Below are 57,671 nucleotides of genomic sequence, written 5' to 3'. Positions count from 1 at the left end.
TGCAGCACGGGCAGCACGACCGCGCCGGTGAACGTGACGTCGACCCGACGGACCTTCGACACGATCAACGCCTTGCCCTGTTCGACCTTCCGGAAAAGACGGCCGATCAGGAGGAACATGCCCAGGACGACGAGGAGAAGAACGGCGAGCAGTACGCCGATCCCGGTGGTGATGATATTCATGTTCGAGTTGGCGATGGCATCCATGATTGAGCACGCGGGACCGACCTGGAGGTAGGGGCGGACCGCGCATCCTCCTTTCAACGGGGGCAGCGTGGAACGAGTCAGATGATCCGGGGGTGTCCGTCAGGTCTCGAAGGCGAGGTCGGCGGGCGTCACCCAGAAGAACTCGCCCTCGACGTCGTAGTCGTAGATGAGCGCGGAACTGCCGGCCTGCAGCGGCTCGGCGCCGGGCTGACGCACCTGCACGATCGCGGTGGAGCCGTCGGCCGCGGCAACCTCCGCCTGACCGAAGTCGACGGTCACCCGGCCGGTGCGGATGGTGCAGAGGCTACCGACGAAGGCGTGCCGGCTGGCCTCCGTACCCGTCGGGAAGAGGTGACCCAGCGGGACAGCGGCCAGGCGGGTCACCAGCCAGGCGGCCGACGCGGCCACCAGCAGCACCCCGACCGACGCCCCGATCCGGGCAGCCGTGCCGAGGCCGAGCCCGTCGAGCAACGCGGTGCCCGCGAGGCTGACGAACCAGGCCACCGCGACAAGCAGCGAGAACACGACGGCGCTAGGCAACCCGCCGAACCCGAGGCCGGCGAGCATGCCGCCGGTCACCCCGTCGACGTCGAGGTCATCCCCGAGGTCCAGCACGCCGGTCAGCACCAGGAGCCAGTAACCGACCACGACCAGCAGCAGAAAGCTGAACAGCACGGTGGGAAAGGCGAGTGCCGCACCAAAGAAGTCGGCCACCATGCCCCCTCTCCGCACCCGGGCGAACCATGCGCCGATCGGCATGATGATCGTGACACGAGGTGTCAACGGCTTCAACAGCGGACGCGCCGGTCGACCGCGCGGCCAAGGCCCTAGAGATATTAGTAAAGGTTCCTAATAATAGACTGATGAACAGTCTTCGATACCTCTTCGCGGCGTCGGTGACGGCTCTGGCCGTCGTGGCGGGCGTGGTCGTCGACGCTACCCCCGCCGCCGCGGCCAACCTGCTGGGCAACCCGGGCTTCGAATCGGGCGTGCTCGCACCATGGACCTGCAGCCTCGGCTCGGTCGTCACCACGCCCGTGCACACCGGCACGAAAGCGCTGCAGGGCGCGGCGTCGGCCTCCGACACCGCCCAATGCACGCAGACCGTCGCCGTGCTGCCCAACACGGCGTACAGCCTCACCGGGTGGGTCCGCGGAAGCTACGTGTACCTCGGCATCACCGGCGGGGCGTCGACGTGGACGCCGAGCGCGGCGAACTACACGCAGCTGACCGTGAACTTCACGACGGCGGCCAACCAGACCAGCGTCCAGGTCTACACCCACGGCTGGTACGGCCAGGGCACGTACTTCGCCGACGACATCTCGCTCGACGGTCCGGGCGGCGCCTCGCCGCCCGGGGCACCCGGCACCCGGCACCCCGAGCGTGGGCTCGATCACGAACACGTCGGTAGCGCTGTCCTGGGGCGCGTCGAGCGGGACCGTGACCGGCTACCGCGTCTACGAAGGCACCACCGTCCGGGCCGACACGACCGCGACGAACGCCACGATCACCGGCCTGGCCACCTGCTCGACTCACACGTACGCCGTGGCGGCGTACAACGCCAACGGTGAGTCGGCGAGGTCTGGCACGGTCACCATCACCACGACCGGCTGCACGACGGCACCCGCGACCCCGTCGGGCCTGACCGTCGCGGGCACCACGAACACGTCGATCTCGGTGCAGTGGAACGCCTCCAGCGGTGCGACCGGGTACCGCGTCTACGAAGGCACGGCCCAGGTCGCCACGGGAACCGGCACCACCGCGACGGTCAGCGGGCTGGCCACCTGCTCGACCCACTCGTACACCGTCACGGCGTACAACGGAAATGGTGAGTCGGCCAAGAGCGGCGCGGTGAGCGGGACCACGACGGGATGCGGCAACACCGGGCTACCCAAGCACGCGCTGATCGGCTACCTGCACGCGAGCTTCGCGAACGGCAGCGGCTACCTGCGGCTGGCCGACGTGCCGGCAGCGTGGGACATCATCAACCTGTCCTTCGGCGAGCCGACATCGGTGACCTCCGGCGATATCCGGTTCAACCGGTGCCCGGCGGCCGAATGCCCGAACGTGGAAAGTGACACCGACTTCATCGCGGCCATCCGCGCGAAGCAGGCGCAGGGCAAGAAGATCCTGCTGTCGATCGGCGGCCAGAACGGCCAGGTGCAGCTGAACACCACGGCCGCGCGGGACACGTTCGTCAGCTCGGTGAGCGCCATCATCGACCGTTACGGCCTCAACGGACTGGACGTGGACTTCGAGGGCCACTCGCTGACCCTCAATGCGGGCGACAACAACGTCGCCAGCCCGACCACCCCGGTCATCGTCAACCTCATCTCCGCCCTGAAGACCCTGAAAGCCCGCTACGGCAGCGGATTCGTGCTGACGATGGCCCCCGAGACGTTCTTCGTCCAGCTCGGATACCAGTTCTACGGCGGCAACTGCGGTGGCTGCGACCGGCGGGCCGGCGCGTACCTGCCCGTCATCTACGCCCTGCGCAACGACATCACGATCCTGCACGTCCAGGATTACAACTCCGGGCCCATCATGGGCCTGGACAACCAGTACCACACCATGGGCGGCGCGGACTTCCACATCGCCATGACCGACATGCTCGCCGCCGGCTTCCCGGTAGCGGGCACCGGCTTCACGTTCCCCGCCCTCCGCCAGGAGCAGATCGCGTTCGGCACCCCCGCCGCGGTCAGCGCCGGCAACGGTTTCACCTCGCCCGCGGCGGTCCAGGCCGCCCTCAACTGCCTGGTCCGCGGCACATCCTGCGGGGGGTACGCCCTACGGGGCGGCACGTCACCGAGTCTGCGCGGCCTTATGACCTGGTCCATCAATTGGGACCGATACTACGGCTGGGAGTTCATGAACAGCCATAAGCCCTTCCTGAACGCCCTCCCCTACAGCGTGTCTCATAAGTCGGTTGGGTCATGAGACACCGCCCTTCTCGGGCGTCCCTGCCGTCACGGGTGTTCGTGGCGGTGGGGTTCCTCCGTCGTCGGGGCTGGTTTCACCGGCGCGTGGGGCGTCGGCCAGAGCCGTCCCCTCGGGAGGCGTTGGTGACCGGGCCTCGTGCTTCGGGGTCCCGGGTCTGTGGCGACGATCTTGACCCGCCTTCACGCCACCAGCTCCTCGCTCAGGGCCCAGAGACGCGCCGCGGCCTCGGGGTCGCGCGCCAGGGAGCTCGGCTCGATCTGCTTGCCGCGGAAGAAGTAGCCTCCGGTGACCTCGGCCGCCTCCGGGGCGCTGGCCAGGTAGACCGGGGTGGCCGCGCCGGCCTGGACGGTACCCATGAAGGGCTTGGCGGCCCCGACAAGCAGCTTGGCGACGCCGCGGACCTCGCGGCCCAACTGGGTGCGGACGAGGCCGGGGTGCAGGCAGTTGGCGACCACGCCGGTGCCGGTCAGGCGCTTGGCCAGCTCGACTGTGAACAGGATGTTCGCCAGTTTCGACAACGGGTAGCTCGGCTCGCCGCGGGCCAGATCGTCCCACGGGATCTGCTTGACCGAGCTGTGCACATTGGACGACACCGTGATCACGCGGGCCGGCGCGCTGCCCACCAGCCGGTCCCGCAGCAGGCTGGTCAGCAGAAACGGCGCCAGATGGTTGACGGCGAACATGGTCTCGTAGCCATCGACGGTGAACTGCTGCCTGAGCATGATCACACCGGCGTTGTTGTCGAGCACGTCAAGCCGGTGGTACCTCTCCAGCACCTCGGCGGCCAGCCGGCGCACTTCGGCCAGGCTCGACATGTCGGCCGTCAGGAGATCCACCTCGGCGCTGGGCGCCCGATGCCGGATCTCCTTGACGGCCGCTCGCCCTCGCTCGGCGTCGCGCCCGACGACGATCACGGTGGCCCCCAGCTCAGCCAACCGCGCCGCCGTCTCCCGACCAATTCCGCTGGTCCCGCCGGTCACCAGGCACACCTTGCCGGCCATTGTGGTCATCGATCCTCCCGGATGCACTTGCCGCAGCGCCATTCTCTCCGCGGCGACGCCTCGGATACCAGCCAGCGGCTAAGCGCTTGCGCCTCACGCGGCGTCATGCCACATAGTCGGTGGTGTGGAGGAGCACCTGACCGTGGGACGTGTCGCGGAGTTGGCCGGCATCAGCGTCCGCACCCTGCATCACTATGACGAGATCGGCCTCTTGAAGCCGTCCACGCGGACCGCGGCTGGGCACCGGGCCTACTCGGCCGGCGATGTGGAGCGGCTCCGGGAGGTGCTCGCCTACCGGCGGCTCGGCTTCGGGTTGCGGGAGATCGCGGATCTGCTTGACGACTCGGCCACCGACGCAGTCGCGCACTTGTGCCGGCTGCGCGGCCTGCTGGCGGACCAGCGCGACCGCGCTGCTGCCATGGTGACGGCCATCGACAGGGAACTGGAGGCACGAGCAATGGGAATCAGGACGACGCCCGAGGAGCAACTGAAAGTGTTCGGCGCGCAGTTGTACGACGTCATCGGATCCGCATACCCAGCGACGCGGCGCACCGAGCCACGGATCGCCGCGCGCATCTGGGATGCGCTGGGGGACGCACGAACGGTGTTGAACGTCGGGGCTGGCACCGGTTCCTACGAACCACCCGACCGGGACGTCACGGCGGTGGAACCGTCGGCGGTCATGCGGGCGCAGCGTCCTGTGGGCGCGGCGCCGTGCGTGGCCGCCGCTGCGGAGAGCCTGCCGTTCGAGGACCAGTCCTTTGACGCCGCGATGGCGGTCAGCACCGTCCACCACTGGCCGGACCCGGTCGCCGGGCTGCGTGAGATGCGGCGGGTGGCCCGCCGCGTGGTGGTGTTCACGTACGACGCCGATGACACCGGCTGGCGCCAGCGGTTCTGGCTCACCCGCGACTACCTGCCTGAGTTCGCAGGCCTCCTCGTCGGCTGGCCGTCCCTGGCCGACCTGACCCGGGCGATCGGAGGACGCGCGGAGCCGGTGCTCGTCCCGTGGGACTGCGCTGACGGCTTCTTCGAGGCGTACTGGCGCCGGCCTGAGGCGTACCTGGACGAACAGGTACGCCGCGCGGTGTCGGTATGGACCAGAGTCGGCCCGCAGGCTGAGCAACGGGCAGTCAGCACACTCCGCGAAGACCTTTCCTCAGGCCGGTGGGCCGAACGCAACCGCGACCTCGTCGCCCTCGACACGGCTGAGCTCGGTCTCCGCCTGCTCGTAGCCTGAGCCACCGCGGCGAGGCTTGGCCTCCGTAGCACGCAACCTGGACTGCGTGACGGAAACGTACGGTGCACTCCGCACCGCCTGTCCCCTGACCAGCGCCTGCGGAACGACATCTGCTGGTTGGTGTTTGGCCTGTGTGTGGGGTTCGTCGTAGCGAACTCGGTTCACATAATGGGATGACTTCTCCATAATTTGAGATGCGGGTTAGGTTTGTCGCCCGGGCATCACAAGTCTGGGGAGACGAGATGGCGGCCGCACCACACGTGTACACCCACGGGCATCACGAGACGGTTCTGCGCTCGCATCGATGGCGCACCGCCGAGAACTCGACGGCTTACCTGCTACCCCATCTCCGGCCGGGCATGTCCCTGCTCGATGTCGGCTGCGGACCGGGCACCATCACCGTCGACCTGGCCACCCGAGTGGCTGCGGGTCGAGTCACCGCCGCGGAGCTCACCGAACCGGCGCTGCAACTGGCTCGGGCGGAGGCCAGCGCACGCCGGCAGGAAAACATCGACTTCGTCGTCGCCGATGTCCACTCCCTCGATCTGCCCGACGACACCTTCGACGTCGTCCACGCCCACCAGGTCCTTCAGCACGTGGCCGATCCGGTCCGAGCGCTGACCGAAATGCGCCGAGTGTGTCGACCCGGTGGCATCATCGCCGCCCGTGACAGCGACTACGCGGCGTTCACCTGGTTTCCGCACGTGCCCGCACTCAACGAGTGGCTGGCCCTCTACCGACAGGCCGCCCGCGACAACGGCGGCGAGCCGGACGCCGGACGCCGCCTGCTGTCCTGGGCCCACAAGGCCGGGTTCACCGACGTCACCGCGACGGCGAGCACCTGGTGCTTCGCCACCCCCACCGACCGGCAGTGGTGGGGCCAGATGTGGGCCGACCGGATCCTGCACTCGGACCTGGCCCAGCAGGTATTGGCCTCCGGTCTGGCCACCGGGGACGACCTGCACCGCGTCTCTCAGGGCTGGCGCGAATGGGCCGACGCCACAGACGCCTGGTTCACCGTGCTACACGGCGAGATCATCTGCCGGGCCTGACCAAGACGCATCGGCCAGCGGGACGCGTCGTACGCGTCATGGCCGGTGAACGTGGGGATCGGATACGACGATCCCCCGGCGCAGCGTCCGGGGCAATGAACGGCCGCCTGCCCACCACGCCACCTTCGAAGGAAGGCGGTCATCGTGGTGAGCAGGCGGCTCGTCGCGTTACTCGGCCCCGAGGCCCCGCTCGATGGCCGCGATGATCTGCGGACGCAGCTCCTCGGGCCGGATGATGGCATCCACCGAGCCAACTTCGACCGCGCGCTGGATGCTGTGCACGCCGTCGAATTCGGCGGCCACCTCGGTCAGCTTCTCCGCCCGGACCGTGGCCCGGACGTCGGTGAGCTGCGTGACCAACGCCGCCCGCTCCCCACCGGTCGCCGCGCCGACCCGCGCCTGCAGCTCGGCCACGCGCGGATCCTTCGCCGTGCGGGCGTTGACGTCACCGGCGAACACCACGGCCGCCGCGGGCGCCCCGCCGAGGACGGACGCGAACGAGCCCTCCACGGCGAGCACGGTCATGTTCGGGTTGAGCGCCTTGGAGAACACCACGAAAGCGCCGCCGTGATAGCGCGAGATCACGCAGAACACGATCGGCCCTTCGAAGTTCACGATCGCCCGGCCGATCTCCGCGCCGTACTCCAGCTGCAGCTGCCGCATCGACTCCGGCGAGCCGTCGAACCCGGACAGGTTCGCCAGCACGACCAGCGGCCGGTTCCCGCTGGCCGCGTTGATCGCCCGCGCGGCCTTCTTCGACGAGCGCGGGAACAGGGTGCCGGCAGTGTAGGTGTCCGGGCCGTCGGTGGGCGGGAATCCGCGCCGCGGCACCGACCGGGACTCGATGCCGAGCAGGCACACCGGGATGCCGCCGAGGTGCACGTCCTGCACGACCGCGGTCTCGGCGTCGGCCATGCCCGCCCAGCGTTCCAGAATCGCGTGATCCTGGTCGGCCAGGGCCCGCATCACCGTACGGATGTCGAACGCCTTCTTGCGGTCGGGGTTGTGCTCTCGGGAGAAGATCTCGCCGACGGTCGTGAAGTCGCTGCCCGGCACCGCGTGCGGGTAACCGGAGATGTCGCGGTCGACCGGGTCGGTGGTTGCCGCCCGACGCGGCCGGTTCTCACCGGGCACGACGTAGGTGTGGTCGTAGTGGGTCATCAGCAGGTCGCGGGCCGACCGCAGATCCGGCGCCCAGTATTGGGCCTGGCCGTTCGGCCCCATCACCCGGTCGTAGCCGCCGATACCGAAGTTGTCCTCGGCCGACACACCGCCGGAGAAGTCCAGCGACTGCTTGCCGGTCAGCACCATCGCCGAATCCGGGGTCATCACCAGGATTCCCTTGGTGTGCATGAGCATCGTGGCCTCAGCGTTCCAGTACGGCTGGGCGCCCACGGTGATCCCGGCGACGACGATGTTGATCTCGCCGCCGTCCTGGGTGAACTCCACGATGCGCTTGAGCGCGGCGGCCACCCAGTCCATGTTCTCGGTGCCCGAGCTCATCGAGATCCGGGCGCCCGCCGACAGCGCGAACCAGTCGAGCGGTACGCGCATCCGCTCGGCCAGGTCGAGCGCGGCGATCACGCGTGCGCATTCCGGCTCGGCCAGCGCGCCGAGTGACCTGGTCGGGTCGCCGAGCAGCACCACCCGCGTGACGCCCTCGGGGTACCGCTCGGTCGGCGTGCTCACCACACCGGCGACGATGCCCGCCTTGTTCCGCCCCTTCGGCCGCTCGACCGGGACCAGCTCACCGGTGTCGTCCAGGTCGTACTCGGTGAAGCTGCCACGCTGGCCGGCCAGCATCTCGGTCAGCTCGTACGGGTACGTGGTGCCGCGCCGCCGCGCCGAGAGCACCTTCTGCCGGTAGTCGTCCAGCGGCTGGATCGGCTCGGTCGGCGGCTCGGTCATCGACACCCGCATGCCGGCGTCGTAGGAGATCTGGACCGCGATGTCGGTCAGCTCGCCGGTGGCCTTGTCACGCTGCCGGCCCAGGAACAGGACCTCCTCCAAGCCGGCGCCGGCCGTGATCGGCAGCACCCGATGGGCGACGGCGTTCAGCTCGTCGATGGTCAGCTCGTTCGGCGGCCAGACGTAGATGGTGATCCGGTTGGTGTCGAACCGCTTCTTCGCGGGCCGCTGCGCCTGAACCTTGCGGATCGCGTCGAGGCACGCGTCGAGCGCGCCTTCGACCGCGGGCAGCGCGAGGATCCGACCGTCGGCGTCGCGCAGCGGGGACAGGTCGCGGACCTGGGCCATCGCCGTCAGCCGCTCGTCTGCCGGATTGTTCGGTGCGACGCAGTGGAAGAGGTAGACCTCTTCGTCTGCGGACGGCAGGCGGGTCAGGTCGAAGTTCCGCAGCCTCGGCAGTTGCAGGCGCTCGGCGATGAGCGGGTGCAGCCCGCGGATGACCCGGTCCTCGCCTAGGCCGGGCCGGAACGTGAACTGATGGTGCATCGCCGTGCCGTTGCGCCCGGCCACCGACATCGTCACGCGTTGGAGCACGTCCAGCAGCCCGGCGCGGTCGAGGACCTCCCGCAGGGTGGCGGCCATCGTGTCCACGTCGGGCTGGTCGGCCCAGGTCAGGTACACGTCGGCGACCGCCGGCGTCGGACGCGTCGCGCCGGCGTCCGCGGTCGACAGCCCGGCGATCCTTTCCAAGGTCGCGGGCAGCTCGCCGAAGTCGCTGGCCGCCGCGACAAGCCGGAAGCGTTCGCCGTTGCGGTCGTACGCGGCCGTGAAGAACGACTGCCCCGCCACCTCGACGGGACGTGCGTCGCTCGCGCCGCGGTTGCCGTAGTAGCGGCGGCTGAGCACCTCGAGCATCGGACCGTGGTCGGCGCCCGGCTTGCCGATGCGCTGGCCGAGCAGCCGGACCAGTGGCTCGGGTGAGGCGACCATCTTGCCGATCCGCTCGGCGCGGTCGGTCGCGTCGGGGTTCTTGTCGAGGTGACGCAGGTGGCCGCGGACACTCGCGTATACCTCGGCACGCTTGCGGCGCAGCATCGGCTGGGCGGCCCAGCGGAACACGATGCTGCGGGCGAGGTCACCGACCACCGGGAACCGGAGCTGGGTGGCGAAGATCAGATGTTCCAGCGCCTGGCCGACCAGCTCGCGCAGCTCGTCGCCGGGGAGCGGCTCGGCCAGCCACTGCTGCAACAGCGTGACGATCATCGAGACGTCGGTTGAAGCCCGTCGCTGCGCGAGGAAGATCCGGAAGACGGCCTCTTCCAGTGCGGGCGTGCGCTCGAAGTCGTTGACGCCGTAGTGAGCGAGCACCCGGGCGAGTCGGTTACGGAAGGTGTCCGGCAGCGCGGCGCGCTCGACGTCCAGGCACTGCAGGTAGGCGTGGAAATATTCACGCGGGCTGTGTACGTGGCTGTGGGCCTTGGTCTCCTCGCCGACCGGCCGGTTGCGGCTGAGCTCGGACAGGTCGGCGAACACCTGCAGCAGCTCGACCTCTTCTTCGAGGGGCCGGTGGCTGAGCTCGGCCCGCGTGGCCAGGTAGGTGGACAGCGCCCGGCGCTCGTCGCGGGGGTCGAGGTCGTAGCCGAGCAGCAGGCTACGCAGGTCGGCGATGCCCCGCGCCACCCGGGCCTCGGCGGACAGGCCGGCCGCCTCGGGCGGCAGATCCAGGTCGACGGCCTCGGTCTTCGCGGCCTCGCCTGCGGCCTGGTCGCCGATCGGCTCCAGCCGCAGCAGCGGCGCGCCGGTCTCCACCTGGCTGCCGACGGAGACCTGAGACTCCCGCAGCTTCGCCTTGAACGGCGCGCGCAGCACGGTCTCCATCTTCATGCTCTCCAGGACGAGCACGGGCGCGCCCGCCTCGACCTCGTCCCCCACTTCCAGCGGCGTCGCGACGACCAGCGCGGGCGCGGGAGAACGCAGCACGCCGCCCTCGTCGCGGCTGACCCGGTGCGTGGTGCCGTTCACCTCGACCAGGTGGATCGGCCCGTGCGTGTCGGTGACGAGCCGGAACCGCCGGCCGTTGACCAGGATCCGGCCCGTGTGCTCGTCAAATCGCTCAAGCTCGACGTCGACGGTCGAGGCCTCCCCGATGCCGACGCGGAATCGGCGCGACCCGGTCTGCGCGACGGTCACCCGGTAGCTCGCGCCGCGCAGCTTGAGGTCGATCGGCCGGCCGCTCTCGTGCTGGACCTGCGGACGGCCGCCGTGCGCGGTGGACAGCAGTCGCTGCCGCTCGACGAGCGCTTCGGCCTCGTACGCCTCGATCGCGGCCGCGGCCAGCGCGATGCCCGAGTGCCCGGTGGACACCAGGCGGCCCTGCGCGCGGACCCGGTCGATCCAGCCGGTGTCCGCGCTGGCGTCGATCACCTCGGGCTGGTCGAGCAGGTCGAGCAGGAAACTCTTGTTGGTGGTGCCGCCCTCGATGATCACCGTGGTCTCGGCGACCGCGCGTCGCAGCCGGCCGAGCGCCTCGTCACGGGTACGGCCATAGGCGATGATCTTGGCGATCATCGAGTCGAAATCAGCCGGGATCACGTCGCCCTCGCTGACCCCGGTGTCCACCCGGATGCCGGGGCCGGCGGGCAGCGCCAGCCGGACGATCCGGCCGGGCGACGGCGCGAAGTCACGATCAGGGTCCTCGGCGTTGAGCCGGGCCTCGACGGCATGCCCGGCCTCGGCCGGGATCCGCTCGCCGAGCCGACCGCCGGCGGCCACATGAAGCTGGGCCTTGACCAGGTCGAAGTCGGTGGTGGCCTCGGTGATCGGGTGCTCGACCTGCAGCCGGGTGTTGACCTCCAGGAAGGCGAACAGCTTGTCGCCCGGATGGTAGAGGAACTCGACGGTGCCCGCGCCGCAGTAGTTCACCGCCAACGCGAGCCGCTCGGCCGCCGCCTTCAGCTCCCGGGTCTGCTCCGGGGCGAGCACGGGAGAGGCGGACTCCTCGATGACCTTCTGGTTGCGCCGCTGCACCGAGCAGTCCCGGACACCCAGCGCCCACGCGGTGCCCTGACCGTCGGCGATCACCTGCACCTCGACGTGGCGCGCGCCGGTGACCAGACGTTCCAGGAACACGACGCCGCTGCCGAACGCCCGCTCAGCCTCCAGGCTCGTACGCTCGTAGGCCTCGGTGAGCTCGTCGTCGCTGCGGACGACCCGGATGCCCCGACCGCCACCGCCGGCGGTCGCCTTGAGCATCAGCGGATAACCGATCTCGGCCGCCGCGCGCTTGGCCGCCTCCAGGTTCTCCACCGCGCCGCGGCTCCACGGCGCCACCGGTACGCCGACCTCCTCGGCGATCAGCTTCGCGCCGATCTTGTCACCGAGCGTACGCATCGCTTCGGCGCTCGGACCGATGAAGGTGACACCGACCTTCTCGCAGAGCTCGGCGAAGGCCGGATCCTCGGCGACGAAGCCCCAGCCCACCCAGGCCGCGTCCGCACGGGTCTCGATCAGCGCACGTTCGAGGACCCGGTGGTCCAGGTACGGACGGGCCGACGCGGGCCCGAGGCAGTAGCTGTCGTCCGCCTCGCGAACGAAGGTGGCGGTGCGCTCGGCGTCGGTGTAGAGCGCGACCGTCTCGATCGGCGGGGCCTCGGTCTCGGCGTTGAGCTCGCGAACGGCGTGGATCAGCCGCATGGCGGCCTCTCCCCGGTTGACGATGGCGATGCGGCTGAACACCGAGTAACCCTCCCAAAGGTTTCTGCACAACACAACGAGGACCCCTCGAGGCAGGGGTCCTCGTCACAACGATCGTCGCTACCGGCCGGTAGGGAAATGTCGGACCCACCACCGGAGGAGGGCGAAGTTTGTGGACACCCGCCAAAGGGGCGTGGCCGGACACCCTGTCACCAATTCATCACGCTGCACGGATCAACGACAACAACTGTCGGTGCCGGGACGGATACTGCGAGCCATGTGCGTGTGCCGGTCACTCGTCGCCGGCCGCCCCGACCAGACAGAGAGCCTGCTACCCGTGGAAGGTGCGCCCATGGCAGAGACCGCGACCACGACCACGACCGGGGGAGAAACCTCAGCCGAGCCGTCGAGTCGACAGCATTCGGTGCTGCCCGAGCTGCGGGCGATGTGGTGGGAGACGGGGGTGCGGGCGCGGGCAGAGGCCGGCCTGTTCGCCGTGTTCGCCGAGTTGCCCCGGCTGGTCCGCGCCGCCCTCGGGGTCAGCTGGCGCGCCGACCGCGTCCGCACGTTCGTGGTCGCGGCGGCCACCGTCGGGGCGGGAGTGATGGCGGCGTTCGGGCTGCTCGCCACGCAACGGGCGCTGGTGGAACTGTTCGCGGGGGGCCCGACCGCGGACAAGGTGGTCGCGGCGCTGCCGGCCCTGACGGTGTTGGCCGCGGTGACGGCCGTACGGGCGGGCATGGCCACCGCGATGGGCTACGCCCAGAACGGCCTGACCCCGAAGGTGGACCGGGAGGTGGAGCGCGGGCTGTTCGAGGTGACCACCGCCGTACGGCTGGAGGCGTTCGACGCCGACGCGTTCGCCGACGACATGGAACGCGCCTCCCGGGGCGCGGACTCCACCACCGGGCTGGTGCAGTCGTCGATGAACCTGCTCGCCGGGTTGGCCGGTCTGCTCGCCGTGGCGGCCGCCGTGGTGGTGATCCATCCGCTGCTGCTGGTGGCGCTGCTGGTAGCCACGGTGCCGAACGCCTGGGCGTCGCTGCGCGCCGGGCATCTGCGCTACCAGACGTACGCGGCCGGCTCGGTGCGCCGACGCCGACTGTGGCTGCTGCACCGGCTGATGGCCGAACGGGACTCCGCGCCCGAGCTACGCACGTACGGGCTGCGCCGGTTCCTGCTGGACCAGTACGACCGGGTCATGGGCGTGGAGACCGGCATCCAGCTCGCCCTGGCCCGACGGGTCACCACGACCACCACCGTGGGATCGATGATCGCGGGGGTGGCCACCGCCGTGGTCTACGTGCTGCTGGGGCTGCTGCTGGTCAACGGGCACATCCCCCTCGCCGCCGCCGCGACCTGCGTCGTCGCGGTGCAGTCCGCCCAACGGTCCCTGGCCGTCGTCACCTTCCAGGTCGACCGCGTCTACACCGAGGGTCAACACTTCCGCGACTACACCGGGTTCATGGCCCGCGCCGTCGCCTACCTGCCCGACGAGACCGCCCACTCCCCGGGCGCGGCACCCGATCGCCTGCGTCAGATAGACATCGACGGTGTCAGCCTGCGCTACCCCGACCGGGACACGCCCGCCGTCGACCAGGTGACGTTGACGATCGAGGCGGGGCAAACCGTCGCGTTCGTCGGCGAGAACGGCTCCGGCAAGTCAACCCTCGCCGCGATGATCGCCGCGCTGCGTGCCCCCACCGAAGGAACAATCCGCTGGAACGGCCGGCCCCTGTCCGACTGGGACGTCGACGCACTGCGCACCCGCATCGCGGTCGTCACGCAGGAATACCACAAGTGGCCCTTCACCGCCGCCACGAACATCGCCCTCGGCGACATCGCCGCCGAACCCTGCCACAACCGCATCGAGACCGCCGCCGCCCGCGCCGCCGCGCACGACATGATCACCGAACTGCCGCACGGGTACGAGACGCTGCTCGACCGCACCTTCGCCAACGGCCAGGACCTCTCCGGCGGCCAGTGGCAGCGCATCACCGCCGCCCGCGGCTTCCTCCGCGACGCCGAACTGCTCGTCATGGACGAGCCGTCGTCCGCTCTCGACCCACGCGCCGAAGACGCCCTCTTCCAAGCCATCCGCGACCGGCAGGGCCGAGCCACCACCATCCTCATCACCCACCGGCTCGCCAACGTCCGCCACGCCGACCGGATCTACGTCCTGCACCACGGCCGCCTGATCGAAGAGGGCACCCACGACGAACTCATGGCCGCCCACGGCCGATACGCCGAGCTGTTCGCCCTCCAGGCCGCCGGCTACGACACCACCCGAGCCACGCTGCCGCACCAGACAACCATCGTCTGATGATCTCGCCATCCGCGCCGGGCTGCCGGGCCGTCGTTGTCGGTGGGTTGGCCTACCGTCTGCCGGCGTGACCGTGACGCAGACCTACCGGTATCTCGCCGCCTCCGCCCTGGGGCACGGCTCCCTCGCCCTGCAGACCAGCGGCGGCCCCGCCCCGAACCCCCGCTTCTTCCGCGGCTTCCTCACCACCCCGCAGGCGGCGGCCGTCGGCCTGCTGGCCGTGGCCGAGGTCGCCCGCACCCGCTACCACCGGCCGGTCAGCCCGGCCAGCCTCGACCCGGTGGTCACCGGCAGCCGAGGCCGGCTCCGCTTCGAATCCTTCTCCGGCTGCTGCGGGGTGTACGCGCGCCTCGACGCCCTGCCCACCGGCCTCGACGGCGACGTGGTGGAGCACGGCACCACCAACGTCGACGTCAACAACCCGCTGCGTGAGGCGCTGTCACGGGTGGCCGGGCTGGACCCGCTGCACCTGTCGGTCGGCCCCGACGACCTGACGGTGTCCACCCTCGACGGCGCGGTGGTGGAGAAGAAGGTCCCCCTGCCGACCCGCTGGCTGCGCGGCTTCGCCGAGGTGCAGGTGCTCGCCGCCCGGTTCGAGCCCCGGGCAGAGATCCCGGCAGCCGAGGCGGCGGCGTTCCTGCGCCGGCTGCCCACCGCCACGGACCGCTCGGTGCTCTGGGTCGTGCCGGCGGGACGCACGCTGCGGCTGACCTCCCGGCCCGTGCCCGGGTCAGTCTGCCTGGCCGGGGCGAGCCGGCTGGCCGCCCTCCGTCCGATGCTGCGCTTCGCCCGGACCCTCCGGGTGTACGGGCCGACCGTGATGGCCAACTCGGCGCCGCTGCCGAGCACCTGGGAGCTGGACACCGGGGCGCTGCGGCTGTCGCTCACCCTCTCCCCCGAGCCGTACCGGGGGTTCTCCGGCGAGGGGGCGGCGCTGACCGCGCTCGCCGACGACGACGTGGTCGACGACGCCGACCTGGTCTCCGCCCTGCTGTCCTGGGACCCGACGGTCGACGTGGACCGGCTGGCGTCGCAGGCCGGCATCGACGCCGACCGGGTTCGGGGCGCCCTGGCGCAGCTGGGCACCGCCGGCCGGGTCGGCTACGACGTCGCCGAGGCGGCGTACTTCCATCGGGTGATGCCGTACGACGCGGGCCGGGCCGAGCGGGACAATCCCCGCCTGGTCGGGGCGCGGGCGCTGCTCGACGCCGGGGCGGTGGAGCCGGACGGGACGTCCGCCACGGTCCGCAGCGGCGACCACGTCTACCGGGTCCGGCAGCTGGCGGACGGCGGCCTCACCTGCACCTGCCCCTGGTGGGCGAAGCACCGGGGGCAACGGGGGCCGTGCCGGCACGCCCTGGCCACCCGGATGCTGCTCACCGACAAGGTCGAGGTGTCGGCGTGAGGCGCGCGGAGCGGGAACTGTTCGTCAAGAGCACGGTGCGTCGGCGGCGGGAGCTGGCGGCGGGCGGCACCGGCGACCTGTTCCAGCTGGTGAGGGAGGGCTCCGCCGAGCTGGTCGCGGCGGCGCTGGAGGGGCTGCCCGAGCCGCGCCGCCGGGAGATCGGCGTCGCGCTGACCGACTGGGTCCGGCAGCAGGACCGGTCCACCTGGTGGACGACGGGCGCGAGCACCGCCCTGGCGGTCGCCGTGGTCGGCTGTCTACCCACCGCAGCCCAGGCCGCGGCGATCCTCGCCCGTGGCTCGGTCAACCCGGACGGCGAGCGGGCAGCGACGCTGGTGACCGGCGTGGCCACCGAGCGCGGCGTCACCTGGCTCGGCGACCTGGGCCATCGGCTGGGCGCGAAACTCGGCCGGCAGGCGTGGATCCAGCGGTGGCGGTTCGTCGCCGCGCTGCTGCGCGACGCCGGCGCGGAGCCGCCGACCGATGATGCGTTCGTGCAGCTGTGGCTGGAATCGGTGGCGTTCCCGGAACACCACAAGGAGCGCGCCGTGCCCCTGGTCGAGCGGCTACGGGCGGACCCGATCCGGCCGGTCATGCTGCCCCGGCTGTTCGAGGTAGACGGCCTCGGCACGGCCATGATGTTCGACGAGGTCATCACCACCTGGGAGGAGCGACGGCGGCACGTCCTGCCGGCCGCGCTGGCACAGCTGGCTGCCGAGGGCGTGCTCGATCGGGCGTGGCTGATCGACCGGTCGATCGGGCGGCTGCTGCGCGGCGATCGGCCCACCGCGCTGCGCGCCTTCACCGTGCTGCTCGACCTGCTGCGGCCCACCACCGCCGAGGTCGCCGCGCATGCCACCGACTACCTGCGGCTGCTCACCGACGCGCCGGCCCCGGTCGCCACCATGGCCCAGAAGGTGTTGCGAGAGCAGCCCGACCTGGCCCTTGAGTCGATCCTGGAGGCCTCCGGGGACGTGCTGCACCGCCCGGACAAGGCGCTGGTGAAGGCGCAGCTCGGCTGGCTCGACCGGCTGGCCCGGCAGCATCGGGACCGGGCCGGGGAGATCGCCGAGGTGATCGCCGTCGCGGTCGCGCACCCCGCCGTCGAGTTGCGGGATCGGGCAAGCGCTCTGGCCACCCGGCACGGTCTCGACCCGGCGGCGGTCAACCCCGGCCCGGCGGTGGCCACGCCGCGCGGCGACGACCTGCCGGCGGCCGCACCGCCCGCCCCGGCGCCGGCCCCGATCGCCGACGTGGACGAGCTGGCGGAGGAGGTCGCCGCCCTGCTGGGTACGCCGTCGCAGGGCACGCCGCTGGACCGGGTACTCGACGGGCTGGTCCGGCTCACCGCGATCGACGCCGACCGGGTGTGCGCCGCCCTGACGCCGGTGATCGAGCGCCGACACTGGTCGTGGGGCGACGAGCACCGTTGGGAGCCGCTGTGCCTGTGCGGGATGGTGGTGGACGTGCTCCGGACGGCCGGCGCCGACCACCAGCCCCGGTGGCACAGCCGGTGGCAGTCGCTGCTCGCCGCCGTCCGCCGCAACGACCGCTCGGCCCTGGTCGCCACCGACCCTCGGGTGCCGCCGGTGCACCGGCTGCTGCGGGCCCGGCTCGCCGAGATCGGCGCGCACGTCGGCGAACCCGGGCCGGGGCTGCTCGCCACCCCCACGTCCGCCAACGGCCTGCTCGACCCGCTCGCGCTACTGGAACGGCTGGCCGCGCTGGGCGACCGGAAGGCCTGGTTCTGGGACCTGACGCAGGCCCTGCTGCGGCTGCCCGACGACACCGACGACGCGGTCGCCGACAAGGCCGCCGCACTGGGCACGCCGGCCGGGGACCGGCTGGCCGAATGGCTGCGCGGCGGCGGGCTGCCGCAGCCGGTGGCGCGGGCCACCACTGTCACCCGCCGGCCCCGCAGCTCCCGCTGGGACTGGGAGTTCGAGCAGCTCGCGGAGCGGCGGCTGCTGGTCGAGCTGCGCTCACCAGACAGGTACGAGGACCCGCTCGGGCTGCTCACCGCCGACCCGGCACCGATCAGCGTCGACTACAGCGGCTGGGCCAACCTATGGCCGTCAACCCTGCCCGGGCACCGCGGTCTCGTCGCCGCGTACGCCCTGCCGCTGGTGGCCGCGAGCGCGGACATGGACCAGCAGGGCGGCGCCGCCGTGCTGCCATTGCTGGCCGAGTGCGCCGGACCGGGCGGGGTGGCGCTGGACCTGGCGGTGGCGTACGGGCTCGGGGCCCGGCACGGCGCGGACCGGATCGCCGCCCTGGACGCCCTGCTCACCCTCGCCGGGGCGGGGCAGCTCGACCCGACAGGTGCCGGCCGGCGGCTCGGCGAGCTCGTCGCCGTCGGGGCGGTGAAGGCGACCCGGGTGGGCGAACCGTTGCGCGACGCCGCCCAGGCCGGAGCGCCGTTGACCGTGTGGCGGCTGCTGGCCGCCGCGCTGCCGGCGCTGCTCGCCGCGCCGGGCCCCGTGCGCGGCCTGCCCGACCTGCTGACCCTGGCCAGCGAGACGGCGACCGCCACCGGCGTCCGGATCGAGGTGCCCGGCCTGGCCGACGTCACGGCGCGCGGCGGGTCGAGCCGGCTGGTCACCGAAGCCCGGCGGCTGCACCGCACGCTCGCCACAGCCTGACCGGACGGCCCCGACACGGGCGGGTGTGGGCCCTCGCGCCCGCACCCGCCCGCGCAGCTCGTGGCGCTCAGCAGCAGTTCCACAGATAGACGTCAGCCGTCGCGCCAGAGTGCGTGCATTCCTCAGGTCCAGGTTGGATGATCAGCGTTCCCGATCTGGTAGCAATCCTGACCGCTGGAGTACGGTTGCGCCCATGCGCCTCGCCGCCGTGCACGTCTACCCCGTCAAGTCCTGCGGGGGCGTGGACGTCGGGCAGGCCACGGTCGAGCCCTGGGGGCTGCGACACGACCGGCGCTGGCTCGTTCTCAATCCAGATGGCAGGTACCTCACCGCACGCGACGAACACCACATGCTCGGCGTCTTCGCGACGCCCGCCCCTGGCGCGATCACTCTCACCGGGCTGGACGGCGGCACCCTCACCGTCCCAGAACCAACGGACGGGCGGCCGGTCGCCACCGCCGTCTCCCGGCTGGACACGCTGCGACTGGCCGACGACGAAGCCCACGAATGGCTGTCAGAGCAGTTCCAGCGCCCGCTACGGCTGGCGTGGCTCGACGACCCCCGGTGCCGGCCGGTCGCGACCGACCACGGCGGCCGTCCCGGTGACCCGCTGAATTTGTCCGACACCGGCCCCCTGCACGCCACCACGCTGCCCTCCCTCCGCCGACTCAACGACTGGATGAGCGAAAGCGCCGCCGAGCGTGGAGAGCAGGCACCCCAGCCGCTGCCGATGGCACGGTTCCGGCCCAACGTGGTCATCGACGGGCCGTTCGAGCCCTTCGCCGAGGACGGCTGGGCGACCCTCCGCATCGGCGGGGTCCACTTCCGCTTCGCCGACCGCTGTGGCCGCTGCCAACTGACCCTGATCGACCCGGACACCCTCACCGCCGGCAAGGAGCCGATCCGCACCCTCGCCCGTCATCGCAGGGAGCATGGACAAACCTGGTTCGGTATCCAACTGGTCCCCCTGACCACGGGCAACATCCGCGTCGGCGACGAGGTCCGCGCCGATTTTTGAACTCGGCCCTGAAGGAGTCGAGCGGCCGGAACCGGACGGGCAACGCGAGCAGTGCGTCATCGACCCTGCCGCCACACCAGCATCGCCTCACCGGCGCCTCACGCCCACTTTGGGCTCAGGTCCCGGTGCTCCAGGCGACGGTGGAGCGCTGTGCGGCGGTCTACAGGTGATGGGCCAGCCCGGGTCACACGGCGTCTGCACCCGTCCGCAATACTCCACGCGTGTCTCTTCTGGAAGTGCGCCTCGCCCTTTGCCTCCTCGCAATGCTCATCACCAACGGCATAGCGATCGCGGTCCTCTTCCACGCAGGCGGCTGGAGTGTGGCGCTCCTGCCAGTGCTGGGTACATTCCTCGCGATTCAGTACGGACGCGCCCTGCCTCGAAAGATGGGACGTCGTGAGGTATCACGAAAAGGCGCCGCCGCCGGTGCGCCCACCCTGCGGCAGTCGGGGATGCGTGACGGACCTGGGTGCGGCTCGGCCCCGTTCATCGCTGGTCGCTGACGTTTCACGCTGTCTTGTGGCCCATGTATGCCCGAAGACCCCTTGACCCCCAAGCAATCCACTCGGGTCGCTGATCTGGAACGAGCGGGCCCATGACCTGCCGAAGCGAACCCCCGTCGTCCTCGTTGTCCGCCACGCCTGCCCTGATCGTCACTCAGTAGTCACCGAGGCCCGTAAGCTCGCGGCCGTGGCCGACAGCCAGCAACCGGACCTCGATGAGATCGAGGGATGGCTGCTTGCCGTTGCCGACGGCCGTGAGACCCGCGACTCTGCTGACCGGTGGGCGCACAGGTGGGTGACGGACGACGAGCTTTGCTGGGGCGACGTGGAGTGGTGGGCCCTGAATTTGCTTTACGGCATCGATCTACGACCCGAACCAGAAGCGGGTTTCCTGCATGATGACGACCAAGTATGGCAATGGCTTACAGAGCTGCAAGCTCGACGAGCCGGACAGGGGTACGACGAATAAGCCCAGCAGTACGCCGATCATGGGAACATGGATGTCGGACACGTATTCACTCACTTGGGTTTGTGTTCATCCGTTCGTGAGCCGGACCAGCCCGAGTACCGCGACAGCTAGCGCAATGACGATGACTATGGAGAAGACGAAGATCATCAGCCTCGGACTTGCGATCCAGGGCGATGACCGCAACCATCGCGGCAGGCTCGATGGTCGACGTGCCTCGCGATCTCTCAGTTCAACCAGACCCGCGAGGATCCCCACCGTCCCAAAAGCAGCCCAGGCAACGGCGAACAGGACCACTTGCATTGGACTGGCGAGATCAGCCGAGGCGACGCGAAGCATGGGATAGACGATCACACACAGCCGGACCAAATTTGCCATCCAGCCTGCCGCCGGCCCGCCCTCCTGGGGAGCGGACCGCCACCCGGCCCGCGCCACGTCAAGCGGACCCGGCCTGCATCGGGGTTGCTGTACCCGCGTCGCCCGGGTCGGGCGGGGCGATCCGGTACGCGGCGGCCAGCGCCGCCGACAGGGCCGCCCACGCCCTCCCCGAGGCGCGCAGCACCTGGCCGAGTTGCACGGTGGCGGCGGCCACCAGCACCGGATCACCGGTCGCGGTGACCATGGCCCGGTCGGCGGCCAGCCAGGCCAACTCGGCCTCACCGAGCTTCACCAGCAGGGACGCGGTCACCCGGTACGCCTCGACCAGCACCGCGCGGCCCGATCCCGGGTCGTCGGCGTAGGCGCGCTGCGCAGCGGCCACCAGCTTCGGAATCATCGCGGCCACCTGCGGGTACCGGGCGTGCTGGAACGTGATCCACGCGAGTTCGACATCGCGGACCAACCGGTCGGCCGGCAGCAGGACGTCGCGGATCGCCGGCCGGCCCAGCGCGATCTCGTACGCCGACAGGGCCTCACGAATCCGCTCGACGCCATCGGCTCGCTCGGTCACCGTCGCGGGTTGGGCGTCTCGGCCAAGCAGCACAGCCGTGTCGATCCGCAACACGGCGGCGATGTCTTCAAGCGTCGACACCTTGTCCAGCGACCGGACACCCCGCTCGACCTTGTCCACCCAACTCTTCGACTTGCCCAGCCGGTCGGCGAACGTCTGCTGCGACAGCTTGCGCCGCCCCCGCCAGTACGCCACCCGACGACCAACCGGCAACAGGTCACCGCTGTCCACGACGCCACCGCCGATCCGGCACCGCCCGGCTTGTCTCCTCGACCGGTATCCGTTCCTTCTCGGCCAGCGCCAGGATCCGTCGCTTTGCGGCTTCCCGTTCCTCCTGCTGGTTCTGCTCGCCTCTGCCCTCGACCGGACCCGTGTCGCTCATCCCCACCTCCGCTGGTAGGGGCGCGGCGACGTGCTTTTGGAAGGACCGACACCGCCGCGCCCGGCTCCGAGGCGGATCGCGGCCGTACCGGTGCTGGTGACCGTGGCGAATCCGCTCTGGTCACAGCATCGGGTGACCAGTCGGTCACGTTCCACTAGCACGCGTCCGGTCACTTGTCCATGGACGCGGACACGGTGCGGACAAGGGCGGACAGCCGGCCAGATTGGTTCCGGGCAGCGATAGATCGCGCCCGCTCCACCGACTGAGCTGCGCCGTCCCGCTCGCCGATGGCCAGTTGAGCGCCGGCAAGGTGGCACACGTAGGTCCCGGTCGAGTCCGCCGAGGCCGCATCCACGTCCAGGCCGTCAAGCCCGGCGGTCAACAACTCCACCGCCTGCTCGTGCTGCCCCAGCGCGGCTCCGGTGGTGCCGGCCTCCAGGTCGAAGAACGCCCGGTCCCGGTAGTAATCCTACGGCGGCATCTCGCCCCCGTACGCCAGCTCGGCTATCGCCCGCTCGTCGGCCGCCGCCGCCGTACTGATCGCCGCCTGCCGATTCTTAGCAAGGACGTATGCGCGGGCCAACTGAAAATGGTCGTACGCTAGCTGCCCCGGCGACATGCCCGGCCTGGTCAGCGCGGAAGGACAACACCGTCCCCACCAGCGCATCGTGGCCGCTCTCGACGGACCACTCCAGCGCCTGATTCAACCAGTGCCGAGACCACGCATGATCACCAGCGGCGATCCCCAGCCACCCGGCGAACTGCGCCCACTGCGCAGCCTCGTGGATCACTCCGGGTCGGATAGCGGGCCGCGAACGCGATACGGTCGGCACTGTCGTCCGGCAACATTGGCGGGCAGGCCAACGCGACCAACCCGCCGCCCGCGCCGAGAGCGTCATCCAAACGCCGCGCCACGTCATCGCTCGGCTGGCGGCGCCCCGCCTCCAGGTCGTGGAGCTGACTCTTGCTCTGATACACCATCAGCGCGAGGGCACGAAGCGAGATCCGCGCACTGATCACTTGGTCTTGACCGACCCGGAGCGGCCACGACCAGCCGCTGATTCCAACGGTTACCCTTGCTCAGCGGAAGGTGCACCTGCTTCTGCTGGACATGATTTCGGCAATCAAATCCTTGCAGGCCAGGTGCACCTTTCCTTAATCACCCTCGATCAGCCAATTCCCCTCGGAACAAGGGAGATCAACGGTGCAGAGCAGGAAACGGGTACGACTTTCCGAAGCGCAACGTGATGGCACCTGGTGCTCCAGGAAGCCATGCCCGCGCCTGCGGATTCCATCTCACCGGGTGGTGCCGCCGCCCAAAGCGCAGGTCAAACCAGTCACCACCGCGGCGGCACCGCAACCCGACTCAGACAGAGATGGTGGGGCTGGAGAAGCTGCCGCCCCACTCCGAGCGGTACGAGCCGGAGCCCCCGGCGTAGGTGAAGCTGCAGCTGGAGCCTGGGTTGTACTGGCCGATGCAGCTCGTCTTCACCAAGCTAGAACCCTTGTACAGTGCGAGAGAGGCGCTAACGTAGGTCCCTTTGATGTCCTTGATGGTCGCCCTCGCGGTGCTCGCGTCGACCTTTTCGACGCAGACCGTGAACGTCACGCCACCCGAGGTGAAGGTGTTGCATGCCGGGGTGGCCGCCAGCGCCGGGGAGGCCGGGATCAGGGCGAGTGACGCGGCGGTAGCCAGACCAGCCGCCGAAGCCGCCAGCGTGACCCTTTTCGCAGCACGAGCAGTTCTGAATAGCAATTAGATCTCCCGTCTCTTCAACATCGGCTCGCTTCTACAGCTGCATGTCGAGGACGAAATCCAGGAACTCTGGAAGTTCCACCCCCGTGCGAACTTAGTTCAGAGCCTTAAATCACATATCGGCGCACATCAAGACCCGATACCGAAGATAGGGTCCATTGAGGTCAGCGCGGTGAGCTGACGCTGGTTCGGTGGGGCCGGTACGGTGCCGAGTGGCAGCGGTGAAGGAGTTGCTCCGCGGGCGGCTGTCCCTGTGGCCGATCGGACACGAAAGGGCCTGGCTGGTCTGGCGCAGGCTGATGGCAGTCGACTTTGCACGACCTCCAAGGACAACGAGACACCCGCCCCAACGCCGGCATCGCACATCATCCGAGGGCGACCCAGGCTCGCCGCCGCCTGACCGGTGGAAGCGGTACGGGCGGGGTGTGGGGGCTGTCGCCCGCCACACCCCGCCCGAAGTCAGCGCGTCAATGGCTCCGCGCGTACGCCCATACGAGCACCCCGACCACCGCCAGCGCGAACAGCACCGCGAACGTGATCTTCGTAGCGCTGTACGGGCGTTCGCCGGTGACCTCGCCCGTCCGGGCGTTGACCAGGATCTGGTACGACCGGCCGGCGTGCAGGTATGCCGCGATCCACACCGGCAGCAGCATCAGCTTGTACATCAGGTCCGAGTAGCTGGTGTGCACGGAGGTGACCCGCTGCTCGTCGCCGCCGATGTCTTTCTTGCAGTCCCGCTCGATGATCGGCGCCATCCGGGCCTTCGCCTCGACCAGCCCCGCCTCGGGTTCGGTGTCGTACCGCAGCGCGTGATACCCGGCCAGGTAGTCCCCGTGGTAGGCGACCGCCTCGGTCAGCGGCCACGGGGCCAGCCGGTCCAGCTGCTTCTGCGGCAGGGTCGTCGTGGCGGGCACCAGGACGTCGTCGAAGTCCCGGCGGACGGTGCCGCTCGCCGGATACCACCGGGTGTGCCGCACCTGCCGGGTGCGGGTCTCCTCCTTGCCGTCCACCGTCACCGTGTAGGTCTCGGTGGTGTAGTAGTACTCGCCGCGCTGGCCCCGATAGTTCGTCACGGTCCGGGCGTCGTAGGTCCAGTGCGGCAGGTAGGTGCCCTTGAGCGTCTCCGCCGTACTGACCTTCTTCAGGCTGTTCGGCGCGAACCAGCGGCTGCGGCACCACCGGCCCAGGGCGGTGCGTACGCCCGCCTGGTCCACGGCGAACGGCAGCACCGCCTCGGGCGCGATCAGCTCGCCCGCGGTGGCGTCGGCCACCAGCGGGGTGGCGCAGAACTGGCAACGCTGGGCGAGCGCGTCGCTTTCGGTCCGCGCGCCGCAGCCCGGGCACACGAAGGTGTTCGCGCCGACGCTGGCCGCCGGCTTGTGCGGCAGCGTGGCCAGCTCGGAGTACGCGTGTTCGCGCACCTCCCGGTGGGCGCCGGCGATGTCCTGCCGGTGCCCGCAGTACGGGCATTGCAGCACCGTCGTGCCGGGCGCGTATTCCACCCGCGCGCCGCAGCCGCCGCACTGGTAGGACGGCGGGGAGACTGCCGTGTCGCTCATCGGGACCCCCTTCGACTCTCGCGGCACGGCCTGCTCACTGCGGCGGCAGCGGCGGCGGGACGCTGGCCAGCACCGACGCGAGCTCCGGCACCTGCCCGGCCGGCTGCCACTGCGCCATGCCGGTCCGCCAGACGAGCGTGTTCGGGCTTAGCGTGCCCTCACCCACCTGCACGGCCAGCCCACCGAGGTCGTACGGGCCGTGCCGCTGGCCGTCGACGCCGATGAACCACTGCGTCTGGTTCGGCAGTGGCGGCGGCTCGGCGCCGCCCTGCTGCGCCGGGGTCGGTGCTGGCTGCGCTTCCGCACCGCCGGCCATAGACCGGGCCATCTGCTGGCCCATGGCCATGCCCATGCCGAGCCCCATGCCGCCGCTGGCGCCGCCGCCCGGGTTCTTCGCCGCCTCCTCGATCGCCGTGGCGGCCTGATACTGGGTGAACCGGTTCAAGTCTCCGACCGCGCCCATCTCGGTCCGCTTGTCCAGCGCCCGCTCCACCTCCGGCGGCACGGAGATGTTCTCGATGACGAACTTGGGGATCGCGATGCCAACCTCGGCCAGTTCCTCGGTCAGCACGCCGGCCAGCCGCCGGCCGATCGCGTCCTGGTGCGCCGCCAGGTCCAGCAGCGGCACCCCTGCCGAGGCCAGCGCCCCGCCGAGCCGCCCCACCATGAGCTGGCGCAGGTATTCCTGCACCTCCTCGGTGCGGAACTGCGGGTCCGTGCCGACCAGCTCCCGCAGGAGCCGCTGCGCGTCCACCACCCGCGCCGCGTAGGCGCCGAAGGCCCGCACCCGCACCACGCCGAACTCGGCGTCCCGCAGGATCACCGGGTTCTGGGTGCCCCACTTCATGTCAGTGAACTGCCGGGTGTTGACGAAGTACACCTCGGCCTTGAACGGCGAGTTGAAGCCGTACTTCCAGCCCTTGATGGTGGACAGGATGGGCAGGTTGCGGGTTTCCAGCGTGTAGTGGCCGGGCGGGAAGGCGTCGGCGATCTGCCCCTCGTTGACGAACACCGCCGTCTGCGACTCGCGGACGATCAGCTGGGCGCCCATCTTGATCTCGTTATGGTATCGGGGGAAGCGCCAGACGATCGTGTCCCGGCTGTCGTCCAGCCACTCCACGATGTCGACGAACTCACCCCGGAGCTTGTCCATGAGCCCCATTGCGTCACCCTCCCCCTCACAGCCGAGCATCTCGGCGTCGCGGCGACGATAACAAGCGTCCGCCAACGGTGGCCGTTGCGCCGATATCGCCTGGTCCGTGCCGGTGCCGTGGTCAGTCGATCGGATAGCCCCACTCGACGAGCGGCTTCTCCAGCACCTGTTCCATCGCGGCGAGCTGCGCCGCCGTCAACTCGTTCCGGTAGGCGGCCTCCCGGCCGGCGGGGAACTCGTACCGGCTGAATCCCTTCTCGTACGCGGGCGACCAGTCCAGGCCGAGGAAGTCCAGCATCCGGCCGACCTGTTCGCGTGGCGCGGCGATCACGTCCTCGTAGCGCACGTCGAGCCAGTGGTCGGCGGGGTGCGCGGCTCGGGCGTCGGCGAACGCCGCCATCAGCATTTTCCAGCCGAGCGCGGCCAGCACCGGGAACGACCGGTCGGACTCCTCCCACTCCTGCCGCAGGTCCGGTGGCAGCGGGCCGTACAGCCATTGGTCCGGCCCGCGCCAGCCGTCCCACCAGCCCATCTGCAGCCAGGAGTTGGCGACCGCCCGGCCGTCCCGGACCACGTTGACCACCCGTAGTTCGGGGTAGGCGGCGTGCAGGAAGCCGGTCCGCGGCCAGCCGGTCAGGTGGTGCACCAGCAGCTGGCAGCCCTGCCCACCGATTCGCGCGTCGAAGAAGCCGCGCAGTCGGCGGGCGATGTGCGGCGTCAGGTCGTCCGCGACGAGGTCTCGGCAGGGTCGGGAGAATCCGGCGAACACGTGCCGGTCGAGCAGCTGGTACGCCTCGGACGGCGCCACCCGCAGCCGGCCCCGTTCAAGGAACCGGCGGCTGTGTCGCAGCGAGGTCATTCCCGGCGGGCGGGGCGCTGAGCGCCGGTAGAGCGGGCCGTTGAAGCGACCGGAGAGGTTGAGTCGGGGCAGCTTGTCGTCCAGCCCGGAGACGAAGCCGACCGCGGGATGCCGGGACAGGAGCTCCTGCACCAGGGTCGACCCGCATCGACCGGTGCCCACCACGAGGGACAGCACGGGGATCAGTCCTCCTGATGCTCGACGGACGAGACGGCGGCCGGGGTCGGCGTCGGTGGCACGGGCGGGCGGCGCAGCGGGTACCGGAAGCGGCGCAGCGCCGGCACGGTCAGCGCGGTCACCACCGCGTACGCCGCGCGGGACAGCCCGCCGACCCACTCGGTGTCGCCGGTGATCGGCACGGCGCCCACCCGGTGTCGGGACGGGTTGCCGGCCACCGAGTGGGTCGGCGCGAGCCGGACCGCGCCGGCGGCGGTGAACGGCAGCTCGACCGGGTCCAGCCCGGCGAAACGGGCGATCACCCGGATCGTCTCCTGCGGGGCGGCGACGAAGTCTTCGTACCGGACCCGCAGGTAGCGGTCGGGGTGGCGGCGCTCCCACAGCCGTACGGTGGCGGTGTTCCACACCAGCCAGAGCAGCGCCGCCTTCCAGACGGGCGGTCGGTTCATGAGCCGCGCGTCGCCGTCGCCGTCCAGGCCCCGTCGACGCCGCCAGGAGAAGGCGGTGGCCCGGGGGTCCCGCACGACGTGCAGGACGCGCAGGTCGAGTCCGGGCAGCGTGTCGAGCAGGGCGCCGTACGGCGGCAGCTTCGACGAGTCCACGATCAGCGGGCCGGTCGGCCCGGAGCCGGCGTGCGCGGCGATCGCGGTGTAGAGGGCGGCGATGGTGTCGTCGTCGGGGTGTGCGGCGACCAGCGGTCGGCCGTGGCGGTCGCGGCGCAGCAGGCGGGGCAGCCCGCGCAGCCGCAGCCGGCGGCGCAGTCCGGCGGCGATGCGCGCCGGGTCGGCGGGTGGCAGCGCGGCCGTCACGGCGGTCCACAGCGGGCATTCGCGGAAGGGTCGCCCGCAGCCGCACGGCCGGTTGTCCACGGCGCCGCGCTGCCACAGGTAGCGCAGCTCGCCGGCGGCGAAGACCCCGTCGAGCTGGCCGAGGATCGTGGTGACCAGGGTGCTGCCGCTGCGGCCGCTGCCGGCGAGGTAGAGCACCCGTACGCCGCTCATCGGGCCGCCTTCGCGGCGGCGAGGGCGTACGCGTCGCGTAGTCGGGACAGGTGCGCCGCTGGGGTGAAGTCCCGCTCGATCTTGGCGCGGCCGGCGCGGCCCATCGCCTGTGCGCGGTCGGGGTCGGCGAGCATCCGGCGCAGCGCCGTGGCGAGCGCCGGCGGGTCGTCGGCGGGTACGACGTCGCCGTCGACTCCGGCGTCGATCAGCTCGGGCAGGCCGCCCAGGTCGGTGCCGACCACCGGCACCCCGCACCCGAACGCCTCCAGCACCGCCATCGGCTGGTTCTCGTGCCACCGGGAGGGCACGGCGACGACCGTGGACGCGCGGACCAGGTCGTGCAGGCGGGCCTTGTCGAGCCGGCCGTGGAAGCGGATCCGCCCGGGTGCCCGTCGCCGGGCCAACTCCTCCAGGGCCGGTCGGGCCGGGCCGTCGCCGGCGATGTGCACCGGCGCCCCGTCGGGCAGCGCGGCGACCGCCTCGATCAGCACGTCGACGCCCTTCTCGGCGGAGAGCCGGCCGGCGTAGAGCACGCCGCCGCCGGGGGTGTCCTTGACCGGCAGGGCGGCGACGTCGACGAAATGGTTCACCACGTGCATGCGGTCGGGGTAGACGCCGGCGCGGCGCATCACGTCGGCCAGGAACCGGCTGGGGCTCACGAAGACCTGCACCGGTTCGTACGCCCGCAGGGTGCGGTGCAGCCACGACTCGACGGCGAGCAGGGTGCTCGCGGTCAGCGAGCCGTCCTTGCACCGTCGCCGGGCCGCCGTCAGCGGACCGGCGGTCACGCAGGCGTCGCAGGGCGCGCCGTGGTCGAGCAGTTGGTAGCTCGGGCAGGCGAGTTTGTAGTCGTGCAGGGTCAGCACGCAGGGCACGCCGGCGGCGCGCGCCGCGGCGAGCACCGACGGCGAGAGCTGGTGGTAGATGTTGTGCAGGTGCACGACGTCGGGTTGGAAGTCGTCGATGACCCGGGCCAGCCCCCGCCGGCTCTGCGGTGACCAGACCATGCGGGCGGCGGCCGTGACGCGGGGGCGCAGGCCCCGGGGCGCCGGTTCCAGCTCCACGTGGGACGGGAAGTGCCGGGCGTACGTGAGCGGTGACTCGTTGTCGGGGTGGGTCATGCCGAAGTATTCGACCTCGTCGCCGGCCGCCCGCTGTAGTTGCGCGAGGTCGAGCAGGTAGCCCTCGGCGCCGCCCCGGCGATAGAGGAACTTGTTCACATGCAGCACACGCATCGGTTCGGCCTGCTCACGTCGATCCGCCGGGTCGCCGATCCCGGATGGTGACACGGGGCGGTGGGGTGCCGCCAGCGCCACACGCTATGCAGGAGTCGTGCGGCGCGTCCAGCTCGTGATCTCCGATTGTGACTGAAAAGATGATCTCCGTCTGCCCGTACGGTCCGCAGCCTGGCCTTACGCCGCGGCCTGCGTATAGCCTGGCAGCGGCCCGCCCTCGCCCAGCCTGGCCGATGCAGCGGCTGGTGACATGACCCGAGGAGGACCGGTGGCCCATTCCGACGACGAGCCCTCCGCGCTGGCCTACACCGCGCGGCGCATCGCGCGGCACGTGCGATGGGTCCGCACGGAAGGGCTCCGACGGCTGATCGAGGAGGACCGGCTCAACCCGGTCGAGCGGGCCGGTACTGCGCTCGCCAAGGCCCGGTGGCGGCTGCGCCACGGGCTTCCGGCCGGGCAGGCGCGACCCGTCTACCTGGTCGGTCTGCAGCGCTCCGGCACCAACATGCTCGTGCGGGGCCTGGACAACGCCCCGGAGTTCGAGGTCCGCAACGAGAACGACCGGCGGCTGTTCCACCGCTTCCAACTGCGCGCCGACCCCGTGCTGGCCGCCGCGATCCGGCGCAGCCGGCACGCGTACGTTCTGGTCAAGCCGCTGTGTGAGAGCCACCGGGTGGACGAGTTGCTCGCCCTGCCCGGCGTCGCTGCCGGCCTCGCGGTGTGGGCGTGGCGCGACGTCGACGACCGGGCCCGCTCCGAGGTCGCGAAGTTCGGCGACGCCAACCTGCGGGCGCTGCGCGCGATCGCCGACGGCAGCATCGGCGGTCGCTGGCAGGGCCAGCGCCTCGACGCCGAGACCTACGAGCTGATCCACGGCTTCGACTACGACCGGATGGACCCACACACCGGGGCCGCCCTGTTCTGGTACGTGCGCAACAGCCTCTACTTCCGGCTCGGTCTGGACCGCCGCGCCGACGTGCTGCTCTGCTCCTACGAGGCGCTCGTCGCCGACCCGCAGCGGCAGCTGGGCCGGCTCTGCGCGTTCCTCGATTTCCCGTACCACCCCCGGCTGGCCGCCCACATCGCACCCCGCGCCCCGCGACGGCAGCCCCTCGCGCTGGATCCGCGGGTGCGGGCGCTCTGCGACGAGCTGACCGGGCGGCTCGCCACGGCGACCGACGCCCCTATCGCCACCCAGCCCATCCCGAGCGCAACGAGGCAGGACCGTGACTGACCCCCTACCGTCCCCGACGTCGGGCAGCGCGCCCATCTTCCTGGTCGGCTGCCAGCGCTCCGGCACCACCATGCTGCGCCTGGTGCTCGACTCGCACTCGCGCATCAGCTGTGGTCCGGAGACCCGTTTCCTCCCTGATCTGCGCCGCGTCGTCGGGCGGGACTGGGAGCGGCTGGCCCGCTTCGGCTTCTCCCGGGAGGACTGGCTGCGGCGCATCGCCGACTTCTTCGGCGGCATCCACGCCGACTACGCGGCGGCGCGCGGCAAGACCCGCTGGGCCGACAAGACCCCGCTGTACGCGCTGTCGATCGATTTCGTGACCGAGGTCTTCCCCGACGCGCAGTTCGTGCACGTCATCCGGGACGGCCGCGACGTGGTGGTCTCGCACCGCAAGCGATTCGGCTACTGGTCGGCGGTCAAGTGCGTGGTGAAGTGGCCGCGTTACATCCACACGGCCCGAGCGGCGGGACGCGCGCTGCCCGCCGACCGTTACTACGAGCTGCGGTACGAGGACACCGTCACCGAGCCGGAGAAGGCGATGCGGGGGCTGTTCGAGTTTCTCGGCGAGCCGTGGGAGGACGGCATCCTCGACTACGGCGACAAGCAGCACGACGTGGCCCAGAAGTACACCACCGAGGCGCAGCGGCGGCGGGCGGCGGCGGGCACCGACAGCTCGATCTACGGCTCGCGGGTGGGCACGTACCGCCGGGAGCTGGATCCGTTCCTGCGCCTGCTGTGCTGGATCTTCTCCGGGCGTACGCTGCGAGAGCTGGGCTACCGGTGAGGCGGGCGCTGCGCGCGGCGGCGCTGGCCGCGGCACTGCTGGTCGCCGGCTGCGGTGGTGGTGGCGGTGACCGCCCGCCCGCACCGGCCTCACCCACGCCGGCCCCGCCCACCGTTTCGGCCATGCCCGCGCCGACGGCCGGCGACGACGCCGCCAACCCGTTCGGCGCGCACTGGGACTGGTCCCGCTACGACCAGTTCAGCGCCTACCTGCGCCAGCTCGCCGGTTCGGCCACCTATCACGAGCTGAGCTGGTGCGACATCGAGCGGGCCCAGGGGCAGCCGGACTGGTCCGCGGTGGACCGCATCGCGCAGCGCACCCGGGATCTCGGCATCACGTTGAACCTGAAGATCCGCATCGGGACCTGCTGGGCGACCGGCGGCACCGCCCAGCACACCCGGGGCGAGGCCAACAAGACCGAGTCGAGAATGCCCCAGAACCTCGACGCCTACCAGGCGTTCGTCCGCTCCGTGGTGGCCCGCTACACCCCGTACGGGGTGCGGCAGTACGCCGTCGAGAATGAGGTCAACGCGCCGCAGTACTGGGCCGGCAGCCCGGAGGACTACGCCCGGCTGGTGCGGGCCGCTGCCACGGCGGTGCACGCCGCCGACCCCCAGGCCCGGGTGGTCGACTCCGGGATCAGCAGCGTGGCGTACGGCTTCGGCATCGTCGACCGGCTGCTGCAGGACGGGCGGGCCGACGAGGCGGTCGCCGCGTACCAGGCGTACTTCCAACGCCGGGTCGGCACCCGGGGGCAGAAGATCCCGGCGGTGCAGGACGTGGCGCGGCTGCGCAAGGCGCTGGCCAACGAGGCGAACGTGCGCAACGTGGCGTTTGTCGCCGCCACCGACCAGTTGATCGAAGCCGGGGTGGTCCAGGTCCGGCAGGTGCACTTCTACGAGCACGTCGACGGCGTGCCCGTGCTGCTGGACTATCTGAAGGCGCGTACCCCGGCCGGTGTACCGGTGGAGGCGTGGGAGGTCGGCCAGTTCTGGCGCGACGGCGCCGACGACGCCGCCGGCCGCGCCGCCGAGATGGTCAAGGTGGTCTGCCAGCTGGTGGCGGGCGGCGTACGGCAGGCGATGTGGCTGCCGCTGGCCTACAACCCGAACAACCGGGCGGGCAGTGAGGTGCGCTACGGCCTGCTCGACCCGGACGGCGCCGAGCGGGAGGCCGGCCGGATGATGGCGGCGCTGGTGGCTGCCAGCCGAGGGTCGAGCGTCACGCCGGTCAGCGCGGGCGGGTTGACCGGGGTGGCCTTCGCTCGTGCGGGCGAGACGGACGTGGTGCTCTGGTCGGCCACGGGCGCGGAGGTGACCGTCTCCGGCGTGTCGGACCTGGGCGGCGGCCCGGTCGGCGCACCCGCGCCGGCCGCCGGGCAGGTGCGGGTCGGCGCGGCCCCGGTGCTGCTGCGCTCGGGTCGGCCGCTCGCCGACGTCCTCGCGGCGCTGCGCTGATCCCCGCGCGTTTCCGACCGGCGTCGAACGGCGGCGGGGCAACCTCCGACACATGTACATATCCGTGCCGCCTGGGCGGCCCATACCCTACGCACGCTCGGACAACTTAAGGAGTGTGCATGCGTCGTAATGCCAGACTTTGGCGCACGGCCCTCGCGGCGGTTCCGGTCGCGGCGGTCGCCGTGCTGGGAGCGGCACCGCAGGCCCTGGCCCAGCAGCAGGCGGCACCGTCGATCGTGGTCAGCGACGGGGTGACCCAGCCCGTCTTCGGCTACGCCGACGCGATCCGCGAGCGGGTCTTCGTCGAGTCGACGTTCGACAGCGACGGCGACGGGCTGCGGGACGTGATCTCGTTCGACATCATCCGGCCGAAGGCCACCGAGAACGGGCTGAAGGTGCCGGTCGTCATGGACGCCAGCCCCTACTACTCGACGTCCTGCCGGGGCAATGACTCGCAATGCAAGCACGACGACGGCACCGGCCGGCTCGACCTGTGGCCGCTGTTCTACGACAACTACTTCGTGCCGCGCGGGTATGCGATCGTCCTGCTCGACATGGCGGGCACCAACAACTCGACCGGCTGCCCGACGACCGGTGGGGACTCCGACAACCTGAGCGCCAAGATGGCGATCAACTGGCTCAACGGCCGGACGGCCGGGCGCAACGCGGCGGGTCAGGCAGTGAAGGCGACCTGGCACAACGGCAAGACCGGCATGATCGGTAAGTCGTACGACGGTGCGCTGGCCGAGGCGACGGCGGTGACCGGCGTCAGTGGCCTGACCACCATCGTGCCGATCGGCGGCGTCTCCGAGTGGTACGACTACACCCGCAGCAACGGCCTGGTCACCCGTGGCAACCACTACCCCGCGTCGCTGTCCAACACGGTGACCAACTCGAACCGCCGGGCGTACTGCAAGCCGGTGCGCGACGCCCTGTCCGTCGAGGACGGCGACGCGACGGGCGACTACACGTCGTTCTGGAACGAGCGCAGCTACGTGAAGAAGGCCAACAAGATCAAGGCCAGCGTCTTCATGGTTCACGGTCTGAACGACGACAACGTCAAGCCGGACCACATGAGCAAGTTCTGGTACGCGCTCGCGGAGAACAACGTGCCGCGCAAGCTGTGGCTGTCGCAGGAGGGGCACGTCGACCCGTTCGACTTCCGCCGCGCCGAGTGGGTACGGACGCTGCACCGCTGGTTCGACTTCTGGCTGCAGGACGTGCAGAACGGCATCATGGACGAGAACCGGGTCGACATCGAGCGGGCCGCCGACGTGTGGGAGACCCACGCCGACTGGCCCATTCCCGGCACCGTCGACACCGACGTCTTCCTCAAGACCGGCCCGAACGCCGGCTCGCTCGGCCTGGTGCCCGTGGAGAAGCCGGCCACCGGCAAGTTCCAGGACAACCCCAGCCAGAGCCAGACCACCATGATCAGCAACCCGACCACGGTGACCGCCAACCGGCTGGCCTTCCTGTCCGCGCCGCTCACCGCGCCGCTGCACATCTCCGGCACGCCGACCGTACGGCTGCGGGCCTCGGCCGACCAGACCGCCACCAACTTCGGCGTCATCCTGGTCGACTACGGCCGGGCGGAGCGGGTCGCCCACACCCAGACCGGTGAGGGCATCACCACCCTGACCACCAAGGACTGCTGGGGCGAGGGCACCGCGGTCGACGACGGTTGCTTCCGGCAGACCGTGAAGCGGGTGGCGACCACCGACCAGGAGCTGGTCACCAAGGGCGTCATGGACGCGCTGAACCGGCAGTCGATCCGGGTCGAGGTGCCGCTGGTGCGGGGTGAGACCTACAACTTCGACTTCCCGCTGCTGCCCGAGGACTACGTCTTCGAGGCCGGTCACCAGATCGGGGTCATCGTCGTGGGCAGCTACTCCGGCTACGGTCAGGTCAAGCAGACCCGCGCCAACATCGAGCTGGCGCTGAAGAGCAGCAAGATCACCCTGCCGATCGTGGGCGGCACCACCGCCGCGCGCGCCGCCGGGCTCTGATCCGCTCGCAGAACGAGGGTGCCCCCGGCGCTTGCCGGGGGCACCCTCTTTTCCCCTCCACCTCTTCCCCGTTACCTTTCTGATCGTCCTCAGCAGGGGACTGTTCGGTCGCCCCGATGCCCGGGACACCTACGTCATCGCCGACGCCGCCCGCGCCCTGCCATATACGTTGCGCCACGTCGATGTCAGCGTCGAGGCCCCGGCCGAGCTGGAAGTCCTCGTCGACTTCGACAACGACCTCGCCGGCGAGGCCATCCAGCCAACCATCCGGATCTGCGGCGAGGCATCCTGCTCAAGGCGGAACAAGCAGCTCAGGCGCGCCCCTCCTCGCAGGCCACCCCCGTCAGCCACGCCAACTACGACCACAACCACGCCCAAGGCAACACCACAACCCCGCCCTCCCCACCCCGCCCGCCCTCCCCACCCGTCGATCATGGACTTGTGGCACCTGACGTAATAGCCCAACCAGGGCATACCAGTCACCACAAGTCCATGATCGACGGGGTGGGGTGGGGTGGGGTGGGGTTAGGGGGCGAGGATCTGGGTGTGTAGGGAATCCTCCAGGGCCGTTGCGGTTACGCCGCCGGGCCAGCCGCGTAGGAGGCGGCCGCCCTTGCTGATCAGGGCGATGCTGGGGGGCTCGCGCATTGCGTACGACTGCCAGATCGCCATTTCCGGGTCGGTCGCGACCGGATAGTCGACCTTGTGGGCGCGCAGAAAGTCGGCGAGTGCCTCCGGCTTGTCCTCGCCGGCGACACCGATGAAGACCACCCGGTCACGGTAGGTGCGGGCCAGGTCGCTCAACGCGTCCTGCCGCTGCGCACAGGTGGTGCACCACGAGGTGAAGAAGACCAGCACGACCGGGCGGTCCGCCCACAGTCGCGCGGCCTCCAGGGAGCTGCCGTCGGTGAGCGTGGCGGTGAACTTCGGCGCGGTCGGCGCCGAGGCCGGCGGCTCGCGCAGCGCCAGACCGGCCGGGACCGGGCCCGGCAGCGCCGCGGCTCCGCCGGGGACGACCGTGGCTTCGGTTCCGCCGGGAGCGGCCATGTCGGCGGGTTCGCCGCGGTCGGGGCTCGTGCAGCCGCCCGTCATCAGCGCGGCGACCAGCAGGACCGGCAGCCATCTGTTCACGTAACCACCACCTGCGTTGTGACGATCGGAAAGATGCCTCACGGGACCACCGCCACGAGCGAGGGGCCCTCGGCGTTGTCCCGGTCGACGGTCAGTTCGATCGGCCGCTGGTCGCCGACGGCCAGCCGGTAGTCCGTACGCTCGGGGACGGTGACCGGGATGGCGAACGCACAGTACGTCGGGACCCGCTTGACCTCAAGATCCTCCTCGAAGGCCGGTACGGAGGTGCCGGACGGCAGGTCACCGCGGACGAGAGTGCGACCGTCGGCGTCGGTCAGCCGGTACTCGGCCGACCGGTGCAGAAAGACGTACGGGCCGGTGCCGGCGCAGTCGACGCCGGCCTCGCGGATGTTGATGTCACGGACCAGCACCCGGACGGTCATCGGCGAGGTTGCCTCGACGGCCGCGCCCCGGTCACAGCCGACGCCGGTCACCAGCACCGGCACCAGAATCAGCAGCTTGCGGCCCATGGCGGGCAATCGCCACATCTGTTACTCCTGAGTTGCTTGTCCGGGACCAGACAGACAGACCTGGGGTCCCCGTCGGAATCGGCGTTTCCGACGGAGACCCCAGGTGGTCACTTCACCCCGTCACCGGGGGTGAGGTCACTTGCTGACCTGGCAGGTGGCGGTGGCGGTCTTGCTCGGGTCGCTCTCGGACGTGGCGGTCAGGTGCACGTAGCCGGTGGCCGCCGCGGTCTTCGTCGCACCCACGGAGACCTTCACCGTGGTGGACTTGTCGAACTTCGCCGTCGCCAGCTCGTTCGGCAGCCAGACGCGCCACCCGTCGCCGGCCACGTCCGCCGAGAGGCGGTACACGTCCGACTTGAGGTAGGCGTTGACGTTCTCCGGGTGAGACTGGCCGCCGGCTGAGAAGGCGCCGGTGTTGGTCAGCTCGAAGGAGCAGTTGACGCCCTTGTTCGTGGGCTTGGTGGCCGGGGTGCTGACGTAGCCCTCGCCGAGGGTGACGCCGTGCTTGCTCGGCCCGCCGTTGCCGTCCAGCGACTTCACCGCGACCGTGTACGACAGGATCCCGTTGCTGTCGCGCTTGAGGTCGATGATGTAGAAATGCAGCCGGTTGGCCTCGTCGATGTACTCGTACTGGCTGCCCGTGCTCGCACCGGCGTGGAACAGGGCGTCGGACAGCTGCCGGTAGTCACCCATGGTGATCTTCTGCGGGGTGCCGTCCGGCCGGTAGAAATCGATCATGTCGATGTCCTGCGGGTTGGCGTCGATCACCCACTGGAACGGCGCGCTGTCCGCGTTCTTGGTCTTGCTCAGCAGCACGCCGGCGTCCGGGGTGAACGAGTCCGCGCCCATCCGGTCGACGACCTCGACGGTGTAGTTGTTGTAGCTGCCGCCGTCACACAACGGGTTGGTGTTGACGCTGCAGGCCGGCGACATGTCCTTGTTCATGGCGATGTTGATGCCGGTCAGACCACCCGGGCCGGCGTCGACGGCACGGGCGGTCACCTGGGCGACCACCATGCCCGAGGAGGCCAGCGCCTCGCGGGAGAGCCGCAGCAGGTGCTCCTCGCCGAGCAGACCAATCTTGATCTTGTCGCGCACGGTGTGCAGGGAGCCCATCGAGCCGCCGTTGACCGGCGGGATCTGCCACCGGCTGTGCGGACCGCCCGGGCCGTTGAACGAGCCGCGCGACATCATGCTCCAGATGCCGGTGTACGCGCGGCGCAGCGGCGTGCCGTACGGGTTGTTGTAGTTGTCGCCGATGTTGAGCAGGTGGGTCAGCTCGTGGGCGTAGACGCCCATGCCGGAGCTCTCCGCCTGGGTGGAGGAGTTGCCGCTGGCGTTGGGCCAGATGGTGGCCGCCGACTTCCAGGAGGTCCAGTCGACGTAGCGGGTCTTCGCCCAGTTCGGCATGTTCGGGTCCGGCGGACCCCAGGCCGCGGGCACGTCCTCCTTGTTCTGGAAGAGCATCTGGCCGAACTCCTGCCAGGTCGAGGACTCGTCCTGACCGGCGGAGAGGATGAAGATCAGCTCGTACTGGTTGGCGACCTCGTTGCCGACGGCCGCGCGCCAGGCACCCAGGCCGTCGGTGCGGATGTTCTTGTTGCAAGTGTCGCCGGGCGGGCACATGCCCGGGTTCATGTCGTTGGTGATGCCGTACTGGTAGGACTTGCCCGGCAGCGTGTACGGCCCGAACCCGGTCAGGTCGACGCCATACTTGCCGTTGGTGTCCTGCATCCAGTACTCGTGCAGGGTGTGCCCCTTGTTGAGGCTGTTCGGGGTGTTGAGAAAGTCCTGGTAGAACTTCGGCACCTGGTCCCGCGGGATGTTCGCCGCGGTCGACTGCGGGTTGCCGAAGACCGTCGACTTGGCCTTCTGGGTGATGACGAACGGCTGGTCGGTGTAGTCGAGCGTGACCAGCGCGATCTTGAAGTTGCGGCTCGACCCCTTGACCGTCGGGTCGGCCCAGTTCTTGTTCGGGACGGGCCGGTAGTCGTCCCAGGTCATCGCGTCCGGGTTCTGCCAGTACTGCGGGTCGAGAACCTCGAACGGGCCGGTGCCGCCGGCCGCGTTGCCCGGCGCGGCGGAGGCCGGCACGGTCGCGACGGACGCGGCCAACGCGGTCGCGACCGCGGCGATCAGCACCGAGCGCCGCGCACGTGAGCCTCTCCTTGTGACCAGATGCATCAAGTCGCCCTTCGGTAATGGTGGGGGCGCGCGGAAACCTCGACCCAGCTGAGACCTTCCGGTGAACGCCGTGCTCGCGAATCTATGAGCCGAGGCATCCGTACGTCACCGTGCATATGTCGGTAGGTGCCATGAGCTCTTCCGACACCTGACGGAGCGCAACGGGCGGACGTGCCGATCCGGCCACCGGAACCGGCCCCTCCGTCAGGCAGGCGTGGGCCAGGTCTGCGACCAGCCGAGCAGCGCGGCGAGCCGGGCGTTGTGCGGGGCGAACTCGGCGGCCAGCTCGGCGCGCAGCGCGTCGGTGAGCTCCGAGGGGCCGCGATCGACGCGCCGGGTGTGCCGGGCGAACGCGGGCGGTACGAACGGCTCCAGGTCGAGGAAGCGCAGCGTCTGCGCGTAGACGCCGGCCGGATCGGCGTACAGGTCCTCGCTGCGCAGCACGAGCAGCCGCTCGCGCGGCACGTGCGCGTACCACCGCTCCAGCTGCTCGACGTAGCGCCCCCGGGCCGCGTAGGAGTGGTTACGCAGGGCCGCGTGGGCGGCCCTGGTGTCCGGGCCGTCCCGCAGCGCCGCGGCGAGCCGATCCGGCTCGGCACGCAGGGCGTCGGCGAACGACAGCGGCTCCGCGCCGTACGAGCGGGTGTGCAGGTAGTGGGAGTAGGCCCGCTCGACCGGGTCGCGCAGCAGCGCGACGAACCGCGCCCGCGGCAGGGTTTCCGCCACCCGCCGCGGCACGCTCGGATGGAACAGGTAATACGGGCTCGCCTCGAAACTGTGCCGGCCGGGTGCCGCCGTGGGGAAGTGCGCCCGGTACCAGCGCCGACCGCGACCATGGTGGAGGCTGAAGAACTGCAACTCCTTGCCGGTCGCGGCCCGCACCTGTGGGTGGGCGGTCAGGTAGTGGTAGAGCGAGGTGGTGCCACACCGCTGCCCGCCGATGATCAGGAAGTCCGGCAGCGCGCCGGGCGCGAGCACCCGCCCCCACGCCCGGGCGCTGCGCACGGTGCGGCGCAGCCGGTCGACCGCCCCCCGCCGGCCGGCCGGGCTCACGGCGTCACCGCCGCCACCTTGGCCCGGCCCGGCCGGCGCACCAGCGTACGCAGCACCATCACGTCCTCCCGACTCAACCCGAGGGCAAGCACCCCGCCGAGGTAGGCCACGGCGATGACGGCCAGGCCGACGGCCATCTGCGCTGGCCAGCCCGGCACCAGCCAACGCGCCCCCACCCCGGCGAGCAGGGCGATCGCCCCGGCGGCGAGCCCCTTGAACATGCCGGCGCTGACCGGCAGGGCCCGCACCAGCGCCCGGACCTGCAGCACCCGGGCCACGTTGACCGCGGCCAGCGACACCGCCCACGCGGCAGCCGCCCCGATGATGCCGTACGCCGGGATCAGCCAGAGGTTCAGCAGCACGTTGAGCAGCAGCGCGGCCAGGTTGTCGTACATGTTGACGGCCACCCGGCCGGACATGTTCAGCAGCGTGCCGCAAGGCCCGGTGGCCGTGTTCACCAACTGGCCGAGGGCGAGGATCATCGTGACCGCCGCGCCGGTGGCGAAGTCGCCGCCGAACAGCCGCAGCAGGTCGCCGGGGAAGACCAGCAGCGCCACGAACGCGGGCAGGGACAGCCGCACCACCCAGCCGGTCGCGGCGCGGTAGATGCGCCGTACCTCGTCCATCCGTTCCTGGTGATAGAGGTAGGCGATGTGCGGGCCGAGCGAGGCGTTGATCGGCGCCAGCACGAAGATGGCGATGGTGACCAGCCGGGTGGCCACGTTGTAGACGCCGACGTCGTCGTTGGCGAAGAAGCCCAGCAGCAGCGTGTCGATCCAGATGAGCCCGGTCGACGACAGCGATGACACCCAGCTGACGGTGGAGAAGCTGAACAGCTGCCGGGGCCGGTACGCCGCCCGCGCCGGCTCGACCGTGCGCAGCAACCGGCGCAGCGCGCCGAGCGCCAGCACGGCGGCCGACCAGGCGGCGCCGACGAGCGCCCAGTACGCCCCGGTCAGGCCCGCCCCGGTGACCAGGGCCAGGGCGGTGAGGGCGAGCCGGGTTCCCGGCTCGTACATCTGCCCGATGAGGGTGAAGTGCCGCTGGGTGCGCCAGCCCCGGGTGGCCGCGAGCGCCGCCTCGCAGATGGTCGACGCGGGCAGGGTCAGCGCCACCAGCCGCAGGCCGGTGGTGAGCTGCGGATCGTGCAGGGCGGCGGCGAGCCATGGCGCGGCGACGGCGAGCCCGGCCGCGATCACCGTGGCCGAGCCGGCGGAGATCAGCAATCCGAGCCGGATCGTGCCCCGGATGCCGGCGGAGTCGTCGTCGGCCAGGTGCACCGCCACGAAACGGGTCAGCCCGGCCCGGAAGCCGGAGAGGGAGAGCAGCCCGAGCAGCGCCAGCACGGCGTAGCACTGGGCGTACCGGCCGACCTGTGTCATGCCCAGGACCCGGGCCAGCAGCAGCATGATCACGAAGACCGCCGCCTGGCTGAGGATCGCCCCGATGAGGTTCAGCCCGCCGCCCCGGGCGATGCCGCGCAGGTGCTGGTCGCCGGAATCGGTGGACGGCCGGGCTGGTGCGCTCGGCGCCGTCACCTCACCACCCTGCCCGGCCGTTCGGGCTCGCCCCCGACCAACGCCACGTTCAGGTGGGGGTACGGTCGGTCGGCCGATCCGCTCGCGCTGCCGCCGCCGGTCGTTCCGCCACGCCGGCCGTCGGTCTCCTCGCGCGGGCCGGTGGGCGCCGACGGCTCGGTCGCGCCGGACGGCCCGGTGCCGGCCCCGGTGCCCGGCGAGCCGGGGGTGCCCGTGCCGGCCGGCGTCCGTCTCGCGGCACGCACCCGGGACAGCAGTTCGAGGAACGCGACCAGCACCACCGCCATCAGCAGGCCGGCCCCGGCGACCGGCAGCGCGGTGCGCAGCAGGACCGCCGAGCGCGACACCCGCTGGACCTCACCGACGCTGGTGACCTGCTCCGGATCGGCCGCCTGGATCTGCGCGCGCGCCGACTGCAGGCCCTGGCGCGCCTGTGCGAGGGTGCTCGTCGCGGCGTCCCGCTGAGCGAGCAGCACCTGGTAGTCGGGGAGCTTCGGGCCGATCTCGTCGAGCCGCTTCTGCGCGGCGGCGATGGCGTCGGTGACCGCGGTCACGCCCCGGCCGTTGCCGACCGCCTGCATGTTCAGTTGCTGCTGCCGCAGGCTGGCCAGCTCGTTGAGGGTGGACTGGTAGAGCTTGTCCGGCTGGGACACCTTGTGGGTCTTCTCCCAGTCGCCGATGGCCTTGGTCGCCGCGGTCACGTCGGCGCTGGCCGCCTCCACCTCCTGGGTGGCGATGTCGACCTGCGAGGAGAACAGGAACGTCAGCGCCCGCCGGGAGGTCGCCGACAGCACCGGGGTCACGGTGTCCCGGTGCGTCGTGGTGTAACGGATCTCGAGCTGGCTGCTCGCGCCGACCTGGACCACCTTCAGCCCGTCGCGCAGGTCGCCCGCGGCGACTCCGGTGTCCGTGGCGACCTGGTCGATCACCTTCGGCGAGGTCGCCGCCGCGCTGAACGCCGCGACGAACTGGTTCGCCGCCTGCTGGCCGGTGAACTGCTGGGCGGCGGCGCCACCGACCAGCGCCGGGGCCGCCACGTACGCGGTGCCCGCGTACTGCTGCGGCGCGGCCAACACGACGGCGGCCGCGATGCCGGTCGCCAGGACCGGCACGCCCACCAGCACCCACAGCCGCCGCCGTGCGACCCGCAGGTAGTCGAGGATTTCCACCCTAGTGTTCCCCAATCCCGTATGTGAGTGACCAGATGTCAGCGTTCACGGCGTGGGCCGCGCACCGGGCGGTGCCACCGCGCCTCCGGTGCCGACGCCCGAACGGTAGGCGACCGTGCTGGCTGCCGCCGCGAACGCGAACAGATACCACAGCGTGACCACATTGGAGATCACGTTGGAGGCCGCGCTGACCGCGACGAACGCTACCGCGCAGCCGAGGAAGCCGACCGCTATGCCTCGTTCGAAGCTGCCCGGCGGCGCGCGGCGCAGGGCCAGCCGCCCGGTGTGCAGGCTCAGCAGCATCATCGCGAGGTAGGCGAGCAGGCCGACGAACCCGGTCTCCACGTACGCCCGCAGGAAGTCGTTATGCGGCTTCTTCGCCTCGTCGGTCTCCCGCTGCGTCATGTTCGGGCCGATGCCGGTGACCGGGTTGTGGTTGGCCAACGTGACGATCTGGGTCCAGTAGTCGACCCGCCAGGCGAGCGTGTTGCCGGTCGGGTCGCCGCCCACCGCCCGGTCGTCGGCGAGCTGACTGAACCGGTCGGCGACGGTGGGCAGCAGGAGTCCCCCGCCTACCGCTGCCACGCAGAGCATGACGATCATCCGCTTGCTGCGATGCAGGATCGCGACCACGAGCAGGCCGAGGGCGGCGCCGATGATCGCGCCCCGGGTGTTGGTCAGCAGCAGGAAGACCAGCGAGAGCGTGAGCAGCACGGCCATGACGCCGCGCAGCCACCGGTCGAGGTACCGGTAGATGGCGAAGCCGAAGATCACCATGAACATCAGGTAGCGCCCGAACGTGGTGGACTGGCTGAACGGGCCGCTGATCCGGCTGAAGCTGCCCTTGACCTCCGAGGGCGGGTCGCCGAGCAGCGACATGACCAGGGTGTAGCCGAGCGCCAGCGCCAGCGAGGCGTAGCAGGCGAGCAGGAACCGTCGCACCGCCCGGGTGTCGGGCATGAGCTGTTCCAGCACCACGAACATCAGCACCACGGTGATGATCCGCAGCGCCTCCAGCAGGCTCGGCGTCGGCGTGTTCGCGCCCAGCGCGCTGACCAGGCCGGTCGCGCCGACGAGCAACAGCGACCAGCCCAGCGGCGAGCCGCGCAGTCGCCCGTCGCGGCGCACTTGCGCGGCGAGCCAGAGGCCGGCGGCGAGTAGGAAGAGCACGGCCAGCAGAGTCGACAGGTCCGCCGCGCGACTCGCCTGGTCGACGTCGGCCCGGCCGGCGGTCGGGCCGCTGAGTTTGAACAGGTCGACGCAGGAGCGCACGGCGAGCATGAGCATCACGTACGCGGCGAACCGGGTCAGGGCGAGCACGGCCACCGCGACACCGCCGAGCGCGGCGAGCGGCAACACCATGGCGGCCTTGCCGCCGGAGCTCATCGAGAGGCCGACGCCCACGGCCATCCCCGCGCAGGTCAACGCGGCGAGCCCGGTGAGGAGCCGGCCGGGGCGGGCGAGGACCGGGCCGGGCCGCTGCCCAGCGTCACCGGACCGCGTCGGACGCGGGTCTGGGTTGTCGAGAGTCACTGACTTCACTGAACGTCGTTTCGCCTGCCTGCCGGCCGCGATCACGCGGCGCCGCCCGCCGTGCGGCGGAAGATCGAGTCAATCTAACCCCGGTCGGCGGGCGGGCAGAATGGGCCGATACGCGGACCCGGCATCAGCCGGCTTTCGCGGCCCGTTCGGCTCTGCCGCGGCTGCCGGTCCCGACCAGGTCGAGATAGAGCCGTTCCAGCTCGCGAGCGGCGGCCTCCCAGGTGTACTCGTCCCGGACCCGGTCACGCAGCGTCCGGGCGCCGGCACGCTCGGCGGGCAGGTCGGTGAGCGCCTCGCCCAGCACCCGCACCAGGTCCTCTTCCGCCCCGTCCCGGAACAGTCGCCGCCCAGGGCCGTCGGTGCCGAGCACCTCCACGTGCGGGGAGATGTCGCTGGCCACCACGGGCAGCCCGTAGGAGGCCGCCTCCAGCAGGGTCAGCGGCAGCCCTTCCAACCGGGACGGTTGCACGAACCCGGCCGCGTGCGAGTACAGCTCGGCCAGCAGGTCGCCGTACGCGAATCCGGTGAACACGATGCGTGGGTCGTCCTGCGCCGCCGTGCGCAGCTGCGCCACGAACTCGTCGGTGAACGACGATCCGCCGACGATCGCCAGTTTCATCTCGGTCGGCACCTGCCGGAACGCCCGGATCAGCAGGTCTGCGGCCTTCTCGGGCACCAGCCGACCGACCAGCAGCAGATAGTTGCCGGGCGTCAGCCCGAACCGCGCGGCGAGGTGTCGCGCCGGCACGTGCTTCGGAGCGGTCACCCCGTTCGGGATGTATCGGGCGGAGCTGCCGAATGCAGTGTCGTAGTGCGCGGCCAGGCCCCGCGACACGGCCACCCGCTCGTCCGGCACCCGACCGCTGAGCCAGTGCGCCGTGCCCAGCACCGCGCGGGCCGCCGGCCCCCATTTGGCCCGCTGGTTGTCCAGGCCATGCACGGTCAGCACCACCTTCGCCCGGGACAGGTAGCGCGGCAGCGGCGCGACCAGAGCCGGCCCCAACCCGTGGTAGTGCACGACATCCGGTCGCTGCCGGAGCGCGGCGAGGGTCGAGGTGGTCGAGTGCACGATGGCGTCCAGGTGCTTGCTCGGCACCGTACGCACCTGCCGCAGCCGCACTCCCCGGTACTCGTCCATCGACGTCGCGTCGTAGCTCTGCCGGCAGTAGACGGTGACCTCGTGGCCGAGCGCGACCAGCCGGCTGGACACCTCCTCGACGTGCCGTTCGATTCCGCCGTACGTGGCCGGCATGCCCTTCTGGCCGACCATGGCGATGCGCAGTGGACGCCAGCCGCTGGCCAGCCCACCACGCTGCCGGGGTACGACCACGGTGCGCTCCGCGGGACGACGTTCGGGGGCACCGCCCGGATCCACCTGATCCGGGCGGTTGGCTGTCGCGGCGGTTCGCGCGGCGCGGGTAACCACTGTGCCTCCTCGAACGCATCGTTGCGTGATGCCACTGAAACTCAAGGTGACGGGGGGTCACCGCTGTGCCCGGGACGCTAGATCATTTCCGGCGGATCTTCGATGAACCTTAAGGTCAAGGTGCCTCGACTGTCCGGTCAGTCAGCTCTGCCGGTCGACCACGGATCCAGCCAGGGCGGTCAGGGCGGCCTTGACCTCCGCCGGCACCGGGGCGGAGGCAAGAGCGACCAGCGCGGCCTCGGCCCGGACCCGGATCATCTGTTCGATCTGGTCCCGCGCGCCGGTCGTCTCGATGATCGACCTCAGTTCCGCGGCGCCGGCCGCGTCGAGCTCGGGATTGCCGAACAGCGCCCGCAGCCGCCCGGCCTGCCGTCGGTCGGCACGGTCGCGGGCCAGGGCCATCATTACCGTGGGCTTGCCCTCCCGCAGGTCGTCCAGGACCGACTTGCCGGTGACCGCCGGGTCGCCGAAGACCCCGAGCACGTCGTCGCGCAACTGGAACGCGTCGCCGAGCGGGTCGCCGAACGCCACGTACGCGGCGTGCAGCTCCTCCCCCGCCCCCGCGAGCCCGGCCCCGATCTGCAACGGTCGGGTGACCGTGTAGCGGGCCGCCTTCATTCGGATCACGGTCAGCGCGCTGGCCACCGATCCGTCCCCGACGCCGGAGACCAGGTCCAGGTACTGCCCGGCGATCACCTCCGTGCGCATGGTGGCGAAGGCCTCGTAGCCTCGGTGGACCTGATGCGCCGGCAGGCCGGACTCGTGGAACATCTGGTCGGCCCAGGCGGCACACAGGTCACCGCAGAGCAGGGCCGCGCTGTGCCCGTACGCCCCGGGATCGCCGCGCCACGCCAGACGGGTGTGCAGGTCGGCGAAGAGCCGGTGGATGGAGGGCTCGCCTCGACGTCGGTCGCTGCCGTCCATGATGTCGTCGTGGATCAGCGCGAACGCGTGGAACAGCTCCAGCGCGGCCGCGGCGGCCACGATCTCCCGGCCGTCGGGCTGGCCGGCGCCGCGCCAGCCCCAGTAGCAGAACAGCGGTCGCAGCCGCTTTCCCCCGGCCAGTGCGAAACGGCGGATCGTGTCGAACACCCCGCGCGGCGCGCCGTCCGGCCAGCCCGGATCCTGCCGGTCCAGAAACGCCGCGAGCTCCGCGTCGCACCGCGCGCGCAGGCCGTCGACGTCGGTCCGGGTGGTCACCTCCACGGTCATCCGGTCACCGCCCGTGGGTCGCCGTCGACCGGCCCCGCCCCCACCCCGGACAGCTCCAGCAGCAGCCCCTTGACGTCGGTGGCGGCGACGCTGTCCCGGGCGGCGGCCGGATCCGAGCAGATCAGCACCGGCGCGTCGAGCGGGTCGTCCGGCAGCCGGCCGTGCGAGCCGCGCACCGCCCGCGCGCCCGCGTCCAGGCCGACCACGCTCATCAGGTAGCGCATGCCGAGCTTCTTGCGCAGCAGGGCGAGCCCGGCGCGCGCCTTGGCCGCGCCCGGATCGGCTGGGTCGAAGAACAGCTCGGCCGGGTCGTAGCCGGGCTTGCGGTGGATCTCCACCAGCCGGGCGAAGTCGGGCGCCCGCGCGTCGTCCAGCCAGTAGTAGTAGGTGAACCAGGCGTCCGGCTCGGCGACCAGGACCAGCTCGCCGGAGCGCTCGTGGTTCAGGCCGTGCGCCGCCTTGCCCGCCTCGTCGAGCACCTCGGCGACCCCGGGCAGCCCGGCGCAGAGCTTCGCCACGGCCGGCACGTCGGCCGGGTTCTTGACGTAGACGTGCGCCACCTGGTGGTCGGCGACCGCGAAGGCCCGCGACGTCCAGGGATCCAGGTACTCCATGCCGGCCTGGGTGTAGACGGTCAGCAGCCCCTCGGCGCGCAGCAGCCGGTTGATGTCGACCGGGCGGGAGACGTCGGTGATGCCGTACTCCGACAGCGCCACCACGGTCGTGCCGCGCGCCGCCGCCGCGTCCAGCAGCGGAGCGAGCACCCCGTCCAGCTCCGCCGCCGCGGCGGCGGCCTGTCGTCCGCTGCTGCCGTGGCGCTGCAGGTCGTAGTCCAGGTGCGGGACGTACGCGAGGGTGAGGTCGGGCGAATGGGTCGCCATGATCTGCTCGGTGGCGCGGCAGATCCACGCCGACGAGGCGATGCCGGCGTTGGCGCCCCAGTAGCTGAACAGCGGAAAGTCGCCGAGGCGGTCGGTGAGCGCGTCGTGCAGCTGCGGCGGGTAGGTGTAGCAGTCCGGGTCCTTGCGCCCGTCCGCGTGGTAGATCGGCCGCGGGGTGACGGTCCAGTCGATGTCCGCGCCCATCGCGTACCACCAGCAGACGTTGGCCACCGTGTAGTCCGGCTTGGCCCGGCGCGCGGTGTGCCACAGCTTCTCCCCACCGACCAGCGCGTTGTGCTGCCGCCACAGGAAGATCTCGCCGAGGTCGCGGAAATACCAGCCGTTGCCCACGACGCCGTGCCCGGCCGGGGTCTCGCCGGTGAGGAAGGTGGACTGCACCGAGCAGGTCACCGCCGGCAGCACCGTGCCCAGCGGCGCCTGGAAGCCACGGTCGGCCAGCGCGGAAAGCCGGGGCATGTACCGCAGCAGCCGCGGCGTCAGCCCCACCACGTCGAGGACGAGCAGCGATGTCATCGGGTCACCTCCGAGTACGACGGCGAGGTCCGGTCCGCTGCGGGCCGGCTCTCGAGGGACAGGCCCAGCGCGCACAGTTCGTCGCGGGCAAAGGCGAGCTCCGCGGCGATGCCGCCGGCGAGCTGCTCGGTGGTCTGCGGGCGGTGCGCCGCCGGCAGCACCCCCCACGTGTACGTCTCCACGTCGAGGTGGTCGCAGCCGGCCGTGTCGCCGCCGAGCAGCTCGCGCAGGGCCGCCCGCAGCACCGGCACGGTCGAGGTGAGCGGCTCGGCCGGAACCGCGTGCAGCGGCACGTGGTAGTGCACCCGCCACGGGCCGGGCAGGGCGGCGTCGAGCGCCGCGTCGAGATCGTCGGCGGCCGGGCCGTGGACGCTGCGGGTCTGGTGCAGGAAACGCGGCTCGACGTAGCCACGCAGCACCTCCGCGTCCCGCTGCGGCGCGTCGGCACCCAGCGCCGCCGAGACCTGCACCTTCACCACCGGCAGGCCGGCGGCGCGCAGGGTGGCCAGGGCGGCCGCCGGTTCCTCCCAGGCGCACGCGAGGTGCGCCAGGTCGAGGCAGATCCCCAGCCATTCGGTGTCGATGGCGGACAGCCAGCGGGCGGCGTCGGCGGTGCTCTCCACGACGCAGCCCGGCTCCGGTTCGAACGCGACCCGGACCGGGCGTCCGCCCCGGCTGAGGTCGGCGAGCCCGGCCGCGAGCCGGTCGAGCTGCCGCGCGCAGGCGTCGGCCCGCTCGGTGTCCCACGGCTCCCGCCAGGCCAACGGCAGGGTGGAGATCGAACCCCGGGCCGCGTCGTCGGGCAGCAGGTCGACCAGGATCCGGGCCAGATCGAGGGTGTAGTCCAGCCGTTCGGTCGTGCTCCAGTCGGGGTGATAGACCGCGTGCTTGACCACCGGCGCCTGGAACGAGCGGTAGGGGAAACCGTTGAGGGTAACCACCTCCAGCCCGCGTGCGGTCAGTTCCCGGCGCAGCCGGCGCCGTTGGCCGGCGTCGGCGGCGAGCGCGGCGGCGACCGGCGCGGCCAGCCACAGCCCGAGCCCGAGCACGTCGGCGTCGAGCCGCTCACGCACCGGCCGGGCGTACGTGTCGAGCTGCCCGATGATGCCGTCGAGGTCCTCGGCCGGGTGCACGTTGGTGCAGTAGCTGAGGTGGATCAGCTGCCCGTCGGGGTGGCGCAACCGCATCAGCTGCCTCCCCGTTTGATGGAGCTGCCCTCAAAGGTCGCGGCCACCTCGCCGAGCTCGGACAGGTCGAGGCGGCCGGACTGGCCGTAGAACTCGACCGGGTTGCGCCACAGCACCCGGTCCACGTCGTCGGCGGTGAAGCCGGCGGCGAGCATGGCCTCCCCGGTGGCCCGGGTCAGCAGCGGGTCGGAACGCCCCCAGTCGGCGGCGGAGTTGACCAGCATCCGCTCCAGGCCGTGCTCCTTGAGGATCTCCACCATTCGGGGCGGGGACATCTTGGTGTCCGGATAGATGGAGAAGCCCATCCAGCAGCCGGACTCGCGCACCTGGCCGACGGTGACCTCGTTGAGGTGGTCGACCACCACCCGGCCCGGCTCGATGCCGGACTCGGCGACCACGTCCAGGGTGCGGGTGGTGCCGCGGGCCTTGTCCCGGTGCGGGGTGTGCACCATGGCCGGCAGCTCGAACTCGATCGCCAGGGCGAGCTGGGCGGCGAACGCCTCGTCCTCCTCCGGCGTCATCGAGTCGTACCCGATCTCCCCCACCGCGACCACCCCGTCCTTGGCCAGGTAGCGCGGCAGCAGGTCGAGCACGTCCCGGCAGCGCGGGTCGTTCGCCTCCTTCGGGTTGAGCGCGATGGTGGCGTGGTGGCGGATGCCGAACTGGCTGGCTCGGTAGGGCTCCCAGCCGACCAGCGAGTCGAAGTAGTCGGCGAACGCGCCGACGTTGGTGCGCGGCTGTCCCAGCCAGAAGGCCGGCTCGACGACCGCGCGGACCCCGGCGGCGGCCATCGCCTCGTAGTCGTCGGTGGTGCGCGAGGTCATGTGGATGTGGGGGTCGAAGATACGCATCATGCCTCCGTGGTTCTGGTGTTGCCAGCTGCGGTCGGGCCGCCGCCTGTGGTGAGCCGGTCCAGCAGGGCGAGCGCGTCCGCGGCGGTGTCCCGGCCGGCCGCGCGCCGCTCCTCGGTCAGGCCGGCGAGCATGGTCGCCACCTCGGCGTCCGCGCGCTCGTCCAGACCGTCGACGACGGACAGCGGCACGCCCATGAACACGCACTTGAGCACTGCCTGGCGCCACGCCGGCTGGTCGAGGTGGCGGGCGTACGGGCCGACCGCGGCGGCCACCAGCCGGGTGTCGTTGGTGCGGATCGCGTCGTGCAGCAGCGGCACCGCCTGCGCGCCGATCGGCAGCATCGGCAGGGCCTTGAGCACGGCGCGTTTCTCGTCGGCGTCCCCGTACCGGTAGCCGGCCTGCGCCTCGGCCGCCGCCCGGTCGGCCGGCAGCGCGCACAACAGCAGCGCTCGTGCGGCCTCGTCGGCGTGCCAGCCGGGCGCGGCGGGCAGCGGCGCGCGGCCGCAGTGCCGCCCGGCGGCGGGGAAGAGCCGCCCCACGGCGTCGGGCTGCGCGGCAACGCGCGCGAGCGCCTCGTCCAGCCACCCCGGATCGGGTACGCCGGGTGCGTCGGCGAGCGCGGCGCGGAGGTCGTCCGGGTCCATCACTCCTCCTCTCCGGGAGCCGATCCGCTCGGCTTTCCCGTGGGCAACGGTTGAGGTCCGGTTGTCGGACGGCGGGGATCTGTCCCCCGGGTGGGGGCGGCGTCGGCGTGTTCGGCCCGCCGCAGGAAGTCGAGGGACTCGGCCGCGACGGTGGGCGCGGCATGCGAGTGGCGGGGCAGTTCGACGGCGACCAGTCCCCGGTAGCCGGCGTCGGCGAGCGCCCGCAGCACCGGCGGGAAGTCGATCTCCCCCGCGCCGAACTCGAGGTGCTCGTGCACCCCCCGGCGCATGTCGTCGATCTGCACGTTCACCAGGTGCGGGGCCACCTCGGCGACGCAGTCGGGCACCGGCAGGGGTTCCAGGCACCGGCAGTGTCCGATGTCGAGGGTGACGCCGAAGCCGGGCGGGGCGTCGAGCCGCTCGCGCAGGGCCCGCCAGTCGGCGATGTTCTGCACGAGCATGCCCGGCTCGGGTTCGAATCCCAGCGGCACGCCGGCCACGGCGGCATACTCCACCACCCGGGCGCACCCGGCGACGAGCCGGTCCCAGGCCACCGGCTCGGGCACCGTGGCCGGGCGCACCCCGGCCCAGAACGACACCGCCTCCGCGCCGAGGTCGGCGCCGATCGCCACCGCCCGGCGGAGGAACTCCACCCGCACGGCCGGGTCGTCGTGCAACAGGGTCGGCGCGTGCTTGTGCCACGGGTCGAGCAGGTAACGGGCACCGGTCTCGATGACCACCGCGAGGTCGAGGTCGCGCAGCAGGTCGGCCACCTCGGCGACCCGCCGGGGCAGGTCGGCGGCGAACGGGTCGAGGTGGCTGTGGTCGAGGGTGAGCGCCACGCCCCGGTAGCCGAGATCGGCGATGAGCCGCAGCGCGTCGGTCAGCCGGTGGTTGGCGAAGCCGTTGGTGCCGTAGCCGAAGCGCAGGCCGGCGGTGCCGTCGGGCCCACTCATGTCGGTGACACCAGGCGGGCCAGGCGGCCACCGAGCGGGGCGGCGGCCGCGACGGCGAGCCCGGCCACGGGTGCCCCGGCCCGTGCGGTGAGCGCCCCCTGCAGGGCGGGCAGCCCGGTGATGCCGGCGCCGACCGCCGCGCGGATCCGCCCTGCGGTGGGCTGCGCGGCGGCGCTGGCCTGGGCCCGGCCGTACTGCGCGGCGTACCAGGCGGAGAGCGCGCCCGGCACCGCCCGACGCCAGCCCGGCGCGCCGGCCCGGCGGCCCGCGGCGGCGGTGATCGCGGCGAGCGCCGCGGTGCCGGCCAGGGTGGCGGCCGGCAGCCGGGCGTCCGCGCCGGTGACCTCCCGGCGGGACAACTCGGTGACCGTGTACGTGTGCGCGGCCACCGTGAGCGCGGCGGGCAGCGCCCGGCCCGGACGGCCGGGGCTCGCACCGAGCAGCACGTCAAGCCCACGGCAGGCGGCCATCGTCGCCGGCCCGGCGGCGGTGTTCTTGGCCTTCAGGTCGTACGCCCAGATCGCCGCCGCCAGCGGCACGGCGACCGCCAGCGCCCGACGCCCGCCCGCGGCCCCGGCCAGCGCCAGACCGGCGGCGGTCAACCCGGCGGCGATGCCCAGCGCGGCGGGGGCGGACACCCGCCCGGACGGGATCGGCCGTTCCGGTCGCTCGACCGCGTCCAGCCCCCGGTCGGCCCAGTCGTTGGCGGCCATTCCGGCCCAGTAGAGGCAGACCGACGCGCCGGCGAGCGCGGGCGTACGCGGGCTCAGCACGCCGGCCGCCGCCGCGCCCGCCACCACGTCGCCGGGTACGGAGAGCGCGGCGGGGGCGCGGACAAGGTCGACGAGGTCACGCAGCCGGCCCATCAGTCGGTCCCCGCGCCGAGGGTGCCGACGAACTCGACCAGGGCCTGCCACTGATCGGTCAGCGCGTGCGCGCTCGCCCCGATCGGATCCTTGAAGAAGAAGGCCAGCTCGGGCAGGGGGCCGCTGCGCCCGGCCCGGTGCGCGGCGGCGGTCAGTCGAGCCAGGTCCAGCACGAGCGGGGCGGCGAGCGCCGAGTCGCAGCCCTGCCAGGTGAACTCCAGCCGCATCGGGGTGCCGAGGAAGCCGGAGAAGGTAACCAGATCCCAGGCCGTCTTGAAGTCGCCGAGGTCGTCGACGAAGTCGATGCGGGTGGTGCCCTGCGGCTGGTAGCCGAGCGTCTCGGCGAGCACGCGCTGCTTGCTGGCGGTCTTCGCGGCGTTGGCGGCCGGTTCGGCGAGGTTCGCCCCGTCGCCGCCACCGAGCAGGTTGATCCCGGACCAGCTGCGCACCCGCAGGTTGCGTAGCGCGAACATCGGGGCGAGCACGGACTTCAGCAACGTCTCGCCGGTCTTACCGTCCCGACCCCCGTACGGCGTTCCCATCCGGTGCGCCAGCTCGTCGAGGGCGGGCAGACACGCCCCGGTCGACGGGGTGAAGTCCACGTAGGAGCAGTTGGCGTGGAAGGCCGCGTACGCGACGAGCGCGCTCGGCGGCAGCACCGCCTCGGTGCCGGCCAGAGCGCGCTCCAGCGCGGCCAGGTCGGCATGCGCCGGGTGCGAGGGTGGCAGGGGTTCGGTGTTCGCCACGTTGATCACGACCACGTGGTCCAGTTCGTGCCGGGCCCGGAACGCGGCCAGGTCGGCGGAGACGAGCCGGGCCGTCTCGGCCTGCGTGTCGCCGGCCGGCAGCGGATGCACATCGCGCTCCACCGCCGCCAGTTCGTCGTGCAGCGCGTCGACGAGCCGGGCCGGCACCACGCCGGCGGCCGCGAGCGCCTCGGCCTTCTTGACCAGCGGGGTCGACGCGATGTCATGCCCGCCGATCACCAGGTCGGCGAGGCCGGGCAGCGCCGGGCTGCGCAGCTCGGGTAGCTCGGTGACGCAGCCGGTCGGCTCGGCCATGCCGGCGCGCAGCGCCAGCGCCCCGACGATGCTGGTGACGGCGACCGAGCCGCGCGCCCCGACCAGCCATACTCCCGTACGCATGATGTGCCTCCCTGCCTGCATGGGCCCTGTCCGCCTGGCCGAGCCGAGGTGGCACCACCGCGACGGCGCCGTCGTCGGCGTCGACGACGCCGCCGCGGGCTCGGTCGGCCAGGCGGACAGGGCAGTGGTAGACAGGGTCGGTCGGCGTCTCGACCCTGTCTCCCCCGCTGTTCCTTGTGCTGTCTGTGCTGATGGTTCGGGTGGTGCCCGGTCGGGCGGGTGACGCCTCACCCGCCCGACCGGCTGGTGCTACTGGTTACGGGGTCGCCTTGCCGAACTCGACCCAGTTGAGGTTGAAGAAGTTGCTGGTCGGTCCGCCGGTGGCCGGCTTGAAGACCAGGTACACGGTGTGCTCGCCGGCCGCGTGGCTCAGCGGCACGGTCTGGCTCTGCCAGGTGTTGGTGCTTCCGGTGGAGTTGATGATCGCCGTGGTCACCAGCTCACCGGTCGGCGAGTCCAGCCGGATCTCGACGGTGCCCTGCGGCTGCCCCACCCGGTTGGCCGCGCCACCGGCGACCCGGAAGGTGAGCGAGCCGACCTGACCGAGGTCGATCGGGCGGAAGCCGAGGTGGGCGTTGTTCTGGATCTGGGTGACGTGCGCCACGCCGTCCACATCGTTGGTCATCGCACCGGCGACGCCCTTGACCTCCTGCGCGTTCTCCGCCTCCTGACGCCAGGTCTGCACCGTGATCTGGTTCACGTCGGATAGCGCCGGCTGACCGTTGGCCCCGAGGTCGGTGTAGGTCGCGCTCAGGCCGAGGAACAGGTAGCCACCCGCGTGGTCCGCCTCTTCCGCGGTCGTCTGGAACGTGCCCGAGCAGCCGGTGGTGGTGCTGAGGCCGTGGCCGTGCGAGTCATGGCCGAGCACAGAGGACACCTGCACCCGGTTGCAGTCGATCTCGCCGTCCTCCGGGTCGGTCACCTGCACCGTCCAGGAGACCTTGTCGCCCCACTTGAAGAAGGAGCCGTTGGCCGGCGAGGTGATCTTCACGGTCGGGGCGGTGTTACCGACCACGATCTCCCGGATCGCCACCGCGGACCGGCCGGTGGAGTCGGTCACGGTCAGCTTCGCGCGGTAGACGCCGTTCTCCGTGTAGGTGAAGCTCGGGTTCGCCTCGGTCGAGTCGACCGTGCCGTTGCCGAGGAAGTCCCAGGCGTAGGTGACCGTGTCGCCCGGGTCCGCGTCGTAGGAGCCCTCGCTGCTGAACCGCACGGTCAGCGGCGCCTGGCCGGACGACGGCGTCGCCGCCGCCTTGGCCACCGGAGCCCGGCCGTTCTTGACGTAGCGCACCATGGAGAGCTTCGCCTCCGGGTTGGCCCGGAAGAAGCCGTTGCCGTACTCCAGGACGTAGAGGTGCCCGTCCGGGCCGAACTCCATGTCCATCGGGTTGGCCCAGGTGAAGTTGGTCAGCAGCGGGTCGATGCCCTGCAGCTTGCCGCTGCCGTTGGTCTGGAAGCTGAACAGCTTGTTCCGGGTGAACTCACCGAAGACCACGGTGTTGTCGAAGTACTCCGGGAACTTCGTGTCCGACTCCAGGTTCGGGTCGTACTTGTAGATCGGGCCGCCCATCGGGCCGACGCCACCGCTGCCCAGCACCGGCCAGTCGTTGCCACACGCCACCGTCGGGGTGGACAGGTAGTCGCTCGGGCAGGGAGTGAACGCGTTGAAGGTGTAGTTGAGCTGCGGCTGCTGCACGGCCGGCAGCACACGCAGGCCGGTGTTGCGCGGCGACTCGTTGACCGGCGCGGCACAGTTGTACGGGCCGTGCGACGTCTTGGTCGCGAAGTCGTACTTGATGTGCGGCAGGTTCGGCGCGTAGCAGTACGGCCAGCCGTAGTTGCCGGCCTTGTTGGTGGCGATCCACCGGCCGGTGCCCGCCGGGCCGCGGAGCGGGTTCGACACCTTGGAGTCCGGAGAGTAGTCACCGATGTAGACGAAGCCCTTGGCGTCCACGTCGATGCGGAACGGGTTGCGCAGACCCATCAGGAAGATCTCCGGGCGGGTCTTGCCGTCCCGGTACTCCGACGGCGGGAACAGGTTGCCGGCCGGGATGCTGTACGTGCCGTCCGCCTTGACCTTGATGCGCAGCATCTTGCCCCGCAGGTCGTTGGTGTTGGCGGCGGAGCGCTGCGCGTCATAGGCCGGGCCCTGGGTCGGCATCTCGTTGACCGGGGCGAAGTTGTCCGAGCCGCTGGCGTTGGTGTCGTCACCGGTCACCAGGTACAGCAGGCCCTTGCCGTCGAACTTGATCTCGCCGGCCACGTGGCAGCAGGCGCCACGGTCGGTGTCGACCCGCAGGATCTTCTGCTCGGTCGACAGGTCCAGGTGCGGGGTCGGCGTCTCGACCAGCTTGGCCCGGGAGAGCTGGTTGTAGCCCTTGTAGATGTCCCAGGCGCGCGGGTCGTTGCTGGTCGCCGGCGCGTCCGTCATCGGCGTGTTCAGCTTCGGCGCGTAGTAGAAGTACACCCACTTGTTGGTGGCGAAGTCCGGGTCGATCGCGATCGACTGCAGGCCGTCCTCGTCGTGGGTGTAGACCGGGATCTCGGTGATGACGTCGGTCAGGCTGGTCTTCGGGTCGTACATCCGGATCTCACCGGTGCGGGAGTTGTGCAGCACCCGACCGTCCGGCAGCACGGCCATGGTCATCGGCTCGCCCGGCCGGTCGTTCAGCACGACCTTCTCGAAGTTGCCCTGCACGGTGGCGCCGCAGTCGCCCTTGGCCTGGCCAGCGGCCCACTGGATGCCGCCGACCAGGTGCTTGCGGAACGCACCCTGGGCGTAGATGTCGGAGGAGTGGCCGATGCCGGTGTAGAAGGAGCGGCCACCCTCGAAGTCCTGGCACCAGGAGATGGGGTGGTCGTACCCCATCGTGCCGCCGGTGTAGGTCTTCTCGCTGACCGTGGCCAGCACGTGCGCCTTGCCGCGCACGTTGGTGTTGAAGTTGTACCACTTGTCGACGAGGGACACCTCGCGCGGCATGGTCGCGGTGGCCGGGTGTACCCGGTCGACCGCGGTCACCCACGCCGACGCGGCCGGCGCCGCGCTGGTCGCCTTGGCGCCCACCAGGTTCTGGTAGAAGGTCCAGGTCGGCTCGGTCTCGGCGGCGGCGTGCACGCCGACGAAGCCACCACCGCCCCGGATGTAGCTCTCGAACGCGGTCTTCTGCGCCGCGTCGAGCACCTCACCGGTGGTGTTGAGGAAGATGACCGCCTTGTAGCTGCGCAGGTTCTCCGCCGTGAACGCGGTCGCGGTCTGGCTCACATCGACCTTGAAGTCGTTGTTCGCCCCGAGCGTGCGGATGGCGTTGATGCCCTTGTCGATCGACTCCCGCCGCTCACCAGCGGTCTTGTGGAACACCAGCACCGTCGTGTCGTCGTGGTCGTGCCCAGGGTGCGCCGTGGCCGGCACAGCGCTGAGCAGCGGGACGGCCAGAGCCGAGCCTGCGACGAGGCTCAGCCATCGTCTTACCGATCTTGCCATGTGTGATCCTCCGGGGGTTCGGGAGGCCAACGGCCTCACCGTCGGCACAAACCCGCTGATCGGGTTGTGCCGAGAACTGATGCCTACCCCTGGCGCTGTGCCACGTTCGCCAAGGCCCTACCAAGCGCGCCGATGTGGCTGGCCGTCCGGCGCGACCGGGAATCCCGATACGGCCACGCCGGACGGCCTCTCCTCGGACCCGCCCATCCGGACACGGGGCGCAACCGCATCCGGACCCTCGCTACGGGTTCGAGGCGTCATCTGCGGCTAGACGCTGGCCGCGGTCAGCGCCGAATCCACCGCGGTCCACGCACCGGTCAGCGCCGAATCCTCCACCGCCTGCAGCACGAGCTGGACCTGCAGCGCGTCTGTGAAGGATGGGGTGGGGTCGGTGTTGGTGGTGATGGCTTCGATGAAGTCGCGCATTTGGTGGGTGAAGGTGTGTT

At 71.2% G+C, this 57,671-nt stretch carries 45 protein-coding genes and 2 pseudogenes (1 of these 47 running past the window's edge); 15 read left to right on the top strand and 32 right to left on the bottom strand.

Going from position 1 to position 57,671, the window contains the following annotated elements; genetic code table 11:
• Nucleotides 1-182, bottom strand: the 5' end (the start) of a protein-coding gene (locus ABZ671_RS22525; protein WP_357861390.1) for a flotillin family protein. The gene continues 1,840 nt to the left of window position 1, outside the view; 182 of the gene's 2,022 nt are visible here — the first part of the coding sequence; its start codon is at nt 180-182; its stop codon lies off the left edge, out of view.
• A gap of 123 nt (nt 183-305) precedes the next feature.
• Complete coding sequence (locus tag ABZ671_RS22520; protein ID WP_357861387.1) at nt 306-923, bottom strand: hypothetical protein; 618 nt, start codon at nt 921-923, stop codon at nt 306-308.
• Nucleotides 924-1,069: 146 nt separating this feature from the next.
• Between ABZ671_RS22520 and ABZ671_RS22515 the strand changes: the two are divergent.
• A pseudogene (locus ABZ671_RS22515) lies at nt 1,070-1,435 on the top strand (carbohydrate binding domain-containing protein); the annotation flags it as partial.
• Between the two features lie 154 nt (nt 1,436-1,589).
• Nucleotides 1,590-3,143, top strand: a complete 1,554-nt coding sequence (locus ABZ671_RS22510; protein WP_357861384.1) for a glycosyl hydrolase family 18 protein — start codon at nt 1,590-1,592, stop codon at nt 3,141-3,143.
• Nucleotides 3,144-3,325: 182 nt separating this feature from the next.
• On the opposite strand, the gene ABZ671_RS22505 is transcribed toward ABZ671_RS22510, so the two are convergent.
• The gene (locus ABZ671_RS22505; protein ID WP_357861381.1) at nt 3,326-4,156 is read right to left on the bottom strand and encodes an SDR family oxidoreductase; all 831 of its coding nucleotides are present in this window, start codon (nt 4,154-4,156) and stop codon (nt 3,326-3,328) included.
• A gap of 115 nt (nt 4,157-4,271) precedes the next feature.
• Here ABZ671_RS22505 and ABZ671_RS22500 point away from each other — a divergent pair, with 115 nt between their 5' ends.
• The gene (locus ABZ671_RS22500) at nt 4,272-5,387 is read left to right on the top strand and encodes a MerR family transcriptional regulator (protein ID WP_357861378.1); all 1,116 of its coding nucleotides are present in this window, start codon (nt 4,272-4,274) and stop codon (nt 5,385-5,387) included.
• 242 nt (nt 5,388-5,629) lie between these two features.
• A complete protein-coding gene (locus tag ABZ671_RS22495; RefSeq protein ID WP_357861375.1) occupies nt 5,630-6,439 on the top strand; it encodes a methyltransferase domain-containing protein in 810 nt (269 codons plus the stop codon).
• 168 nt (nt 6,440-6,607) lie between these two features.
• Here the strand turns inward: ABZ671_RS22495 and ABZ671_RS22490 are convergent, their stop codons facing one another.
• Entirely contained in the window at nt 6,608-12,082 is a 5,475-nt protein-coding gene (locus tag ABZ671_RS22490) for a carboxyl transferase domain-containing protein (RefSeq protein WP_357861372.1), read from the bottom strand.
• A 310-nt stretch (nt 12,083-12,392) separates the two neighbouring features.
• On the opposite strand from ABZ671_RS22490, the gene ABZ671_RS22485 reads away from it, so the two are divergent.
• The 5 genes from ABZ671_RS22485 (at nt 12,393) to ABZ671_RS22465 (ending at nt 20,400) form a co-directional block, all read left to right on the top strand.
• Nucleotides 12,393-14,363 carry an ATP-binding cassette domain-containing protein gene (locus ABZ671_RS22485; protein WP_357861369.1) on the top strand — a complete coding sequence of 657 codons (1,971 nt, stop codon included), beginning with the start codon at nt 12,393-12,395 and terminating at the stop codon, nt 14,361-14,363.
• A 67-nt stretch (nt 14,364-14,430) separates the two neighbouring features.
• Entirely contained in the window at nt 14,431-15,768 is a 1,338-nt protein-coding gene (locus ABZ671_RS22480; protein ID WP_357861366.1) for an SWIM zinc finger family protein, read from the top strand.
• Nucleotides 15,765-18,410: a DUF6493 family protein gene (locus ABZ671_RS22475; protein WP_357861363.1), complete on the top strand. Its 2,646-nt coding sequence runs from the start codon at nt 15,765-15,767 to the stop codon at nt 18,408-18,410. The genes ABZ671_RS22480 and ABZ671_RS22475 overlap by 4 nt, the downstream gene beginning before the upstream one ends.
• A 193-nt stretch (nt 18,411-18,603) precedes the next feature.
• Nucleotides 18,604-19,428 (top strand): MOSC N-terminal beta barrel domain-containing protein, encoded by an 825-nt coding sequence (locus tag ABZ671_RS22470; protein ID WP_357861359.1) that lies wholly within the window; start codon nt 18,604-18,606, stop codon nt 19,426-19,428.
• A 690-nt stretch (nt 19,429-20,118) separates the two neighbouring features.
• Nucleotides 20,119-20,400 (top strand): hypothetical protein, encoded by a 282-nt coding sequence (locus tag ABZ671_RS22465; RefSeq protein WP_357861356.1) that lies wholly within the window; start codon nt 20,119-20,121, stop codon nt 20,398-20,400.
• A 66-nt stretch (nt 20,401-20,466) separates the two neighbouring features.
• On the opposite strand, the gene ABZ671_RS22460 is transcribed toward ABZ671_RS22465, so the two are convergent.
• The 6 genes from ABZ671_RS22460 to ABZ671_RS22435 form a co-directional block, all read right to left on the bottom strand.
• Nucleotides 20,467-20,775: a hypothetical protein gene (locus tag ABZ671_RS22460; RefSeq protein ID WP_357861352.1), complete on the bottom strand. Its 309-nt coding sequence runs from the start codon at nt 20,773-20,775 to the stop codon at nt 20,467-20,469.
• Between the two features lie 58 nt (nt 20,776-20,833).
• On the bottom strand, nt 20,834-21,577 hold the full coding sequence (locus ABZ671_RS22455; protein ID WP_357861349.1) for a helix-turn-helix domain-containing protein: 744 nt from the start codon (nt 21,575-21,577) through the stop codon (nt 20,834-20,836).
• Nucleotides 21,564-21,728, bottom strand: a complete 165-nt coding sequence (locus ABZ671_RS22450) for a hypothetical protein (RefSeq protein ID WP_357861346.1) — start codon at nt 21,726-21,728, stop codon at nt 21,564-21,566. The genes ABZ671_RS22455 and ABZ671_RS22450 overlap by 14 nt, the downstream gene beginning before the upstream one ends.
• Before the next feature lie 169 nt (nt 21,729-21,897).
• Nucleotides 21,898-22,119: a hypothetical protein gene (locus tag ABZ671_RS22445; protein WP_357861343.1), complete on the bottom strand. Its 222-nt coding sequence runs from the start codon at nt 22,117-22,119 to the stop codon at nt 21,898-21,900.
• Between the two features lie 338 nt (nt 22,120-22,457).
• Nucleotides 22,458-22,748: a helix-turn-helix transcriptional regulator gene (locus ABZ671_RS22440; protein ID WP_357861340.1), complete on the bottom strand. Its 291-nt coding sequence runs from the start codon at nt 22,746-22,748 to the stop codon at nt 22,458-22,460.
• 346 nt (nt 22,749-23,094) lie between these two features.
• Nucleotides 23,095-23,220, bottom strand: a complete 126-nt coding sequence (locus ABZ671_RS22435; RefSeq protein WP_357861337.1) for a hypothetical protein — start codon at nt 23,218-23,220, stop codon at nt 23,095-23,097.
• A gap of 61 nt (nt 23,221-23,281) precedes the next feature.
• Between ABZ671_RS22435 and ABZ671_RS22430 the strand changes: the two genes are divergently transcribed.
• Entirely contained in the window at nt 23,282-23,488 is a 207-nt protein-coding gene (locus ABZ671_RS22430) for a hypothetical protein (RefSeq protein WP_357861335.1), read from the top strand.
• A 463-nt stretch (nt 23,489-23,951) separates the two neighbouring features.
• On the opposite strand, the gene ABZ671_RS22425 is transcribed toward ABZ671_RS22430, so the two are convergent.
• The 5 genes from ABZ671_RS22425 to ABZ671_RS22405 all read right to left on the bottom strand — a co-directional run bounded on the left by ABZ671_RS22425 (nt 23,952) and on the right by ABZ671_RS22405 (nt 29,468).
• On the bottom strand, nt 23,952-25,043 hold the full coding sequence (locus tag ABZ671_RS22425) for a hypothetical protein (RefSeq protein ID WP_357861331.1): 1,092 nt from the start codon (nt 25,041-25,043) through the stop codon (nt 23,952-23,954).
• Nucleotides 25,044-25,077: 34 nt separating this feature from the next.
• Nucleotides 25,078-26,205, bottom strand: a complete 1,128-nt coding sequence (locus ABZ671_RS22420) for an SPFH domain-containing protein (RefSeq protein WP_357861329.1) — start codon at nt 26,203-26,205, stop codon at nt 25,078-25,080.
• A gap of 112 nt (nt 26,206-26,317) precedes the next feature.
• Nucleotides 26,318-27,232: a sulfotransferase gene (locus ABZ671_RS22415; RefSeq protein WP_357861326.1), complete on the bottom strand. Its 915-nt coding sequence runs from the start codon at nt 27,230-27,232 to the stop codon at nt 26,318-26,320.
• A gap of 5 nt (nt 27,233-27,237) precedes the next feature.
• Nucleotides 27,238-28,233 carry a sulfotransferase gene (locus ABZ671_RS22410; protein ID WP_357861323.1) on the bottom strand — a complete coding sequence of 332 codons (996 nt, stop codon included), beginning with the start codon at nt 28,231-28,233 and terminating at the stop codon, nt 27,238-27,240.
• The gene (locus ABZ671_RS22405) at nt 28,230-29,468 is read right to left on the bottom strand and encodes a glycosyltransferase (protein ID WP_357861320.1); all 1,239 of its coding nucleotides are present in this window, start codon (nt 29,466-29,468) and stop codon (nt 28,230-28,232) included. The genes ABZ671_RS22410 and ABZ671_RS22405 overlap by 4 nt, the downstream gene beginning before the upstream one ends.
• Nucleotides 29,469-29,736: 268 nt before the next feature.
• On the opposite strand from ABZ671_RS22405, the gene ABZ671_RS22400 reads away from it, so the two are divergent.
• The 5 genes and pseudogenes from ABZ671_RS22400 to ABZ671_RS22380 form a co-directional block, all read left to right on the top strand.
• On the top strand, nt 29,737-30,702 hold the full coding sequence (locus ABZ671_RS22400) for a hypothetical protein (RefSeq protein WP_357861317.1): 966 nt from the start codon (nt 29,737-29,739) through the stop codon (nt 30,700-30,702).
• A complete protein-coding gene (locus ABZ671_RS22395) occupies nt 30,695-31,486 on the top strand; it encodes a sulfotransferase (protein ID WP_357861314.1) in 792 nt (263 codons plus the stop codon). The genes ABZ671_RS22400 and ABZ671_RS22395 overlap by 8 nt, the downstream gene beginning before the upstream one ends.
• A complete protein-coding gene (locus ABZ671_RS22390; RefSeq protein WP_357861311.1) occupies nt 31,483-32,943 on the top strand; it encodes a hypothetical protein in 1,461 nt (486 codons plus the stop codon). Before ABZ671_RS22395 ends, ABZ671_RS22390 begins: the two co-directional genes overlap by 4 nt.
• Nucleotides 32,944-33,062: 119 nt before the next feature.
• Nucleotides 33,063-34,952 carry a Xaa-Pro dipeptidyl-peptidase gene (locus tag ABZ671_RS22385; protein ID WP_357861308.1) on the top strand — a complete coding sequence of 630 codons (1,890 nt, stop codon included), beginning with the start codon at nt 33,063-33,065 and terminating at the stop codon, nt 34,950-34,952.
• A gap of 109 nt (nt 34,953-35,061) precedes the next feature.
• Nucleotides 35,062-35,232: pseudogene (locus ABZ671_RS22380) on the top strand (IS110 family transposase); the annotation flags it as partial.
• Between the two features lie 245 nt (nt 35,233-35,477).
• Here ABZ671_RS22380 and ABZ671_RS22375 read toward each other — a convergent pair.
• From ABZ671_RS22375 to ABZ671_RS22295, 17 genes are all read right to left on the bottom strand, one after another.
• On the bottom strand, nt 35,478-36,083 hold the full coding sequence (locus tag ABZ671_RS22375) for a redoxin domain-containing protein (RefSeq protein WP_357861304.1): 606 nt from the start codon (nt 36,081-36,083) through the stop codon (nt 35,478-35,480).
• Nucleotides 36,084-36,121: 38 nt separating this feature from the next.
• On the bottom strand, nt 36,122-36,571 hold the full coding sequence (locus ABZ671_RS22370) for a hypothetical protein (protein WP_357861301.1): 450 nt from the start codon (nt 36,569-36,571) through the stop codon (nt 36,122-36,124).
• 117 nt (nt 36,572-36,688) lie between these two features.
• Nucleotides 36,689-38,695: a M6 family metalloprotease domain-containing protein gene (locus tag ABZ671_RS22365; RefSeq protein ID WP_357861298.1), complete on the bottom strand. Its 2,007-nt coding sequence runs from the start codon at nt 38,693-38,695 to the stop codon at nt 36,689-36,691.
• Between the two features lie 246 nt (nt 38,696-38,941).
• Nucleotides 38,942-39,790: a sulfotransferase gene (locus ABZ671_RS22360; RefSeq protein WP_357861295.1), complete on the bottom strand. Its 849-nt coding sequence runs from the start codon at nt 39,788-39,790 to the stop codon at nt 38,942-38,944.
• Nucleotides 39,787-41,328 (bottom strand): oligosaccharide flippase family protein, encoded by a 1,542-nt coding sequence (locus ABZ671_RS22355; RefSeq protein ID WP_357861292.1) that lies wholly within the window; start codon nt 41,326-41,328, stop codon nt 39,787-39,789. The genes ABZ671_RS22360 and ABZ671_RS22355 overlap by 4 nt, the downstream gene beginning before the upstream one ends.
• Nucleotides 41,325-42,497 carry a Wzz/FepE/Etk N-terminal domain-containing protein gene (locus ABZ671_RS22350; protein WP_357861289.1) on the bottom strand — a complete coding sequence of 391 codons (1,173 nt, stop codon included), beginning with the start codon at nt 42,495-42,497 and terminating at the stop codon, nt 41,325-41,327. The genes ABZ671_RS22355 and ABZ671_RS22350 overlap by 4 nt, the downstream gene beginning before the upstream one ends.
• Before the next feature lie 45 nt (nt 42,498-42,542).
• Complete coding sequence (locus ABZ671_RS22345; RefSeq protein WP_357861286.1) at nt 42,543-44,030, bottom strand: O-antigen ligase family protein; 1,488 nt, start codon at nt 44,028-44,030, stop codon at nt 42,543-42,545.
• Between the two features lie 133 nt (nt 44,031-44,163).
• A complete protein-coding gene (locus tag ABZ671_RS22340; RefSeq protein ID WP_357861283.1) occupies nt 44,164-45,369 on the bottom strand; it encodes a glycosyltransferase family 4 protein in 1,206 nt (401 codons plus the stop codon).
• Nucleotides 45,370-45,606: 237 nt separating this feature from the next.
• A complete protein-coding gene (locus ABZ671_RS22335; RefSeq protein ID WP_357861280.1) occupies nt 45,607-46,677 on the bottom strand; it encodes a polyprenyl synthetase family protein in 1,071 nt (356 codons plus the stop codon).
• Nucleotides 46,674-48,092, bottom strand: coding sequence for a nucleotide pyrophosphatase/phosphodiesterase family protein (locus ABZ671_RS22330; RefSeq protein ID WP_357861277.1), 1,419 nt, complete (start codon nt 48,090-48,092; stop codon nt 46,674-46,676). Before ABZ671_RS22330 ends, ABZ671_RS22335 begins: the two co-directional genes overlap by 4 nt.
• Nucleotides 48,089-49,279, bottom strand: a complete 1,191-nt coding sequence (eboE, locus tag ABZ671_RS22325; protein ID WP_357861274.1) for a metabolite traffic protein EboE — start codon at nt 49,277-49,279, stop codon at nt 48,089-48,091. The genes ABZ671_RS22330 and eboE overlap by 4 nt, the downstream gene beginning before the upstream one ends.
• Nucleotides 49,279-50,130: a TatD family hydrolase gene (locus ABZ671_RS22320; protein WP_357861270.1), complete on the bottom strand. Its 852-nt coding sequence runs from the start codon at nt 50,128-50,130 to the stop codon at nt 49,279-49,281. The genes eboE and ABZ671_RS22320 overlap by 1 nt, the downstream gene beginning before the upstream one ends.
• On the bottom strand, nt 50,130-50,777 hold the full coding sequence (locus ABZ671_RS22315; protein ID WP_357861268.1) for an EboA domain-containing protein: 648 nt from the start codon (nt 50,775-50,777) through the stop codon (nt 50,130-50,132). Before ABZ671_RS22315 ends, ABZ671_RS22320 begins: the two co-directional genes overlap by 1 nt.
• A complete protein-coding gene (locus ABZ671_RS22310) occupies nt 50,777-51,733 on the bottom strand; it encodes a sugar phosphate isomerase/epimerase family protein (protein ID WP_357861265.1) in 957 nt (318 codons plus the stop codon). Before ABZ671_RS22310 ends, ABZ671_RS22315 begins: the two co-directional genes overlap by 1 nt.
• Nucleotides 51,730-52,599 (bottom strand): SCO3242 family prenyltransferase, encoded by an 870-nt coding sequence (locus ABZ671_RS22305; RefSeq protein ID WP_357861260.1) that lies wholly within the window; start codon nt 52,597-52,599, stop codon nt 51,730-51,732. Before ABZ671_RS22305 ends, ABZ671_RS22310 begins: the two co-directional genes overlap by 4 nt.
• The gene (locus ABZ671_RS22300; RefSeq protein ID WP_357861257.1) at nt 52,599-53,744 is read right to left on the bottom strand and encodes an inositol-3-phosphate synthase; all 1,146 of its coding nucleotides are present in this window, start codon (nt 53,742-53,744) and stop codon (nt 52,599-52,601) included. The genes ABZ671_RS22305 and ABZ671_RS22300 overlap by 1 nt, the downstream gene beginning before the upstream one ends.
• A gap of 256 nt (nt 53,745-54,000) precedes the next feature.
• Entirely contained in the window at nt 54,001-57,225 is a 3,225-nt protein-coding gene (locus ABZ671_RS22295) for a ThuA domain-containing protein (RefSeq protein ID WP_357861254.1), read from the bottom strand.
• Nucleotides 57,226-57,671 lie beyond the last annotated feature (446 nt).

The organism is Micromonospora sp. NPDC006766 (assembly GCF_040636055.1).
GTDB lineage: Bacteria > Actinomycetota > Actinomycetes > Mycobacteriales > Micromonosporaceae > Micromonospora.
This window is presented reverse-complemented; position numbering and strand designations above follow the sequence as displayed.

Excerpts from the sequence above, each read along its gene's own strand:
- ABZ671_RS22385 (WP_357861308.1), top strand. The coding sequence starts at position 33,063 with ATGCGTCGTAATGCCAGACTTTGGCGCACGGCCCTCGCGGCGGTTCCG.
- ABZ671_RS22330 (WP_357861277.1), bottom strand. The coding sequence starts at position 48,092 with ATGACATCGCTGCTCGTCCTCGACGTGGTGGGGCTGACGCCGCGGCTG.
- ABZ671_RS22460 (WP_357861352.1), bottom strand. The coding sequence starts at position 20,775 with ATGGCAAATTTGGTCCGGCTGTGTGTGATCGTCTATCCCATGCTTCGC.
- ABZ671_RS22495 (WP_357861375.1), top strand. The coding sequence starts at position 5,630 with ATGGCGGCCGCACCACACGTGTACACCCACGGGCATCACGAGACGGTT.
- ABZ671_RS22305 (WP_357861260.1), bottom strand. The coding sequence starts at position 52,599 with ATGGGCCGGCTGCGTGACCTCGTCGACCTTGTCCGCGCCCCCGCCGCG.
- ABZ671_RS22420 (WP_357861329.1), bottom strand. The coding sequence starts at position 26,205 with ATGGGGCTCATGGACAAGCTCCGGGGTGAGTTCGTCGACATCGTGGAG.
- ABZ671_RS22335 (WP_357861280.1), bottom strand. The coding sequence starts at position 46,677 with ATGACCGTGGAGGTGACCACCCGGACCGACGTCGACGGCCTGCGCGCG.
- ABZ671_RS22410 (WP_357861323.1), bottom strand. The coding sequence starts at position 28,233 with ATGAGCGGCGTACGGGTGCTCTACCTCGCCGGCAGCGGCCGCAGCGGC.
- ABZ671_RS22370 (WP_357861301.1), bottom strand. The coding sequence starts at position 36,571 with ATGTGGCGATTGCCCGCCATGGGCCGCAAGCTGCTGATTCTGGTGCCG.
- ABZ671_RS22505 (WP_357861381.1), bottom strand. The coding sequence starts at position 4,156 with ATGACCACAATGGCCGGCAAGGTGTGCCTGGTGACCGGCGGGACCAGC.
- ABZ671_RS22485 (WP_357861369.1), top strand. The coding sequence starts at position 12,393 with ATGGCAGAGACCGCGACCACGACCACGACCGGGGGAGAAACCTCAGCC.
- ABZ671_RS22310 (WP_357861265.1), bottom strand. The coding sequence starts at position 51,733 with ATGAGTGGGCCCGACGGCACCGCCGGCCTGCGCTTCGGCTACGGCACC.
- ABZ671_RS22430 (WP_357861335.1), top strand. The coding sequence starts at position 23,282 with ATGGTCGCCCTCGCGGTGCTCGCGTCGACCTTTTCGACGCAGACCGTG.
- ABZ671_RS22300 (WP_357861257.1), bottom strand. The coding sequence starts at position 53,744 with ATGCGTACGGGAGTATGGCTGGTCGGGGCGCGCGGCTCGGTCGCCGTC.
- ABZ671_RS22425 (WP_357861331.1), bottom strand. The coding sequence starts at position 25,043 with ATGAGCGACACGGCAGTCTCCCCGCCGTCCTACCAGTGCGGCGGCTGC.
- ABZ671_RS22405 (WP_357861320.1), bottom strand. The coding sequence starts at position 29,468 with ATGCGTGTGCTGCATGTGAACAAGTTCCTCTATCGCCGGGGCGGCGCC.
- ABZ671_RS22450 (WP_357861346.1), bottom strand. The coding sequence starts at position 21,728 with ATGAGCGACACGGGTCCGGTCGAGGGCAGAGGCGAGCAGAACCAGCAG.
- ABZ671_RS22295 (WP_357861254.1), bottom strand. The coding sequence starts at position 57,225 with ATGGCAAGATCGGTAAGACGATGGCTGAGCCTCGTCGCAGGCTCGGCT.
- ABZ671_RS22520 (WP_357861387.1), bottom strand. The coding sequence starts at position 923 with ATGGTGGCCGACTTCTTTGGTGCGGCACTCGCCTTTCCCACCGTGCTG.
- eboE (WP_357861274.1), bottom strand. The coding sequence starts at position 49,279 with ATGCGGTTGCGCCACCCCGACGGGCAGCTGATCCACCTCAGCTACTGC.
- ABZ671_RS22315 (WP_357861268.1), bottom strand. The coding sequence starts at position 50,777 with ATGGACCCGGACGACCTCCGCGCCGCGCTCGCCGACGCACCCGGCGTA.
- ABZ671_RS22470 (WP_357861359.1), top strand. The coding sequence starts at position 18,604 with ATGCGCCTCGCCGCCGTGCACGTCTACCCCGTCAAGTCCTGCGGGGGC.
- ABZ671_RS22320 (WP_357861270.1), bottom strand. The coding sequence starts at position 50,130 with ATGCGTATCTTCGACCCCCACATCCACATGACCTCGCGCACCACCGAC.